The organism is Solimonas variicoloris DSM 15731 (assembly GCF_000382285.1).
Classification (GTDB): Bacteria; Pseudomonadota; Gammaproteobacteria; order Nevskiales; family Nevskiaceae; genus Solimonas; species Solimonas variicoloris.
Map to the genome: position 1 here is coordinate 1 of NZ_KB907935.1, position 57,073 is coordinate 57,073.

Annotated in this window: 50 protein-coding genes (1 of these 50 cut by a window edge); 34 read left to right on the plus strand and 16 right to left on the minus strand. The window is 68.8% G+C overall.

Annotation, left to right across the window (positions count from 1 at the left end; all coding sequences use genetic code 11):
* On the plus strand, window positions 1-253 hold a 253-nt coding region (locus H149_RS0112675; RefSeq protein ID WP_020650134.1), incomplete at its 5' end, for an integrase core domain-containing protein.
* On the opposite strand, the gene H149_RS23250 is transcribed toward H149_RS0112675, so the two are convergent.
* The 3 genes from H149_RS23250 to H149_RS0112690 form a co-directional block, all read right to left on the minus strand.
* Window positions 214-2,289 (minus strand): hypothetical protein, encoded by a 2,076-nt coding sequence (locus H149_RS23250; protein WP_154654792.1) that lies wholly within the window; start codon window positions 2,287-2,289, stop codon window positions 214-216. The genes H149_RS0112675 and H149_RS23250 overlap by 40 nt on opposite strands.
* A 171-nt stretch (window positions 2,290-2,460) precedes the next feature.
* Entirely contained in the window at window positions 2,461-4,179 is a 1,719-nt protein-coding gene (locus tag H149_RS0112685) for a M28 family metallopeptidase (protein WP_020650136.1), read from the minus strand.
* A gap of 56 nt (window positions 4,180-4,235) precedes the next feature.
* On the minus strand, window positions 4,236-6,317 hold the full coding sequence (locus H149_RS0112690) for an alpha/beta hydrolase family protein (RefSeq protein ID WP_039748948.1): 2,082 nt from the start codon (window positions 6,315-6,317) through the stop codon (window positions 4,236-4,238).
* A 188-nt stretch (window positions 6,318-6,505) separates the two neighbouring features.
* Between H149_RS0112690 and H149_RS0112695 the strand changes: the two genes are divergently transcribed.
* Window positions 6,506-8,098 (plus strand): peptide MFS transporter, encoded by a 1,593-nt coding sequence (locus H149_RS0112695; RefSeq protein ID WP_039748969.1) that lies wholly within the window; start codon window positions 6,506-6,508, stop codon window positions 8,096-8,098.
* Window positions 8,099-8,119: 21 nt separating this feature from the next.
* Here H149_RS0112695 and H149_RS0112700 read toward each other — a convergent pair whose 3' ends face one another.
* The gene (locus tag H149_RS0112700; RefSeq protein WP_020650139.1) at window positions 8,120-9,649 is read right to left on the minus strand and encodes a trypsin-like serine peptidase; all 1,530 of its coding nucleotides are present in this window, start codon (window positions 9,647-9,649) and stop codon (window positions 8,120-8,122) included.
* Between the two features lie 143 nt (window positions 9,650-9,792).
* Window positions 9,793-10,710, minus strand: a complete 918-nt coding sequence (gene ygfZ, locus H149_RS20880) for a CAF17-like 4Fe-4S cluster assembly/insertion protein YgfZ (RefSeq protein WP_020650140.1) — start codon at window positions 10,708-10,710, stop codon at window positions 9,793-9,795.
* 111 nt (window positions 10,711-10,821) lie between these two features.
* Between ygfZ and H149_RS0112710 the strand changes: the two genes are divergently transcribed.
* The 7 genes from H149_RS0112710 (at window position 10,822) to H149_RS20885 (ending at window position 15,225) form a co-directional block, all read left to right on the plus strand.
* Window positions 10,822-11,037, plus strand: coding sequence for a DUF1674 domain-containing protein (locus H149_RS0112710; protein WP_211213596.1), 216 nt, complete (start codon window positions 10,822-10,824; stop codon window positions 11,035-11,037).
* Window positions 11,038-11,094: 57 nt separating this feature from the next.
* On the plus strand, window positions 11,095-11,496 hold the full coding sequence (gene sdhC, locus H149_RS0112715) for a succinate dehydrogenase, cytochrome b556 subunit (protein ID WP_026353137.1): 402 nt from the start codon (window positions 11,095-11,097) through the stop codon (window positions 11,494-11,496).
* A gap of 8 nt (window positions 11,497-11,504) precedes the next feature.
* The gene (sdhD, locus tag H149_RS0112720) at window positions 11,505-11,900 is read left to right on the plus strand and encodes a succinate dehydrogenase, hydrophobic membrane anchor protein (RefSeq protein ID WP_020650143.1); all 396 of its coding nucleotides are present in this window, start codon (window positions 11,505-11,507) and stop codon (window positions 11,898-11,900) included.
* Between the two features lie 17 nt (window positions 11,901-11,917).
* Window positions 11,918-13,711, plus strand: a complete 1,794-nt coding sequence (gene sdhA, locus H149_RS0112725) for a succinate dehydrogenase flavoprotein subunit (RefSeq protein ID WP_020650144.1) — start codon at window positions 11,918-11,920, stop codon at window positions 13,709-13,711.
* A 24-nt stretch (window positions 13,712-13,735) separates the two neighbouring features.
* Entirely contained in the window at window positions 13,736-14,521 is a 786-nt protein-coding gene (locus tag H149_RS0112730) for a succinate dehydrogenase iron-sulfur subunit (protein ID WP_020650145.1), read from the plus strand.
* Window positions 14,522-14,582: 61 nt separating this feature from the next.
* Window positions 14,583-14,822: an FAD assembly factor SdhE gene (locus H149_RS0112735; protein WP_020650146.1), complete on the plus strand. Its 240-nt coding sequence runs from the start codon at window positions 14,583-14,585 to the stop codon at window positions 14,820-14,822.
* Complete coding sequence (locus H149_RS20885) at window positions 14,785-15,225, plus strand: protein YgfX (RefSeq protein WP_154654793.1); 441 nt, start codon at window positions 14,785-14,787, stop codon at window positions 15,223-15,225. Before H149_RS0112735 ends, H149_RS20885 begins: the two co-directional genes overlap by 38 nt.
* 4 nt (window positions 15,226-15,229) lie before the next feature.
* Here the strand turns inward: H149_RS20885 and nadB are convergent, their stop codons facing one another.
* Window positions 15,230-16,834 (minus strand): L-aspartate oxidase, encoded by a 1,605-nt coding sequence (gene nadB, locus H149_RS0112745; RefSeq protein WP_020650148.1) that lies wholly within the window; start codon window positions 16,832-16,834, stop codon window positions 15,230-15,232.
* A 168-nt stretch (window positions 16,835-17,002) separates the two neighbouring features.
* Here nadB and rpoE point away from each other — a divergent pair, with 168 nt between their 5' ends.
* The 13 genes from rpoE (at window position 17,003) to acpS (ending at window position 27,975) form a co-directional block, all read left to right on the plus strand.
* The gene (gene rpoE / locus H149_RS0112750) at window positions 17,003-17,575 is read left to right on the plus strand and encodes an RNA polymerase sigma factor RpoE (RefSeq protein ID WP_020650149.1); all 573 of its coding nucleotides are present in this window, start codon (window positions 17,003-17,005) and stop codon (window positions 17,573-17,575) included.
* Window positions 17,576-17,683: 108 nt separating this feature from the next.
* Window positions 17,684-18,277 carry a sigma-E factor negative regulatory protein gene (locus H149_RS22250; protein WP_020650150.1) on the plus strand — a complete coding sequence of 198 codons (594 nt, stop codon included), beginning with the start codon at window positions 17,684-17,686 and terminating at the stop codon, window positions 18,275-18,277.
* Window positions 18,277-19,302, plus strand: coding sequence for a MucB/RseB C-terminal domain-containing protein (locus H149_RS0112760; RefSeq protein WP_020650151.1), 1,026 nt, complete (start codon window positions 18,277-18,279; stop codon window positions 19,300-19,302). The genes H149_RS22250 and H149_RS0112760 overlap by 1 nt, the downstream gene beginning before the upstream one ends.
* 97 nt (window positions 19,303-19,399) lie before the next feature.
* Window positions 19,400-20,875 carry a Do family serine endopeptidase gene (locus H149_RS0112765; RefSeq protein ID WP_020650152.1) on the plus strand — a complete coding sequence of 492 codons (1,476 nt, stop codon included), beginning with the start codon at window positions 19,400-19,402 and terminating at the stop codon, window positions 20,873-20,875.
* A complete protein-coding gene (locus H149_RS20895; RefSeq protein WP_051101862.1) occupies window positions 20,875-21,150 on the plus strand; it encodes a glutaredoxin family protein in 276 nt (91 codons plus the stop codon). Before H149_RS0112765 ends, H149_RS20895 begins: the two co-directional genes overlap by 1 nt.
* Before the next feature lie 111 nt (window positions 21,151-21,261).
* Window positions 21,262-23,064, plus strand: coding sequence for a translation elongation factor 4 (gene lepA, locus H149_RS0112775; RefSeq protein ID WP_020650154.1), 1,803 nt, complete (start codon window positions 21,262-21,264; stop codon window positions 23,062-23,064).
* A gap of 34 nt (window positions 23,065-23,098) precedes the next feature.
* Entirely contained in the window at window positions 23,099-23,893 is a 795-nt protein-coding gene (gene lepB / locus H149_RS0112780; RefSeq protein WP_020650155.1) for a signal peptidase I, read from the plus strand.
* A gap of 29 nt (window positions 23,894-23,922) precedes the next feature.
* Window positions 23,923-24,303, plus strand: a complete 381-nt coding sequence (locus H149_RS0112785) for a DUF4845 domain-containing protein (RefSeq protein ID WP_020650156.1) — start codon at window positions 23,923-23,925, stop codon at window positions 24,301-24,303.
* Window positions 24,300-24,983, plus strand: a complete 684-nt coding sequence (gene rnc, locus H149_RS0112790) for a ribonuclease III (protein ID WP_020650157.1) — start codon at window positions 24,300-24,302, stop codon at window positions 24,981-24,983. Before H149_RS0112785 ends, rnc begins: the two co-directional genes overlap by 4 nt.
* A 53-nt stretch (window positions 24,984-25,036) precedes the next feature.
* Window positions 25,037-25,942: a GTPase Era gene (era, locus tag H149_RS0112795; RefSeq protein ID WP_020650158.1), complete on the plus strand. Its 906-nt coding sequence runs from the start codon at window positions 25,037-25,039 to the stop codon at window positions 25,940-25,942.
* 87 nt (window positions 25,943-26,029) lie between these two features.
* Window positions 26,030-26,764, plus strand: a complete 735-nt coding sequence (recO, locus tag H149_RS20900; protein WP_020650159.1) for a DNA repair protein RecO — start codon at window positions 26,030-26,032, stop codon at window positions 26,762-26,764.
* Window positions 26,765-26,821: 57 nt separating this feature from the next.
* Window positions 26,822-27,571, plus strand: a complete 750-nt coding sequence (gene pdxJ, locus H149_RS0112805; protein ID WP_020650160.1) for a pyridoxine 5'-phosphate synthase — start codon at window positions 26,822-26,824, stop codon at window positions 27,569-27,571.
* The gene (gene acpS, locus H149_RS0112810) at window positions 27,568-27,975 is read left to right on the plus strand and encodes a holo-ACP synthase (protein WP_020650161.1); all 408 of its coding nucleotides are present in this window, start codon (window positions 27,568-27,570) and stop codon (window positions 27,973-27,975) included. The genes pdxJ and acpS overlap by 4 nt, the downstream gene beginning before the upstream one ends.
* Window positions 27,976-28,008: 33 nt before the next feature.
* Here the strand turns inward: acpS and H149_RS0112815 are convergent, their stop codons facing one another.
* On the minus strand, window positions 28,009-30,282 hold the full coding sequence (locus H149_RS0112815; protein WP_020650162.1) for a hybrid sensor histidine kinase/response regulator: 2,274 nt from the start codon (window positions 30,280-30,282) through the stop codon (window positions 28,009-28,011).
* Between the two features lie 40 nt (window positions 30,283-30,322).
* Between H149_RS0112815 and cysM the strand changes: the two genes are divergently transcribed.
* From cysM to H149_RS0112855, 8 genes are all read left to right on the plus strand, one after another.
* Window positions 30,323-31,213 (plus strand): cysteine synthase CysM, encoded by an 891-nt coding sequence (cysM, locus tag H149_RS0112820; RefSeq protein WP_020650163.1) that lies wholly within the window; start codon window positions 30,323-30,325, stop codon window positions 31,211-31,213.
* Window positions 31,210-32,007, plus strand: coding sequence for a 3'-5' exonuclease (locus tag H149_RS0112825; protein WP_020650164.1), 798 nt, complete (start codon window positions 31,210-31,212; stop codon window positions 32,005-32,007). The genes cysM and H149_RS0112825 overlap by 4 nt, the downstream gene beginning before the upstream one ends.
* A gap of 8 nt (window positions 32,008-32,015) precedes the next feature.
* A complete protein-coding gene (rlmD, locus tag H149_RS0112830; protein WP_020650165.1) occupies window positions 32,016-33,350 on the plus strand; it encodes a 23S rRNA (uracil(1939)-C(5))-methyltransferase RlmD in 1,335 nt (444 codons plus the stop codon).
* A gap of 670 nt (window positions 33,351-34,020) precedes the next feature.
* The gene (locus tag H149_RS0112835; protein WP_020650166.1) at window positions 34,021-34,515 is read left to right on the plus strand and encodes a CYTH domain-containing protein; all 495 of its coding nucleotides are present in this window, start codon (window positions 34,021-34,023) and stop codon (window positions 34,513-34,515) included.
* Window positions 34,512-34,988 carry a L,D-transpeptidase family protein gene (locus H149_RS0112840; RefSeq protein ID WP_020650167.1) on the plus strand — a complete coding sequence of 159 codons (477 nt, stop codon included), beginning with the start codon at window positions 34,512-34,514 and terminating at the stop codon, window positions 34,986-34,988. The genes H149_RS0112835 and H149_RS0112840 overlap by 4 nt, the downstream gene beginning before the upstream one ends.
* Entirely contained in the window at window positions 34,972-35,991 is a 1,020-nt protein-coding gene (gene nagZ, locus H149_RS20905) for a beta-N-acetylhexosaminidase (RefSeq protein WP_245540517.1), read from the plus strand. Before H149_RS0112840 ends, nagZ begins: the two co-directional genes overlap by 17 nt.
* The gene (locus H149_RS0112850; RefSeq protein WP_020650169.1) at window positions 35,988-36,545 is read left to right on the plus strand and encodes a hypoxanthine-guanine phosphoribosyltransferase; all 558 of its coding nucleotides are present in this window, start codon (window positions 35,988-35,990) and stop codon (window positions 36,543-36,545) included. Before nagZ ends, H149_RS0112850 begins: the two co-directional genes overlap by 4 nt.
* Window positions 36,546-36,586: 41 nt before the next feature.
* Window positions 36,587-37,333: an S-methyl-5'-thioinosine phosphorylase gene (locus H149_RS0112855; RefSeq protein WP_020650170.1), complete on the plus strand. Its 747-nt coding sequence runs from the start codon at window positions 36,587-36,589 to the stop codon at window positions 37,331-37,333.
* Between the two features lie 31 nt (window positions 37,334-37,364).
* On the opposite strand, the gene H149_RS22255 is transcribed toward H149_RS0112855, so the two are convergent.
* The 4 genes from H149_RS22255 to mfd all read right to left on the minus strand — a co-directional run bounded on the left by H149_RS22255 (window position 37,365) and on the right by mfd (window position 44,017).
* The gene (locus H149_RS22255; RefSeq protein WP_020650171.1) at window positions 37,365-39,248 is read right to left on the minus strand and encodes an Lnb N-terminal periplasmic domain-containing protein; all 1,884 of its coding nucleotides are present in this window, start codon (window positions 39,246-39,248) and stop codon (window positions 37,365-37,367) included.
* Window positions 39,249-39,324: 76 nt separating this feature from the next.
* Entirely contained in the window at window positions 39,325-39,894 is a 570-nt protein-coding gene (locus tag H149_RS23255) for a hypothetical protein (protein ID WP_020650172.1), read from the minus strand.
* 2 nt (window positions 39,895-39,896) lie between these two features.
* Window positions 39,897-40,472 (minus strand): CsiV family protein, encoded by a 576-nt coding sequence (locus tag H149_RS0112870; RefSeq protein ID WP_169518348.1) that lies wholly within the window; start codon window positions 40,470-40,472, stop codon window positions 39,897-39,899.
* Window positions 40,473-40,579: 107 nt separating this feature from the next.
* Window positions 40,580-44,017: a transcription-repair coupling factor gene (gene mfd / locus H149_RS0112875; protein ID WP_083930966.1), complete on the minus strand. Its 3,438-nt coding sequence runs from the start codon at window positions 44,015-44,017 to the stop codon at window positions 40,580-40,582.
* A 146-nt stretch (window positions 44,018-44,163) separates the two neighbouring features.
* Here mfd and H149_RS20915 point away from each other — a divergent pair, with 146 nt between their 5' ends.
* Entirely contained in the window at window positions 44,164-45,546 is a 1,383-nt protein-coding gene (locus tag H149_RS20915) for a M20/M25/M40 family metallo-hydrolase (protein ID WP_020650175.1), read from the plus strand.
* A gap of 226 nt (window positions 45,547-45,772) precedes the next feature.
* Here H149_RS20915 and H149_RS0112885 read toward each other — a convergent pair whose 3' ends face one another.
* From H149_RS0112885 to clpB, 5 genes are all read right to left on the minus strand, one after another.
* Window positions 45,773-45,973 (minus strand): hypothetical protein, encoded by a 201-nt coding sequence (locus tag H149_RS0112885; protein ID WP_020650176.1) that lies wholly within the window; start codon window positions 45,971-45,973, stop codon window positions 45,773-45,775.
* A complete protein-coding gene (gene feoB / locus H149_RS0112890) occupies window positions 45,970-47,805 on the minus strand; it encodes a ferrous iron transport protein B (RefSeq protein ID WP_020650177.1) in 1,836 nt (611 codons plus the stop codon). The genes H149_RS0112885 and feoB overlap by 4 nt, the downstream gene beginning before the upstream one ends.
* 160 nt (window positions 47,806-47,965) lie before the next feature.
* On the minus strand, window positions 47,966-48,208 hold the full coding sequence (locus tag H149_RS0112895) for a FeoA family protein (protein WP_020650178.1): 243 nt from the start codon (window positions 48,206-48,208) through the stop codon (window positions 47,966-47,968).
* An 87-nt stretch (window positions 48,209-48,295) separates the two neighbouring features.
* Window positions 48,296-50,692 (minus strand): TonB-dependent receptor, encoded by a 2,397-nt coding sequence (locus H149_RS0112900; protein ID WP_154654795.1) that lies wholly within the window; start codon window positions 50,690-50,692, stop codon window positions 48,296-48,298.
* A gap of 113 nt (window positions 50,693-50,805) precedes the next feature.
* Window positions 50,806-53,403 (minus strand): ATP-dependent chaperone ClpB, encoded by a 2,598-nt coding sequence (clpB, locus tag H149_RS0112905; protein ID WP_020650180.1) that lies wholly within the window; start codon window positions 53,401-53,403, stop codon window positions 50,806-50,808.
* Between the two features lie 215 nt (window positions 53,404-53,618).
* Here clpB and H149_RS0112910 point away from each other — a divergent pair, with 215 nt between their 5' ends.
* From H149_RS0112910 to H149_RS0112920, 3 genes are all read left to right on the plus strand, one after another.
* On the plus strand, window positions 53,619-54,218 hold the full coding sequence (locus H149_RS0112910) for an HNH endonuclease (RefSeq protein ID WP_245540520.1): 600 nt from the start codon (window positions 53,619-53,621) through the stop codon (window positions 54,216-54,218).
* Between the two features lie 147 nt (window positions 54,219-54,365).
* On the plus strand, window positions 54,366-56,594 hold the full coding sequence (locus tag H149_RS0112915) for a DUF1631 family protein (protein WP_020650182.1): 2,229 nt from the start codon (window positions 54,366-54,368) through the stop codon (window positions 56,592-56,594).
* 43 nt (window positions 56,595-56,637) lie between these two features.
* A protein-coding gene (locus H149_RS0112920; protein ID WP_020650183.1) for an LOG family protein crosses the window boundary here: on the plus strand, window positions 56,638-57,073 show its 5' portion. Its footprint extends 284 nt past the window's final position; only the first 436 of its 720 coding nucleotides appear in the window; its start codon is at window positions 56,638-56,640; its stop codon lies beyond the right edge, outside the window.

The following is a 57,073-nucleotide window of genomic DNA, read 5'->3' on the forward strand; positions in this document are numbered from 1 at the left end:
GGCCGGCATGGCGATCCAGTACATCCAGCCCGGAAAGCCCAACCAGAACGCCTACATCGAACGCTTCAACCGCACGCTGCGCAACGAACTGCTGGACCAGCACCTCTTTTCCAGGCTCGACGACGTCCGCGAAGCGGTCTACTGGTGGATGCTGGAATACAACGAGCAAAGACCCCATGACTCGCTCGGCGATCTCACGCCGATCGAGTACGCTCAAGCCGCCAGAAGCTCTGGGTTTGAACTGTCGCCTTGACGGGGAAGCTTACGCTGAGGCAGGCCGTTGGCGTTGTAGGTCGTCGAATAGACCGTCTGTCCCAGGGTCTGATTGACCTTCTGTTTGACTTGGCCCAGTACCCATTTCGCCTGGTTGTAGGCGTCGTCATTGGCGAGCGTGACCTGCTCCTGGACAGGCGTCTGGCCTGGGATGCTGTTGAAGCGCTTGGTCTGCACGGCGTTGCCGTAGCGGTCGAACGCTAGTGCTTGCCACGTATACGTGTCGCCGTCTTGTTGGACGGTGCGTTGATTCAGCGGTGCGAGCTTGGTGAGCAGATCGGTATTGAGGGTTGTCGTGAACAACGTGCCGATCTGCGCAGGGTAGGGGCCGGCGCTCGGACTGTTGTACAGCTGATTCGCGCTCCGCATCGTCGTTGCGTCAGCGGCCGAGACAGCGGAGCTGAGCAGCTGTCCCTCTGTGATGCCCCAGCGGTTGCTGAAGGTGTAGGTGGTCGAGCTGGAATCGGGTTCGGTGACTTTCGTCCAAATCGCCGTCGGGCACGTTGTTGTCGAGCAATCCACCGCAAAACTCGCGTTGGGCGCGGAGTACTGATAAGTCCAGGTTTGCGCGGGCAACGATGGACCCGCCAGAGAACGCGAAAGCAGTGTCGGTGTTCTGGAAGCGGCAGGAGAGAGTGCCCACTTCCCCCCTGTCGCTGGGATCGCGCTGACGCAATGCAACGGCACGTACGATTTGCCGTGTGTCTGGGATGAAATCTGGAATGTGCCGACGACACCAGATGGATGGGTAATGGTGACGGCACCACCGTTAACGTAGTTGCCCCCTACGTCCTTGCACTCGGGGAAAGGAAGATCGTTGCGATCCTCGGGGTAGGCAGCCGCGACATTTTCAAGATTGAAGATCCATTGGCGTGAGTCCGGCTGAGTCAGTGAGCTTAGCCGCACTGGGGCGGTGCTTTGGGTGGGGTTTTGGTACTGATATGTCCATGCCCGGGGTGCGCCGCTCGAAGGTTGAGCGGTGATCTTGGAGATAAGGTCAGCATCGGAGCGCCATTCGACGCTGAGTGCACGTCCGTCGCTGGAGCTAATCGCCGTTAGTTTGGCCCCGCTATAGGAGTAGGTGACGTAGTTTCCGAAGCGGTCTTCGATGCGGCTCGGAAGCATCGAGGCTTCATACTGCGGAAGGCTCCAGGTATAGCCGGGTCTGGAGGCGGTAGCCGTCATCCGCGCATAGATGATGCTTGGCTTGGCCTTGAACACGAGCCAGTCCATCCAGTATTTCGTCCCGCTGGGATCAACGACCAAGAAGCCCTCGCCCGGCTGCCCGTTGGAAGTTGAAGGCAGGCAAGCGATCATCCAGTGCTGTTTGGTGACGAGCGGAAAGCCGGTCGGAAGACCAGTCCCTAGCCCCGTGGGCGCGAGCGTGTTCGAGGCGGCGCGCTTCAGCAGTTGCTGCGCGCCTTTTCCCGGTACGACGAGGTTATATCCGTTCCACCACCATTCAGTGGAGAACCCTAATGGCCCACCGCCGTACCAATTCTGTATGTATGCCGAGCTGTCCGGCATGGCCATCTGCGAGCATCGAGCGCCAGGGTTCCACGCGGCGCTTCCCATCATGGTTGTGATGCGGGGAAGCTCCAGCACCCAGTCGCCGAATTCGCCGTTGCGCTTACGCCACTGAACATCGTTTTTGTTCACCCACCTCCCCGGCGAGAACGAACGCGTAACAGCGACAGCCGGGCCAACGCCGGGCAATGAAACGTCAGTTTGCTCGAATGTGATTCCGCCCGAATAGAGATCTATCTGCTCGCCGAAGGGAGTGTCGCTCAATGGCTGGAGCGTTCCTCCGGCCTTCATCCTCTGCTCGTAGAGCGACTCCGGACTAACGCCGTCATCGGATGTTGTGGATCCGCCGCCGCTTCCGCCGCCGCCGTCCTCAGGGTCGCAGCTGGGGCAGACGGCCGACACGGAGGGCGCCCACGCGGTAGCTGCCATGAGCAGCAAAAGGGACGTAAGGAGATGGCCCATGGTGCGGGCGGCGAGTGTCTTGAGCATGATTGAACCCCCTGTTCTCGGGGTTGAATCTACGCCACGGAACTTCGCACTGACTGTACAGCTGGCGGTGAGTTTGTGACGCAGTGCTCCTTGGCTTCGCGGGTCATGAAAATAAAGACGCCCCGCGGAACCAGGTTCGCGCGGGGCGTCATCTAGCGCGGCGAGGGTGATCTACGGTGCGGCTTTCAGCTGCGCCTCGCGAATCGCCTTGAATTCCGAGCCGTCCTTCCACGTCGGCCAGGTCGTGCCGTTGGCGACGGCGTAGCCGGTTTCGAACAGCAGCCGTGCATCCTCGGCGCCGCCGGACAAGTCCCAGTCCGGTTTCACTTCGTCGGATGGTTTGTGATAGTCGTTCGCCGTGTACACGGCGCGCCTCGCGGCGCCGTAGCCGTCCGGCTTGCCGATCACCTGTTCGCCCGCCTTCGGATAGAGCGCCGGCACGCCGCGCTTGGCGAACTCGAACTGGTCGGAGCGGTAGTAGAAGCCCTTCGGCGTGTCGGTGTCCGGCACCACGACACGGCCGTGCTTCGCTGCGATCGCCGTGAAGGTGCCCTCGAGCGTGTTCTGGCCGGTGCCGATGATCTGGATGTCCTTCGTCGGGCCGAGTGTGTTGAGCACGTCCATGTTGAAGTCGGCCAGCGTCTGCGTCAGCGGATAGAGCGGATGCGCCGCGTAGTACTGGGCGCCGAGCAAGCCCTGTTCCTCGGCGGTGACGGCGGCGAACAGCACGGAGCGCTTCGGCGCCTGCGGCAGCGCCGTGTAGCCCTTGGCGATCGCCAGCAGGCCGGCGGTGCCGGAGGCGTTGTCGGCGGCGCCGTTGAAGATCGGATCGGGCAGCGAGTCGTCGCGGCCGAGGTGATCCCAGTGTGCGGTGTAGACGATGTATTCGTTCTTCAGCTGCGGATCGCTGCCGGGCAGCACGGCGACGACATTGTGCGACTGCACTTCGCGCACCTTGTTGCGGATCGTGAAGCTGGCCTTGGCCTTCAGCGCGACCGGCTTGAAGTCGCGCGACAGTGCTGCTTTTTTCAGCGCGTCGAAATCGTAGCCGGCGGCGCTGAAGAGCTCATGCGCCTTGTCGAGCGTGATCCACGACTGCACCGGCACGCGGCTCATGTTCTTGTCGGCGGCGGCGAGGCTGAACTGTTCGCCGCCCCAGCTGTGCTCGACCACTTCCCACGGATACGCGGCCGGAATCGTCTCGTGGACGATGATCGCCGCCGCCGCGCCGAGGGTGGAGGCGATCTCGTACTTGTAAGTCCAGCGCCCGTAGTACGTCATCGCCCGGCCCTTGAAGTAGCGGGCATCGAGCTTTGACGGATCGTTCGGGTCCGGCACCGCCGGATCGTTGATCAGCATGACGAGGGTCTTGCCCCGCACGTCGAGCCCCTTGTAGTCGTCCCAGCCGTACTCCGGCGCCTGCACGCCGTAGCCGACGAACACGATATCGGAGTCCTTCACCTTCACTTCCGGGACGAAGCGCTGCGTGGCGGCGACGAAGTCGTGCTTGGGTTCGAGCTTGATCGACTTGCCGCTGACCTTCAGCTGCATCGTCGGCGTGCCGCTGATGCCGACCATCGGCACGTTCTGCACGTAGCGGCCGTCCGGATTGCCCGGCGCGAGGCCCAGCGCCTTGAACTGCGCCGTGAGGTAGGCGACGGTCTTGTCTTCGCCGACGCTGCCCGGCAGGCGGCCTTCGAACGCGTCGGAGGCCAGCACCTTGATGTGGTCGAGGATCAGATCGCCGGTGATTGCCTGGCCGGCCTGTGCGACCGGGTCGATCGGCGCGGGCGCCGGCGCCGCTGCCGGCGCAGGCGCGACCTCGGATGGCGGCGTCGCGCAGGCCGCGAGCGCGGCGGCGCCGACGCCGATCAGCAGCTGCTTCATCATCGCTTTGCTCCGTGGATGCAAGCCGGGAACGTCGAAGTGGGATCGCGCGCGGTGGCTCATTCGCCGCCGCCGATCCAGCGCTTCAGCCAAGCCTGCACGGTGTCGTGCCACTGCACGCTGTTGTGCGGCTTGAGCACCCAGTGATTCTCGTCCGGGAACACCAGCAGTTCGGACGGCACGCCGCGGCGCTGCAGCGCCGTGAACGCGGCGATGCCCTGTTCGACCGGGATGCGGAAGTCCTTCTCGCTGTGGATCACCAGCATCGGCGTCTTCCAGTTCTTCACGTAGTTCGCCGGATTGAAGCGCTCGTAGGCCTGCGGGTCTTCGTACTGCGGCTTGCCGTGCTCCCACTCGTCGAACCACAGCTCCTCGGTGGCGTAGTACATCATGCGCGCGTCGAACACGCCGTCGTGGTTGACGATGGCCTTGAACGCGTCCGGCCAGTTGCCGGCGATCCAGTTCATCATGAAGCCGCCGTAGCTGGCGCCGAGCGCCGCGGCCTTGTCGCCGTCGAGAAAGTCGTAGTGCTTGAGCGCGTGCGCCCAGCCCTTCTGGAGATCTTCGAGCGGCTTGCCGCCCCAGTCCTTCGAGATCGAATCGGTGAAGGCCTGGCCGTAGCCGGTCGAGCCGTGGAAGTCGATGAACACCACCGCGTAGCCCATGCCGGCGTAGACAGCCGGGTTCCAGCGGTAGTGCCAGTCGTTGCCCATGCTGCCCTGCGGGCCGCCGTGGACGATGAAGGTGACCGGGTACTTCTTGCCCTTGACGTAGTTCCACGGCTTCATCACGTAGCCGTAGACGGGTTCGTCGTTCCAGCCGGCGAACTTGAACTGCTCGAAGGCGCCGAAGCGGACGTTCTTCAGACGCTCGGCGTTGACCTGCGTGAGGCGCGTCGCCTGGGCCGGCGCGGCGAGGTCGGCGAGGTAGAAGTCGGCCGGCGCGTTGAGGTTGTCGAGGGCGTAGACCAGCGTGCGCCCGACGAGGTCGAAGCCGCCGACGTGGCCGTCGCCGGTCAGCGCCTGCGCCGCGCCGCTGACGACGTCGATCGCGAAGATGCGGTGCTGGCCGAGATCGTCGGCGTGCGTGTAGATCGTCTTGCCGTCGGCCGAGAAGACGATGCCGCTGGCGGAGCGGTCCCAGCCCGGCGCGACTTCGCGCACCGCGCCGGTCGCCAGATCGCGCAGCATGATGCCGTAGCGGTCGGCCTCGAAGGTCGGGCGCTTCATCGCCAGGTAGGCGAGGCTGCGGCCGTCCGGCGAGAACACCGGCACGGTGTCGGTCGCTTCGTTGGCGGCGGTCAGGTTGCGCGGTTTGGCGGAGCCGTCGGCCGGCACCTGCCACAGATCGAGATTGGTGCTCCAGGCTTCGGTCTTGCCGGCGATGCGCGCGGTGAAGACCACGGTCTTGCCGTCCGGCGAGATCGTGTATTCGGTGTCGTCGCCGAACGGCTTGCTCGGCACGTCGCCGTCGATGTCCTGGCTCAGCAGCACCGGCGCGCCGAGCTTGCCGTCGGCGCCGAGCACGGCGCTGAACAGCTGCGAGCGGCTGCCGTTGGACCAGGTATCCCAGTGCCGGATGAACAGGCGGTCGTAGGTGGTGCCGGTGCTCTTGCGCGCGGCGAGCTCGTCGAACTTCTTCTTGCTGCAGGCGAGGTCACCCTTGCAGTCGGTGAAGACCTCGACCGAGAACACGATGCGCCGGCCGTCCGGCGACAGCACGAAGCTGCCGACGTCGAGCGGCAGCTCGCTGACCGGCAGCGCTTCGCCGCCCGCCATCGGCAGGCGCCAGATCTGCTGGCTGCCGCCGCGCGCCGACAGGAAGTACACCGACTGTCCGTCGGCCGACCAGCGCGCGCTGACGTTGGAGCCCTTGCCCGACGTCAGCGGCCGCGACTGCCGCGTGCCGAGATCCTGCAGCCAGATCTGCGTGACGCCCTTGTTGGCGTCGTAGTCGGTCGTGCGCAGTGCGTAGAGCAGCTGCTTGCCGTCCGGCGACAGGCGCGGATCGGAGACGCGGTCGAGCATGACGAGGTCGCGCGCCGTGATCGGCTGACCCTTGGATTTGTCGGACATGGGGGTGGCGCTGAGGGCGGAAAGCGACATCGTGGCGAGCAGCGCGCCGGCGAGCAATCGGGTCATGAAATCTCCAGGTAGGGCGGCGCCCGCGCAGCCGGCGCCGCCTGAAACAAGCTGCGATGGTAAACGCTCGCGCTGCCGTCGCACTGAGGGAATCACCCCAGCGGCGGGACCGCGATCGCGCCTCGCGCTCGCGCAGCGGTCGGGCCGCTGACTACACTGCGGCGATGGCCGATCCGCACCATGCCGACATGACCCGCAGCGCCCGCTCCGTTGCCGACGGTGATTTCCTCGGCCATCCGAAAGGCCTCTACGTCTGCTTTCTCACCGAGATGTGGGAGCGCTTTTCGTTCTACGGCATGAAGGCGCTGCTGCTGCTGTACTTCATCAAGTACCACCGCTTCAGCGACGATCACGGCTACAACCTGATCGGCGCCTACGGCGGGCTCGTCTACGCGGCGCCGGTCTTCGGCGGCATGGTCGCCGACCGCTGGCTCGGCATGCGCAAGAGCATCCTGCTCGGCGGTGTGCTGCTGTGCCTCGGCCATTTCGCAATGGCAGTCGAAGGCCATCCGGCGCGCGTCGTCGACGGTGCGATCGTGCGCGACGAGGCGGCGCTGCAGGTTTTCTATTTCGCGCTGGCGCTGATCATCGTCGGCGTCGGCTTTCTCAAGGCCAACGTCTCGACGCTGGTCGGCCGTCTCTACGACGAGCAGGACCCGCGCCGCGAAGCGGGCTTCTCGATCTACTACGCCGGCATCAACGTCGGCGGCCTGTTCTCCGGCCTGCTCTGCGGCTGGCTCGCCGATCGCTACGGCTGGGGTTACGGCTTCGGCGCCGCCGGCATCGGCATGCTGTTCGGTCTCGCCAGCTTCACTTTCGGCCAGCGCTATCTGCATGGCCGCGCCGAACCGCCGCAGCCGGCGCGGCTGCGCGAGCGCCTGGCGGCCGGCGTGTCGCGCGAAGGGTGGATCTATCTGGCGACCTTCGCTGGCGTCATCGCCGGCTGGCAGCTGATCCAGCGCCACTCGCTGATGCTCGTCGTGCCCGGACTGCCGGCGATGAGCGCGGTGCTGTGGGGCATGCACGCGATCGCACTCGCGCTGCTGGCCTGGATCGCCTGGTTCCTCGTCGTGCGCTGCAACCGCGTGCAGCGTCAGCAGATGCTCGTGCTGCTGGTGCTGATCGGCTGCTGCCTGGTGTTCTTCACGCTCTACGAGCAGACCTACGGATCCTGGGTGCTGTTCTCGGACCGCGTGATGAACCGTGAGACCGTGCTGCTCGGCTGGCGTCATGAATGGAGCGCCGAGCAGCTGACCTCGCTCGGCTCGCTGTTCATCCTCGCGCTGGCGCCGCTGTTCGCGTGGCTATGGCCCTGGCTCGACCGGCGCGGCCTCAATCCGGGTAAGCCGGCGAAATCGGCGCTGGGCCTGATGCTGGCCGGACTCTCGTTCGTCGTGCTGGTCTGGAGCGCGCGGCATCCGCAGGCCAATGGCCTGACCGCGCTGTGGTGCTTCGTGTTCGCGTACTTCGTGCTGGAGCTCGGCGAGATGCTGCTGTCGCCGATCGGGCTCGCCGCGGTGACGGAGCTGTCGGTCGCCAGCGTGGTCGGCGTGATGATGGGCGCGTGGTGGCTCGGCACCGCCTATTCGGAAGTGCTGGCCGCCGCACTTGGCAAGCTGTCGGCGCTCGAGCTGCCGGAAGACGGCACGCTCGTGGTCGCCGACGCGCTGGCCAAATACGACGCGCTGTTCGTGTGGTCGGCGCAGATCGGTATCTGCGCGGGCCTCGTCGTGCTCGCGCTCGTGCCGCTGCTCAGGCGCGGCATGCACGGCGTGAAGTAAGGTGTGCGCGCGGCGCGTGCGTCAGCGCCGGCGCCGCCACAACGCGGCGAACGCCAGCGGTGCGAGCAGCAGGCCGAGCGCGCCGCCACCGCCCTCGCTGTCGGAGCCCGTGGTGCCGCCGGTCGTGGTGCCACCCGTCGTCGTGCCACCCGTCGTCATGCCGCCGGTCGTGGTACCGCCAGTCGTCGCGCCGTTGCAGTCGATGGCGCTCGCCGCGCCCGGATTCTTGCCGTCGAGGCTCGTGCAGCCGCTGCCGCCAGCGAGCGCGGCCTTGAGCGTGGTGCCGGTGGTGCTGGTCGCGGTCCAGGCCTTGTCGAGGCGGGCGAAGTAATCCGGATCGCCGTTGTTCTGCAGACCCGAGCAGGCGCCGGCGCCGCCGGACAGGGTGCCGACGATGCGCTTGTGCTGGTTCAGCAGACCGGAGCCGGACGAACCGCCCTCGGTCGTGCCGGTCGCCCAGTAGACCTCCCAGCTGTCGACGCGGAAGCCGTCGCTGCAATTGTTGGTGCTGCCGATGCAGATGCCGTTCTGCGCGGTCGCCGCCCGCGTGTAGAGGCTGATCTTCTTGTCGTCGCCGGACGGGTGGTGGATCACCGCGCCGGAAGTCGGGGCCGAGCTGCTGACTTCCCATCCCGCGTAATACGCCCCGTAGTCCGCCGGCGTGCGCAAGGTGGTGTTGAGTTCGAACAGCGAGTAATCGGTAACCGTGCTGCCGCCCGCGTCGGCGAGCAGCGTCTTGCCGTGGATGTTCTGGTTCACCGGGCCGGCGGTCCCCGTTCCACAGCCTGAGCGCTCGACGTTGAAGTAGGCGATCGCCTGCGTGACGTTGGCGGAGGTGATTTCGCAGTGGTGCGCCGTCAGCACCAGCGCGCGATCGTCTTGTGCCGGGTTGTTGACGAGCGATCCAGAGCACAGATAGGTGTCGCCGGCGTTGACGATCGTCAGCAGCACGGTCGAGCGGATCTGGTCCGGATAATTGTCGCCGGTGGAGCAGGCGACGTCCTTCTCGCAGGCTCCCGATGATCCGCTCGTGCTCGAAAAACTCTTGGCGCTGAGTTCGCGATAGGCGTGGAAGGCGCGCGCGACGCGCAGGCCGAATGCCGATTTCTCGCTGCTCGGCATGCGCACTTCGAGCACGGCCTCGTCGCCGCGCGCGATCGGCGTGACCAGGCGGCTGCCGTCGGCGGCGCGATACGGGCCCTGCACGTCGTCGCCGCCGGCGGTGTAGAAGTACAGCGCGGCGTCGGCCGGCAGCCTGAGGTCTTCGAGCTGCAGGCTCAGCGACTTCGCGCCGCTCGAGGCGATGCGCAGGCGCCAGCGCGCGATGCCGGCTTCCGGCTCGTCCCAGGCGCCGGTCGCGGTCGTTGCCGACAGGGCGCTGCCGACCGCGAACTTCAGCGGCTGGCCCTTGGCTTGCGTGACCGCCGCCTTGAGGGTGCTGGCGTCGAGCTGCACGCGCGGCACGGCCGACAGGTCGCCGACGTCCGGCGTGTACGCCCACGCGGCGGCCGGCAGAACCAGCGACAACAGGGCAAGGGCCATCAGGCGCATCGTGCGTCTCCTCGACGATTTGGGAATGGGCGCTACTGTAAGGTGTCGCCGTGGCCGGGATGTTGCGATTTGTGATGTGCGCCACGCGCCAGGCGCGGCACACGCGCGCCGACCGGCGGTTGCGGCGTGCGGCGTCGGCCGGCTTACGCGGCCGGCGCCGCGCTGGTGAGCGTCAGCGAAGCGCCCGTCTCGCCGACGCGCAGCGCTGCCTCGAGCGCGCCGAGCTGCAGCACGAGGCTGGCGACGGCGCCGTCGCCGGCCGGCACCGCGTCGACGATCTCGCCGACGGCCTGCGTCTCACCCGCGGCGTGCACGGCCGTGCCCGGCGCCGGCGCCGGGCCGTCGATCCGCGCCGTGAACAGGCGTCGCTTGAGCTGGCCGAGGTAGTGCAGACGGGCGACGATTTCCTGGCCGGTATAGCAGCCCTTGTCGAAGCTGATGCCGCCGAGCAGGTCGAGATTGGCCATTTGCGCGACGAAGTGATCGCGCGTTTCCGGCAGCACGACGGGGATGCCGCAGTCGATGTCGGCGCGGCGCCAGAGCAGGCCTTCCGGTTCGCGCATCGCTTCCGGGATCTGCGCGCGCAGCGCGGCGATCGCCTCGCGCGGGCCGAGCACCGTAAAGCGCGTCAGCCGGCCGAGGCGGCGCACGACGGTCAGGCCGCGCGCTTCATCGCGCAGGCATTGCAGCGGTGCCGCGGGCACCGGCAGCTTGAAGAACGGCATCATCGCCGGCGCGTCGTCGCCGATCAGCGCCAGCGCGTCGAGATCGTCGGCCGGCGCGATCGCGACCTTGGCGCGCAGCACGAACATCTTCAGGCGCGCCAGCGTCGCGTCGGCGATCGCGCGCGGCAGTTCGATGAGGATGTCGTCGCCGCTGCGCACGAGATGCAGCACCGCCAGCATGCGGCCCTTGGGGCTGTTGTAGCTCGACAACTGGGCCTGTCCGGCGCTCAGCCGGCGCACGTCGTTGCTGAGCTGGCCCTGCAGGAAGGTCTCGGCGTCGGCGCCGGAGACGCGCAGCCAGGCGAGTTCGCGGGTATCGGTGATCAGCAGATTCATCGGTCGGCGGCCGCTTCGTTGCGGGATCGGGCGGAAATTTGTCACACTATTATGGATGCATCGCTCGCATCTTCGGATGCACATAACGCATTTGACCGCCTGATGTCTTCCATGCCCGACGATTCCCAGCCCGTTTCCGCCGCCAGCGCGGAACCGATCGCGCTGGCGGATCTGTTGCGGCAAGCGCCGGCCGAGGCAGCGCCGGACCGGGGGGCAGCAGCGCCGCCGGCTTCGGGCCAGGTCCGCGAGATCGGCGGACGCCGCGACGGGCCCGAACCGACCCGATACGGCGACTGGGAAAAAAACGGGCGCTGCATCGACTTCTGAGCCTCGTCGCATACCGCTGTTGAATCCGTCGCAAATCACGTCCCCATGGGAGCCGGAATGACTACGAAAAAACCCGCGCAAAGTCGCCCCTTGTCGCCGTTCATGCTGGGGCAGTACTACCGCTTCCAGTGGACCTCGCTGCTGAGCTTCGGCCACCGCATCACCGGCGTGGGACTGGCGCTGGGCACGGCGCTCGTCGCGCTGTGGCTGATCGCGCTGGCTGCCGGCCCGGCCACCTACGAGGCCGTCGCTCCGCACATCAAGGCCTGGTACGGCCAGATCCTGCTGTTCGCCTGGACCTGGGCGCTGATGTACCACCTGTGCAACGGCATCCGCCATCTGTTCTGGGACGTCGGCATGGGCTTCGATCTGAAGACCGCCGAGCGCTCCGGCTATGCGGTCGTCGTCGTTTCCATCGTTCTGACAGCGGCCGCCTGGGCGGTTGCGTATCTCGCCTGAGGACTGCCATGGCTAAGACTTCCAAGGATCTGCGCTCTCCGCTTTCGCGCGCCCGCGGCCTCGGCGCGGCGAAGGACGGCGTCCATCATTTCTGGGTCCTACGCGTTTCCGCGCTGGCCCTGATCCCGCTGTCGCTGTGGTTCGTGTTCTCGGTCGCCTGCCTCGCCAGCGGCCCGGCCGATTTCTATGCCGTGCAGCACTGGGTGTCGGCGCCGTCGGTCGCCGTGGCGCTGGTGCTGTTCCTCGCCACTGCGCTGTATCACTCGGTGCTCGGCGTCGAGGAAGTGATCCTCGATTACTCCACCGGCTCGGCGCGTCTGACGCTGCTGCTCGCCTCCAAATTCCTCCACGCGATCGTCGCGGCCGCCGGCATCTTTGCCGTGCTCAAGGTCGCGCTCGGTTAACGCATCGGGATCACGCAATGTCTGCTTACGAAATCGTCCATCACGAATACGACGCGATCGTCGTCGGTGCCGGCGGCGCCGGTCTGCGCGCGACGCTGGGTCTGGCCGAGGCCGGCCTGAAGACGGCCAACATCACCAAGCTGTTCCCGACGCGCTCGCACACCGTCGCCGCGCAGGGCGGTATTTCCGCCGCGCTCGGCAACATGGGCCGCGACGACTGGCGCTGGCACTTCTACGACACCGTCAAGGGCTCCGACTGGCTCGGCGACCAGGACGCCATCCAGTACATGACGCGCGAGGCGATCCCCGCGATCATCGAGCTCGAACACTACGGCGTGCCGTTCTCGCGTACGCCGGAAGGCAAGATCTACCAGCGTCCGTTCGGCGGCATGACCACCGAGTTCGGCAAGGGACCGCCGGCGCAGCGCACCTGCGCCGCCGCCGACCGCACCGGCCATGCCATGCTGCACACGCTTTACCAGCAGTCGCTGAAGTGCAAGGCGCAGTTCTTCATTGAATACTTCGCGCTCGATCTGCTGACCGACGACGACGGTTCGATCAAGGGCGTGCTCGCCTGGGACATGGCGACCGGCCAGCTGCACCGCTTCCGCGCGCACCTCGTCATCCTCGCCACCGGCGGCTATGGCCGCGCCTACTTCTCGGCGACTTCGGCGCACACCTGCACGGGCGACGGCGGCGGCATGGTGCTGCGTGCCGGCCTGCCGCTGCAGGATCTGGAGTTCGTGCAGTTCCACCCGACCGGCATCTACGGCTCGGGCTGCCTGATCACCGAAGGCGCGCGCGGCGAGGGTGGCTACCTCACCAACCAGAGCGGCGAGCGCTTCATGGAACGCTATGCGCCGAGCGTCAAGGATCTCGCGCCGCGTGACATGGTGTCGCGCGCGATGGCGACCGAAATCCGCGAAGGCCGCGGTGTCGGCGAGGAAGCCGACCACATCCATCTGCACCTCGAGCACCTCGGTCCGGAAGTGCTGCACCAGCGCCTGCCGGGCATCTCCGAGTCGGCGAAGATCTTCGCCGGCGTCGACGTCACCAAGGAGCCGATCCCGGTGGTGCCGACCGTGCACTACAACATGGGCGGCATCCCGACGCTGTGGACCGGCGAAGTCGTCACCAAGCGCGACGGCAATCCGGACAGCGTCGTGCCGGGCCTGATGGCGGTCGGCGAAGCGGCCTGCGTGTCGGTGCACGGCGCCAACCGTCTCGGCTCGAACTCGCTGCTCGACCTCGTCGTGTTCGGCCGCGCCGCGGCGATCCGCGCCGCCGAGCTGGTCAAGCCGGATACCCCGCACAAGAAGATCTCGGGCGCCTCGGAAGAGCGCGCGCTCGCGCGTCTCGACGGCTTCCGCAACGCCAAGGGCGGCACGCCGACGGCGAAGATCCGCCTCGACATGCAGAAGACGATGCAGAAGCACTGCGCCGTGTTCCGTGACGGCCCGACGATGCAGGAAGGCATCGTCAAGCTCAAGGAAGTCATCAACAACTACCGTAACGACGTCCGGGTGTCCGACCGCGGCATGGTCTGGAACTCGGACCTGGTCGAAACCCTGGAGCTCGACAACCTGCTCGGCCAGGCGCTGCTGACGATCGTCGGCGCCGAGAACCGCCAGGAATCGCGCGGCGCCCACGCCCGCGACGACATCAAGGATCGCAACGACCAGGAGTGGATGAAGCACACGCTCGCCTGGCGCACCGGCGACACCGAGGTGAACATCGACTTCCGTCCGGTTCACCTGCAACCGCTGGACAACGAGGTGGAACACATTCCGCCCGTTGCCCGCAAGTACTGATCCTTTAGCCAGGAAGAACCAGCCATGGCTCAGTTTTCGCTCCCGCAGAACTCGAAGATCGACAAGTCCGCCGGCAAGACCTTCAAGGCGCCGGCCGGTGCCAAGAAGGTCAAGACCTTCAAGATCTACCGTTACGATCCGGAAACCAACGCGAACCCGCGCGTCGACACCTATGAAGTCGACATGGGCAGCTGCGGTCCGATGGTTCTCGACGCGCTGATCAAGATCAAGAACGAGGTCGACGCGACCCTGACGTTCCGCCGCTCGTGCCGTGAAGGCATCTGCGGTTCGTGCGCGATGAACATCGACGGCACCAACACGCTGGCTTGCATCAAGCCGTGCGAGGACATCAAGGGCGACGCCAAGATCTATCCGCTGCCGCACATGCCGGTGGTCAAGGATCTGGTGCCGGACCTCACGCACTTCTACGCCCAGCTCGCCTCGATCGAGCCGTGGCTGAAGACCGACACGCCGGCGCCGACGCGCGAGCGCCTGCAGTCGGAAGAGGACCGCGCCAAGCTCGACGGCCTATATGAGTGCATCCTGTGCGCCTGCTGCTCGACCTCGTGCCCGAGCTACTGGTGGAACGGCGACCGCTACCTCGGTCCGGCGATCCTGCTGCAGGCCTACCGCTGGCTCGTCGACTCGCGCGACGAGGCGACCGGCGAGCGCCTCGACGCGCTCGAGGATCCGTTCAAGCTCTACCGCTGCCACACGATCATGAACTGCTCGAAGACCTGCCCGAAGGGACTCAACCCCGCGAAGGCGATCGCCGAGACCAAGAAGATGCTCGTGGAGCGCAAGGTTTGATCGCAGTCGGCGTCATGTACAGGGGCGGCTTTGCCGCCCTTGTCGTTTGCGGGGGCGCGGCATGAGCGCGAACGAAGGCCGCCTGCGCTGGCTGCTGCGCCGTGGCATGAAGGAACTCGACGTGCTGATGGAGCGCTATTACGCGCACCGCTGGCCCGAGGCCCCGGCCGACGAGAAGGCCGCTTTCCTGCGCCTGGTCACGCTCGCCGAGGACCCGGATATCTGGGCCTGGGCGATGGGCTACGAAGAGCCGCCGCCCGAATATGTCGGCATCATCGAACAGCTTCGCGTCTACCGTTGACCTGCGCCTGCGCCCCTCGCTCGGGGCGCTGCGCGTGATCTTCGCGGTGCACGTTGCCGCGCTGGGGTTGCTGCCGCTGGCGATGCGGCCAGGCTGGCCGCTGGTGGTGCTGGTCGCCGCCTTCGGCGTCTCCTGGTTCTGGCTGCGCCATCATCCGGCGCTCGGTTTCGGCCCGCGCGCGATCACGCGCCTGGTCTGGCACGCCGACGGCGGTTGGAGCCTGTTCCGCGGCGAGCGCGAGATGCGCGCCGAACTTCAGCCGGACAGCCTCGTGCATCCCTGGCTGATGGTGCTGAACTTCCGCGATCCGCAGGGGCGGCGCTGCGCCCGGGTCATCGCCGGCGGCGAGACCGAGGCCGAGCCGCTGCGCCGCCTTCGCGCGCGGCTGAAGGTCGGCGCCTGAGGCCTCAGGCGCCGGTGCCGCGGCCCGGCAGGATCGTCGGCTTGGCCGCGTCGAGCGTCTGCGGGTAGTCCAGCGTGTAGTGCAGGCCGCGCGACTCCTTGCGCGCGAGCGCCGAGCGCACGATCAGGTCGGCGCAGGTGACCAGGTTGCGCAGCTCGATCAGGTCGGCGCTGACACGGTAGTTGCCGTAATACTCCTGGATCTCTCGCGTCAGCATCTCGACGCGGTGCTGCGCGCGCTGCAGGCGCTTGGTCGTGCGCACGATGCCGACGTAGTCCCACATGAAGGTGCGCAACTCCAGCCAGTTGTGGCTGACGACGACATCCTCGTCGGAGTCGGTGACGCGGCTTTCGTCCCAGGGCCGCAGGTTCTGCGGCATCTCGCGCTGCGGCAGCGTCGCGATCAGGTCGTCGGCGGCCGCCTTGCCGAACACCAGGCATTCGAGCAGCGAGTTCGAGGCCAGACGGTTGGCGCCGTGCAGGCCGGTGCAGGCGACTTCGCCGACCGCGTAGAGACCGTCAATGTCGGTGCGCGCCGCCAGATCGGTCAGCACGCCGCCGCAGGTGAAATGCGCCGACGGCACGACCGGGATCGGCTGCTTGCAGATGTCGATGCCGAGCGACAGGCAATGCGCGTGGATGCTCGGGAAGTGGTGCAGGATGAAGCTCGCCGGCTTGTGCGTGATGTCGAGGAAGACGTGGCGCAGGCCGAGCCGCTTCATCTCGTGGTCGATCGCGCGCGCGACGATGTCGCGCGGCGCCAGTTCGGCGCGCGGATCGAAGCGCGGCATGAAACGCTCGCCGGCCGAGCCGTCCGGGTTGACCAGGCGCAGCACCGCGCCTTCGCCGCGCAGCGCCTCGGAGATCAGGAAGTTGCGCGCGTCGCGATGGAACAGCGTGGTCGGATGGAATTGCATGAATTCCATGTTCGCGATGCGGCAGCCGGCGCGCCACGCCATGGCGATGCCGTCGCCGGACGCGCCGTGCGGATTGCTCGAATAGAGATAGACCTGGTTGGCGCCGCCGGTCGCCAGCACCACGGCCTTGGCGCCGACGGCGATCACGCGGCCGTTGGGGATGTCGTAGAGATAAGCGCCGAGCACGCGCCGCGCGGTCCGGTCGACGATCAGGTCGACCGCGCTGCAGAACTCACGGATGCGGATGTTGGGATGGGCGGCGGCGACGGTGGCCAGCGTGGTCTCGACGGCGCGCCCGGTGGCATCGGCGGCGTGCACGACGCGGCGATGGCTGTGGCCGCCCTCGCGCGTCAGGTGCAGGCGCTTGCCGCGCTCCTCACCGTCTTCCTCGGTGAAGGCGACGCCCTGTTCGAGCAGCCAGGCGATGCCGCCGGGGCCGCCTTCGACCGTGAAGCGCACCGCGTCTTCCTTGCAGAGCCCGGCGCCGGCGACCAGCGTGTCGCGGACATGGTTCTCGGTCGAATCCTCGGCGTCGAGCACCGCCGAGATGCCGCCCTGCGCCCAGAGCGTGCTGCCGGACTGCAGGCTGGTCTTGGAAACGACGACCACGCGGTGGCCGGCCTTGGCGAGGCGCAGGGCACAGCTCAGGCCGGCCGCGCCGCTGCCGATCACCAGGACTTCTGCTTTGTTCATGGACCGTTCGGGGGAGGAGAGGGGTACAATGACGGACTTTTTTGCGCCATCCGGTCCGAAAGCCGGGCGCTGCGGCCGCAAAGGCCGTGCGGCGGCGTGGCTCGAATCGTTATTCTGACGTGACGCGGGAGTGTAGCCGGTTTCGCTGGGTGCGAGACCGCGGAGAGCATGAGCGAGACCAGTACGGACGAACAGCTGGTGGTGCGCGCCCAGGCGGGCGATGCGCGGGCGTTCGAGCTGCTCGTGCGCAAGTACCAGCACAAGATCGTGCAGCTGGTCAGCCGCCTGGTCGGCGAGGCGGACGCGCCGGACGTCGCTCAGGAAACCTTCATCCGCGCCTACCGGGCGCTCAACGGTTTCCGCGGCCAGTCGGCGTTCTACACCTGGCTGTACCGCATCGGCATCAACACGGCGAAGAACTACATCGTCGCGCGCGGCCGCCGGCCGGCCGACCAGGACATCGACATCGCCGACGCGGAACTGTACGGCCATACCGAACATCTAAGCGATGTCGAGACGCCGGAAGCCGCGTTGCTGACCGATGAGATCCGCAACGCGGTGGCGGCGACGATCGCCAAGCTGCCGCCGGACCTGCGCAAGGCGATCACGCTGCGCGAGCTCGAGGGTCTGTCGTACGAGGAGATCGCCGAGATCATGGACTGCCCGATCGGTACCGTGCGTTCGCGGATCTTCCGCGCCCGCGAGGCGATCGACGCGGTGTTAAAGCCTTTGCTCGACTGATTTCGGGAGCCGGACATACCGTCTGTCTTCCGCCGGGGAACTTTCCCGGGAATTTGAGGTTAAGGGTATATTCAGCCCGTCCAGGTCTTCAGGGCCAGGTGCATCGGAATGTCGCAAGAATCGCTGTCCGCGTTGCTCGATGGTGAGTGTTCCGACCAGGAATTGGATGCGCTGCTCGACGCGCTCGACCGCTCGCCCGAGCTGAAGGCGCTGTGGAGCCGGCAGCAGGTCGCGCGTCAGGCGCGCGCCGGCGTGCCGATCCGCCGGGTCGATATCTGCGCCGCCGTCATGGCGCGCCTCGACGAGGCGCCTGACGCCGGGCACGGCAAAGTCGTCGAACTGGCGCGGCGCCGCCCGCGTCTGGCCTGGCGCCCGGCCGCCGGGCTCGCGGCCGCCGCCTCGGTCGCCGCCGTCGCCGTCACCCTGGGCCTCAACTTCGGCGCCGTGCAGACGGCCGGCGCGCCGGCCGCCAACGACATCGCCGCGGCGGTACCGGCTTCCGGACTGCAGCCGGTCGCCTACGGTGCTCCGACCGACAACGCCGTGGTCGACGAGGACCTGCGCAATTACATGATCGAGCACAGCAACACGCTGGCCGACCGTGGTGTGGGCGGCGCCCTTTCCTATGCCCGCTTCGCGGCCCGCGCCGCGGATGATTCCTTCGTGCAGCCGGTGGCGCTGACAGCCGGCGGGACGCCCTGATGCGGTCACTCGCTGTACTGGGGCTCGCCGCCGCCGGCTGGAGCCTCGCCGCCGCCGCGGCCGACCCGTCGGACTGGCTCGCCAAGATGAGCGAAGCCGCGCGCACGGCCAACTACCAGGGCGTGATCGTCTATCAGACGCAGAACCGTCTCGAGACGATGCGCGTGGTGCATCGCTACAAGAACGGCGACGAGGTCGAACGCGTGCAGACGCTGACCGGCGCGCCGCGCGAGATTCTCAAGCAGGGCAAGCAGGTGATCTGCCTGCTGCCGAAGGACCGCAAGGTCACGCTCGAATTGCCGACGCCCAAGGGCCTGTTTCCCGGCCTGACGCCGGAGCGCGTCGCGCAGATCGCTCGCTACTACGAGTTCCAGGATGTCGGCACGGCGCGCATCGCCGGCCGCAACTGCCGCGGCATCACCATCGCGCCGCGCGACCAGTTCCGCTATGGCTACGAGATCTGGGCCGACGCCGGCACCGCGGTGCCGGTCAAGGTCAACCTGATCGGCCGCGACAACCGCGTGATGGAACAGCTGATGTTCACCGAGATCGAGTTCCCGAAGACGATCCCGGACAGCGCGCTGCAGACCGAGCTCGATCCGCAGCAGTTCCAGAAGATCACGCGCGTGGTCGAGGATCCGCGGCCGTTCGATGCCGCCGACAGTACCGCCGACATGCAGTTCGCGAACCTGCCGCCGGGTTATCGCGTGACGATGCGCGACGTGCGGCCGACCGCCGATGGGCAGGGCGTCGTCGAGCACCTGCTGCTGTCCGACGGCCTGTCGGCGATTTCGGTGTTCAGCGCCCGCCGCAAGGTGCCGGCGCAGGCCTTCCAGGGGGCCTCGCAGATCGGCGCCATGCACGCCTACGGCCGCGTCGTCGGCCAGGTGCACATCACCGTGGTCGGCGAAGCGCCGTCGGAAGCCGTGCGCCTGATCGGCGAAAGCGTGCAGCCGGCGCCCTCGGCGCCGGTGCCGGCGCTGGACGGTGCCGTGCCGTCGGCCGCGACGCCGGCGCCGCACTGAGCGCCGCGTCGCCGGCGCGGTTTGAAATTCCGCGCCGAATCCTTTGAAATTCGAGCCTATTGCGTGCGGGACTCCCGCCGTGCGCCGGAGTCCATGCATGAAGCTCGCCGCCGTCCTGCGGCTGTCCCTCGCTCTGGCTGTGATGGCCGTCGCCGCTTGCCAGCGCGACGCCGGGCAGCCACCTGCCGGCGCCTACCCCGATTTCGCCGACCTCGTCGAGCGCGTCTCGCCGTCGGTCGTCAACATCAGCACGGTGCCGGCCGATGTGCCGCAGGAGCAGGCCCGCGCCGATGCCCGCGCCGACAGCGACGCCGATGCGCTGAAGAACGCGCCGGAGTGGTTCAAGCGCTTCCTCGAGGAGCACCCGGAGGAAGCGCCGGCGCCGGACGACAATGCCGATCTGCCGCCGGGTCCGCAGTCGCTGGGCTCCGGGTTCGTGCTGTGGAGTGACGGCTACGTACTGACCAATTTCCATGTCGTGCGCGACGCCAAGGAAGTGATCGTGCGTCTGCTCGACCGCCGACAGTTCACCGCGCAGGTGGTCGGCAGCGACGAGGCGACCGATGTCGCGCTGCTGAAGATTCCCGCCGAGGATCTGCCGGCCGTGAAGATCGGCGATGCCTCCCGGCTGCGTCCCGGGCAGTGGGCGCTGGCGATCGGCTCGCCGTTCGGCTTCGACTATTCGGTCACTGCCGGCATCGTCTCGGCCAAGGGCCGGGCGCTGATCACCGAGCAGTACGTGCCCTTCATCCAGACCGATGTCGCGATCAACCCGGGCAATTCCGGCGGCCCGCTGTTCAACATGGCGGGCGAGGTGATCGGCATGAACTCGCAGATCTACTCGCAGTCCGGCGGCTACCAGGGCCTGTCGTTCTCGATCCCGATCGACGTCGCCGCCAAGGTCGCGCGTCAGCTCAAGGACAGCGGCAAGGTCACGCGTGGCTGGCTCGGCGTCGTGGTCCAGGAGGTCGATCGCGATCTCGCCCAGCAGGCGCGCATGGACAAGCCCGAGGGAGCGCTGGTCGCGCGCGTCATCGCCGAGAGTCCGGCGGCGCGTTCGGGCATCCGCGAGGGCGACATCATCCTCAGCTACAACGGCCAGGAACTGCCCAGTTCGTCGGCGCTGCCGCCGATGGTCGGCATCACCGATCCGGGCACGGTCGCGACCCTGAAGCTGCGCCGCGACGGCAAGACGCTGACCGTGAAGGTCGACGTCGGTACTCTGGGGCCGGACGGCGATCAGCTGGATCTGACCGATGCGCCGGCGCCGGTGCCGGCCGGTCCGCTCGGACTGGTGGTGCGGCCGATGAGTGCCGACGAGCGCAGCAAGGCGCAGGTCGTCAATGGCGGCGTGCTGATCGTCAGCGTCGGCGACGGCCCGGCGGCCCGCGCCGGCATTCGCGCCGGCGACGTGCTGCTGCAGATTTCGGGACAGGAGATCGATACGCCGGACCGCCTTCGCGTCGTCGCCGGTCGCCTGACGCCGGGATCGAGCGTCCAGGCACTCGTGCAGCGCCGCGGCGCGCCGCTGTTCCTGACACTCGACGTGCCGGATACGGCGCCAAGCCCGTGATGCCGGACGCGCGCGCCGGCGCACCGGCGCCGTGGCTGCTGCTGTCGCGGCCCGACTGCCATCTCTGCGAGGCTTTCGAGGAAGCGCTGCAGGCGCATCTGGGGGCGGCACTGCCGCCGCTCGAGCGCGCCTGCGTCGACGCACGCGGCGAGTGGCGGATGCGCTACGGCCAGCGCATTCCGGTGCTGCTCGACGCCGACGGCCGGGTGCTGGCCGAGGGCGTGTTCGAGCCGGCCGACTTCGAGCGGGCGCGGCGCGGCCCCGGCCTCTGCTGAGCGGGCCCCCGCGGCCGGCAAACGCTATACTGCGCGATCTTCCGCTGACCTCCCCGCAACAGCCGCCGCCTTCCTGGCACGGCTTTCAAAGAACACACTTCCGACCTTTCCGTGCGTCAGGATCACATTCGCAACTTCTGCATCATCGCGCACATCGACCACGGCAAGTCGACGCTCGCCGACCGCTTCATCCAGCTGACGGGTGGCCTCGAAGCGCGCGAGATGCAGGCCCAGGTGCTCGACAATAATCCGATCGAGCGCGAGCGCGGCATCACGATCAAGGCGCAGGCGGTGCAGCTGCACTATCGCGCGAAGAACGGCGAGCTCTATCAGTTCAACCTCATCGACACGCCGGGACACGTCGACTTCTCGTACGAGGTCAGCCGCTCGCTGGCCGCCTGCGAAGGCGCGCTGCTGGTCGTCGACGCCTCGCAGGGCGTCGAGGCGCAATCGGTCGCCAACTGCTACACCGCGCTCGAGCAGAACCTCGAGGTGCTGCCGGTGCTCAACAAGATCGACCTGCAGAACGCCGAGCCCGAGCGCGTCTGCGACGAGATCGAACAGGTGATCGGCATTCCGGCGACCGACGCGCTGCGCATTTCGGCCAAGACCGGTCTCGGCGTGCCGGACGTGCTCGAAGCCGTCGTCGAGAAGCTGCCGCCGCCGAACGGCGATCCGGAAGGCAAGCTGCAGGCCTCGATCGTCGACTCGTGGTTCGACAACTATCTGGGCGTCGTCTCGCTGGTGCGCATCTTCAACGGCTCGGTTAAGAAGGGCCAGAAGATCCGCGTGATGTCGACCGGCAAGGACTACGAAATCACGATGATGGGCGTGCACGCGCCCAAGCGCGTGTTCAAGGACCAGCTCGAGTGCGGCGAGGTCGGCTTCATCGTCGCTGGCATCAAGGACATCTTCGGCGCGCCGGTCGGCGACACGCTGACGCTGGCCAGCAACCCCTGCGCCGAGGCGCTGCCCGGCTACCGGCAGGTGCAGCCGCGCGTGTTCGCCGGCATGTTCCCGGTCGACGCCGACGATTTCGAGGACTTCCGCGAATCGCTGCAGAAGCTGCGCCTCAACGATTCGGCGCTGCAGTTCGAGCCGGAGAACTCGACGGCGCTGGGCTTCGGCTTTCGCATCGGCTTCCTCGGCATGCTGCACATGGAAATCGTGCAGGAGCGCCTGGAGCGCGAGTACAACCTCAACCTGATCACGACCGCACCGTCGGTGGTCTACGAGGTCGAGAAGAACGACGGCGAGGTCATCAGGGTCGACAACCCGGCCGAGCTGCCGGAGCCCGGCTTCATCAATGAGCTGCGCGAACCGATCATCAACGCCCGCATCCTGATGCCGCCCGATTACGTCGGCTCGGTCATGCAGCTGTGCATGGAAAAGCGCGGCGTGCAGAAGAACCTGCGCTATCTCGGCAGCCAGGTGCAGATGGAAGTCGAGATGCCGATGGCCGAGGTCGTGCTCGACTTCTTCGACCGCCTGAAGAGCGTGTCGCGCGGCTATGCCTCGTTCGAGTACGAGTTCGTGCGCTTCCAGGCGGCCGATCTGGTCAAGCTCGACGTGCTGGTCAACGGCGACAAGGTCGATGCCCTGGCTTCGATCGTGCATCGCGACAGCGCCTATCCGCGTGGCCGCGATCTGTGCGAGCGCATGCAGGAAGTCATCCACCGCCAGATGTTCGACATCGCCATCCAGGCGGCGATCGGCGCCAAGATCATCGCCCGCTCGACGGTCAAGGCGCTGCGCAAGGACGTCACCGCCAAGTGTTACGGTGGCGACACCTCGCGCAAGAAGAAGCTTCTCGAAAAGCAGAAGGAAGGCAAGAAGCGGATGAAGCAGGTCGGCTCGGTGGAAATTCCGCAGGAAGCCTTCCTTGCGGTGCTGGGCGTCGAAAAGAAAAAGTAGTCACTCACGACAGACACGGACTCGAAGACAGGCCATGCAGGGGATACATTGGGATTTCGCCGTCATCCTGACGGTGCTGACGCTGGTGACCGGCGTCGTCTGGCTGCTCGACAAGCTCTGGCTCGGCCCACGCCGGCGCGCCAAGCTGGCGCTCGACGCGGTCGATCAGCCGAGCAGCTTCGTCGATTTCTGCCGCTCGTTCTTCCCGGTGATCTTCGCCGTGCTGATGCTGCGCTCGTTCGTCGCCGAGCCGTTCCGTATTCCGTCCGGCTCGATGATCCCGACGCTGCTGGTCGGCGACTTCATCCTCGTCAACAAGTTTACTTACGGCCTGCGCGATCCGGTCTTCCACCACAAGTTCGTCGAGCTCGGCGAACCGCAGCGCGGCGACGTCGTCGTGTTCCGCTGGCCGGTCGATCCGACCAAGGATTTCATCAAGCGCATCATCGGCCTGCCGGGCGACCACATCGTCTATCGCAACAAGCAGCTGTTCGTGAACGGCGAGCCGGCGACGCTGGATCCGGACGGCGCCTATACGGCGCCGGGCCTGCCACCGCCGGGCGTCGTCTACCGCATGAAGGAGCACCTGGGCCCGGTCGAGCACGACATTCTCGTCAATCCGGGGCGTCCGGCCGATGACTTCGAGTTCATCGTGCCGCCGGGCGAATACTACGCGATGGGCGACAACCGCGACGGTTCCGACGACAGCCGTCGCTGGGGCACGGTGCCGGAGCGCAATCTGGTCGGCAAGGCCTTCTTCATCTGGATGTCGTGGGACAGCGACCGCACCCGCGTCGACTTCTCGCGCATCGGCGGCAGCGTCCGGTAAGCTTGCGTCGCGCAAACGGGAGGGGTTCTATGCGTTCGCTACACCGTCAACGGGGCCTGGGCTGGTTCGGGCTGCTGTTCGTGCTGGGCATCATCGCTTTCGCGGCGATCGTTGCCGTCAAGACCATGCCGATGTACCTGAATCAGATGAAGGTCACCTCGGCGATCAACAAGATCGCCGCCGATCCGGACAACGCCAACGCCGATCCGACGTCGATCCGCAGCGATCTGCAGAGGTACTGGGATATCGACGACGTGCAGTACCTGGCGGTGTCCGACGTCAAGATCAAGCGCTCCGAGCGCGGCCGCTTCATCAGCTACGACTACGAAGCGCGCGAGCGGCTGTTCTACAACATCTACATCGTCATCCACTTCGCGGCCGACGTGCCGCTGGCGAACGTACAGTCTTGACGAAAGCGGTCCAGAAGCTCGAGCAGCGGCTCGGCTACCACTTCAACGATGCGTCGCTGCTGTCGCAGGCGCTGACGCATCGCAGCGTCGGTCATCTCAACAACGAACGCCTCGAGTTCCTCGGCGACGCGCTGGTGAACTTCGTCGTCGCCGACGTGCTGTTCCGCGCCAAGGCCAAGGCCGAGGAGGGCGCACTGTCGCGTCTGCGCGCCAGCCTCGTGCGCGAGGAAACGCTGGCCCTGCTGGCGCGCGGCCTGGAGCTCAGCGAGGCCTTGACGCTCGGCGAGAGCGAGCTGAAGTCCGGCGGCTTTCGCCGCGACTCCATCCTCGCCGACGCCTTCGAGGCCATGCTCGGCGCCGTCTATCTCGATGGCGGTTTCGCGGCCGCGCGGGACGTCTGCGAGCGGCTGTTCGCGGCGCTGCTCGCGGATCTGCCGGACGCCGACGCGCTCAAGGACGCCAAGACGCAGCTGCAGGAGTGGCTGCAGGCCCGCGGCCGGCCGCTGCCGCGCTATGAGGTGATCGAGGAAAGCGGACCTCCGCATCGCCGCCGCTTTCACGTGCGGGCCAGCCTGTCCGACGCCGAGACCGCCGCCGACGCGCACGGCTCCAGCCGCCGCGCCGCCGAGCAGGACGCCGCGCGCGCGCTGCTGCAGGCCTTACAATCCGCCCATGCGTAGCGCCGCCGCGGGACGGCGCCACGTCCATCGCGCCGGCCTTGCCGGCCGGCGTCATGAATTCAACGGAGCAGGTCTTGCATAGCGGCATCGTGTCCATCGTCGGGCGGCCCAACGTGGGGAAATCCTCCCTGCTCAATGCGCTCGTCGGCCGCAAGGTCAGCATCGTCTCGCACAAGCCGCAGACGACGCGGCATCGCATCCAGGGCGTCGTCAACCGCGATGCCGGGCAGATCGTGTTCGTCGACACGCCGGGCCTGCATCGCCGCGAGACGCGCAAGCTCAATCGCGTGATGAACGAGCAGGCGGCGGCGAGCCTGTACGACGTCGACCTGATCGTGCTGGTCGTCGAGGCCGGGCGCTGGACCGACGAGGACGAGGCGGTGCTCAAGCGCCTCGATGGCGTCGAGGCACCGGTCGGACTGGTCGTCAACAAGGTCGACCGCATCGAGGACAAGGCGGCGCTGCTGCCGGAGCTGCAGAAGCTCTCGGCGCTGCGCGATTTCGCGTTCGTCGTGCCGCTGTCGGCGCTCAAGCGCAACAACGTCGATGCGCTGCTCGGCGAGCTGTTCCAGCGCCTGCCGGACGGTCCGCCGCTGTATCCGGAGGACCAGATCGTCGGCTATGACGACGCCTTTCTGGTGTCCGAGATCGTGCGCGAGAAGCTGACGCGCAATCTGCATCAGGAACTGCCGTACTCGCTGACCGTCGGCGTCGAGCAATACGAGCGCGAAGGCCGCCTCGACCGCATCGAGGCGGTGATCTGGGTCGAGCGCGAAGGCCAGAAGAAGATCGTCATCGGCGAGGACGGCGAGACGCTCAAGCAGGTCGGCACCAGTGCCCGCCGCGAACTGGAGCGTCTGCTCGGGCGCAAGGTTTTCCTCAAGCTCTGGTGCCGCGTGCGCGAGAACTGGAGCGACGATCTGAAGGCGCTCAAGCAGTTCGGTCTGACCGGCGAATAGAGGCGCTCCGGCAATGCGCCGCGCTGCGGTGCCGCATGGCCTGCCGACGCGCCGAACGGGCGCGAATCGACCGACCCTGAGGACCTGATGCGCGCGCGCGCTTCGCTCGAACCGGCCTATCTGCTCAACCGCAGGCCCTATGGCGACAGCAGCCTGCTGCTTGAAGCCTTCACGCGCGAGCACGGCCGCATCGGCCTGATCGCGCGCGGCGCGCGGGGTGCGAAGTCCAAGCTGCGTGGCCTGTTGCAGCCGTTCGAGCCGCTGCTGCTGAGCTGGCATGCCGGTGGCGAGCTGGCCACCCTGAGCGGCGCCGAGAGCGCCGGCCCGCCGCTCGGCGTCGAGGGCGAGCGCGTGTTCTACGGCTGGTATCTCAACGAGCTGCTGCTGCGTCTGCTGCAACGCCAGGATGCTCATCCGCTGCTGTTCGATGCGTATGTGCTGACCGTGCAGCAGCTGCCCGGCGAGGCCGGCCATGCCCAGGACGCGCTGCGTCTGTTCGAGAAGACCCTGCTCGCCGAGATCGGCTACGGCCTGCTGCTGCCCGACGATCTGGACGCCGCCCGCCGCTATCACTACGACCCGGACATGGGGCCGCGGCCGGCGGCCGATACCGACGCCAGCGCTTACGCGGGCGCCAGCCTGATCGCGCTGCGCGATGAGCAGTTCGATACGGCACAGGCGCGCGGCGACGCGCGGCGGCTGCTGCGCACGGCGCTCGCCGTGCATCTCGGCCCGCGGCCCTTGCAGACCGCGCAGCTGCTGCGCGAGATGCGCGGCGTTCGCGAGCCGGGCGGCCCACCGCCGCGATCCCCGGCGGTGTGAACTGGCCCTAGAATGGCCGTCCCGATTTCCGCCTCACGCCTTCGGATCCGACCCGCCATGTCCTCGCGCCGCGCGCCTCCCGCCATCCGCCTCGGCGTCAACGTCGACCACGTCGCCACGATCCGCCAGGCACGCGGCACCGCCTATCCCGATCCGGTCGAGGCGGCCAAGCTCGCGCTCGCCGCCGGTGCGGCCAGCATCACCCTGCACCTGCGTGAGGATCGTCGCCACATCCAGGACCGCGACGTCGCCGCGCTGGTCGCGCACGACGCGCGCATCGTCAATCTGGAAATGGCGGTGACCGAGGACATGCTGCGCCTGGCCTGCCGCTGGAAGCCGGCCTGCGTCTGTCTGGTGCCGGAAAAGCGCGTCGAGCTGACGACCGAAGGCGGCCTCGATGTCGCCGGTCAGCTCGACGCCGTGCGCGACGCCTGTGCGCGGCTGGCGCGCGCCGGCATCCAGGTCGCGCTGTTCATCGATGCCGATCCGCTGCAGCTCAAGGCGGCGCGGCGCAGCGGCGCGCCGCATCTGGAAATCCATACCGGGCGCTACGCCGATACGCGCGGCCGCGCGCAGACGGCCGAGCTGCAGCGCATCGCCACATTCGCGCGCACGGCGCGGCGCGCCGGTTTCGAAGTGCACGCCGGCCACGGCCTGACGGTCGACAACGTCGGCGCGATCGCGCGCATCCCCGACATCGTCGAACTCAACATCGGCCACGCGATCGTCGCGCGCGCGCTGACGCTCGGGCTGCCGGCGGCCGTCGCCGAGATGCGCCGCGCGATGCACGAGGCGCGCGCCGCATGAAGGCGGCGGCGCCGTCGTTCGTGTCCGGGGTGTACGGCATCGGTGTCGACGTGCTGCGCGTCGAGCGCATGCAGAAGTTGCTCGACAAGCACGGCAGCAAGCTGCTGCTGCGCCTGCTGGCGCCGCGCGAGCTGCGCGAGGTGCGCGCGCGCAGCAACCGCGCGCGCGCGCTGGCGATGTGCTGGGCGGCCAAGGAAGCCTTCGTCAAGGCGCTCGGCACCGGCTTCGACGGCATCGGCTGGCGCGAGGTCGGCGTGATCCGCGAGGCGAACGGCCGGCCGGTGCTGATCTACGACCGCAAGATGCGCGCGCGACTCAAGGCGCTCGGCATCGGCGCCGCGCATGTCTCGCTCAGCGACGACGGCGGCCTGGTCTGCGCTTACGTGATCCTCGAACGCGCCTGACGCGCCTGACGCGCCTGACGCGCGCCGCGGCGTTCAGGCCGAGTGGTGCATCGCCGCGAGCGTGTCGTCGACGGCGGCGCGCACGCTGTCCAGTTCGCGTCGCGCGGCCGGCCCTTTCTTCAGCGAGTCGGCGTGGCGCAGCCATTCCTCGACCGCGGCCGTGGTCTGCCGCAGCTGGGCGAGGTGATAGAACGCCGCGGTGCCGCGCAAGGTGTGCGCGGCCTCGCGGGCGCGTTCGAGCTCGCCGGCCGAGAAGGCCTTCTCGAGTTCGGCGAACTGCAGCGGCAGTTCCGCCTTGAGCAGGGCCAGCAATTCCGGATCCCGGGTCAGCTTGGCGGCGGCGTGGCGCGGCCGCTGCGAGTTCGGCGTCAGCGCGGCGAGCAGCTGCGAATCGTCGAACGGCTTGATCAATACCGCGTCGGCGCCGGCATCGAGGAAGGCCTGGCGCTCGTCCGGATCGAGATGGGCGCTGACCGCGAGGATGCGGCAGCGCGTCGCTGCGCCGCCCTCGGCTTCGCGAATCGCGCGTGCAGCGCCGGGACCGTCGAGCTTGGGCATGTGCGCGTCGATCAGCGCGATGTCCGGGCGCTCGTCCTGCCAGCGCTCGAAGGCGTCGCGGCCGTCGACGGCCTCCGAGGTCTTCAGGCCCAGATGCGCGCACAGCGCGGCGAGGTAGCGGCGGTTGGCAGCGTTGTTATCGGCGATCAGCGCATGGCGGCCGGCGAGCGGCAGGGCGCTGCCGTCGTGGTCGCTGAGCAGGCGGGCGATGTCCTCGTAGAGCCGCTTGCGCGTCACCGACTTGGGATGGCACAGCGTTGCGCCGGCCTGGCGGATCTGTTCGAGCACCGGCGGCGACACCGAATTGACGAGCACCACGGTCGAGGTCGTGCCGCGGCTGCGCTGCAGCAGCTCGGCGATCGCCGGCTGTTCGACGTCGCGCGGCATCAGGCCGAGCACGACCAGCGCCGGGCGGCGTTCGACCGCGGTGTTGAACAGCGCCTCGGACAGCGCCTCGGCCGATTCGAAGCCGTCGACCGACAGGCCCCAGAACTCGAACCAGTGCCGCCAGGCCAGGCGCGCCGCGGCGTGCGGCTCGTAGAGCCAGACGCGGTGTTCGCCGAGCGGTTCGTCGTCGTGCGGCGCCGATTCGGCGGCGGCGATCAGCTTGAACGGCAGCAGCACGCTGAAGGTCGAGCCTTTGCCGACCTCGCTGTCGAGGCTGATCTCGCCGCCCATCAGCTCGGCGAGCTTGCGCGAGATCGACAGGCCGAGGCCGCTGCTGCCGACCTGCGTGCCGCCGATCTGGCGGAACGGCTGGAACAGGCGCGCGCGCGCGTCTGGCGCGATGCCGATGCCGGTGTCGGAGACCGCGAAGCGCAGCCAGGTGCGGCCGGTTTCCTCGCGTTCGCCCATCACGCGCAGCACCACGGCGCCGCGCGGCGTGAACTTGATGGCGTTCGACAGCAGGTTGGTGAGGATCTGGCGCAGGCGCTGGCTGTCGCCGCGCAGCTCGCGCGGCACGTCGTGGTAGATGATGCGGACCAGCTCCAGCTCCTTCTCGTAGGCCAGCGGCGCGAGCAGGGCGATGGTGCTCTCGACCACCTCGTAGAGGTCGAAGCGCAGTTCGTCGAGCTTGAGGCGGCCGGCTTCGATGCGGCTCCAGTCGAGCAGGTCGTTGATCATCGACAGCAGCGCGCGCGCCGACTTGTCGAGCGTGTCGAGGTGCTCGCGCTGTTCGTGGTCGAGCGGCGTGCGGCGCAGCAGATCGGCGTAGCCGAGAATGCCGGTCAGCGGCGTGCGCAGCTCGTGCGACATGCTGGCCAGGCGCTCGCTCTGGGCGCGCGCTTCGTCCTGCTCGCGCGCCGCGGCGCCGCGCAGTTTCTGGTTCTGCTCGGCGTACTCGTCGCGCTCGCGCTTGAAGCGCAGCGTCTGTTCGGCGACGCGCGCGTCGAAGCCGGCGCGCAGCTCGGCGTACTGCTGGGCGACGCGGTTGAGGTCGCGGGCCAGATCCTGGGCCAAGCCGGGCAGGTCGTCCGGCGCGCGCACTTCGAGGCGGCCGCTGGCCAGGGCGCGCAGCGTCAGGCCGATCGCGCCGAACGCGCGCCGCGCGGTGCGCACGAAGGCCAGCGCCAGCGCCAGGCCGGCGACGGCGACGCTCAGCGCCAGCATCGTGCGCAGCAGCGGCGGGATCTGCATCGGGCCGCTCCAGGTCGTCAGCGCCACGGTGAAGGCGATGCCGACCAGCGCCAGGAACGCCCAGGCACCCGGCAGCAGACGACGGCTGTAACCACGCTCGGCTTCGCGCAAGCTTTAGGCCCCCTCGTGCAACTCGCGTAAAATTCGGCACATGACCTATGCAACCCTGGCCGATTTTATCGGCAATACGCCGCTTGCCCAGCTCAAGCGCCTGCCCGGCGTCGGCAACAACACCCTGCTCGTCAAGCTGGAGGGCAACAATCCGGCCGGCTCGGTCAAGGACCGGCCCGCCTATTCGATGATCCGGCGCGCCGAGGAGCGCGGCGAGATCCGTCCGGGCGACGTGCTGATCGAGGCGACCAGCGGCAATACCGGCATCGCCCTGGCGATGGCGGCGACCGTCAAGGGCTACAAGATGGTGCTGATCATGCCCGAGCACCTGTCGGTCGAGCGCCGCGCGGTGATGAAGGCGTTCGGCGCCGAGCTGATCCTGGTCAGCAAGGCCGAGGGCATGGAGGGCGCGCGCGACCTCGCGCTGAAGATGCAGGCCGAAGGGCGCGGCAAGGTTCTCGACCAGTTCGCCAATCCGGACAACCCGCGCGCCCACTACGAGGGCACCGCGCCGGAGATCTGGAAGGCGACGCAGGGCCGCATCACCCACTTCGTGTCGAGCATGGGCACGACCGGCACGATCATGGGCTGCTCGCGCTACCTCAAGGAGCAGAACCCCGGCGTGCAGGTGATCGGCGTGCAGCCGGACGGCGAATCGTCGATTCCCGGCATCCGCAAGTGGCCGGAAGCCTATCTGCCGGCGATCTTCGACCGCTCGCGGGTCGATCGCGTCATCGAGGTCTCGGCGCAGGACGCCGAGGACACCATGCGCCTGGCCGGCACCCGCGAGGGCCTGTTCTGCGGGCCGTCGTCCGGCGGCGCGCTGTGGGCGGCGCTGCAGCTGTGCCGCGAAGTCGAGAACGCGACGATCGTCAGCATCGTCTGCGACCGCGGCGACCGCTACATCTCGACCGGCGTCTTCCCGTCGTGAGCGGGCGCCCGCCATTCGCCGAACCGGTACTGGTCTTCGATATCGAGACCATCCCGGATCTCGACGGCGGCCGCCGCATCTTCGGCCTCGACGGCATGGGCGACGCCGAGGTCTGGGCGGCGATGCAGAGCCTGCGCCGCGCCGAGAAGGGCAGCGACTTCATGCCGGGACACCTGCAGCGCGTGGTCGCGATCTCGGTCGCGCTGCGCCATCAGGACGGCTTCAAGTGCTGGTCGATCGGCGACGAGAGTGCCGAGGAGGGCGAGCTGATCCAGCGCTTCTTCGACGGCGTCGAAAAGTACCGGCCGATCCTCGTCTCGTGGAACGGTGGCGGCTTCGATCTGCCGGTGCTGCACTACCGCGCGCTGGTGCACGGCTGCACGGCGCCGCGCTATTGGGACACCGGGCACTTCGACCGCGAGGCGAAGTGGGACAACTACCTCGGCCGCTACCAGTTCCGCCATACCGATCTGATGGACGTGCTGGCGCTCTACACCGGCCGCCAGAACGCGCCGCTCAACGAGATCGCCCTGCTGCTCGGCTTCCCCGGCAAGCTCGGCATGGACGGCTCCAAGGTTTTCGACGCCTACCGCGCCGGCGATCTGGCCGGCATTCGTGCCTACTGCGAGACCGACGTGCTCAATACCTGGCTGGTTTATCTGCGCTTCGAGCTGATGCGCGGGCGCCTGACCCACGAGCAGCACGCGCGCGAGGAAGCGCGCGTGCGCGAGTTCCTCGAGGCCAGCGACGCCGCGCACTGGTCCGAATTCTCCGACGGCTGGCTCGGCGCCTGATCCTTCCCGTGCGCAAGAAGAAACTACCGCCGGCGGGCGAGTTCACCGCCGATATCATCGATTTCGACCACGAAGGCCGCGGCTTCGCGCGCATCGACGGCAAGGCCACCTTCATCGCCGACGCGCTGCCCGGCGAGCGCGTGCGCTTCCGCTATCTGCGCGTCGCCAAGGACATCGCCGAGGGCCAGTGCGTCGCCGTCGAAACGCCGTCGCCGCACCGCGTCGCGCCCGGCTGCGCGCACTTCGGCGTCTGCGGCGGCTGCTCGATGCAGCACCTCGCGCCCGAGCAGCAGATCGCCTTCAAGCAGAAGCAGCTGCTCGACCAGCTGGAGCGCAGCGGCAAGGTCGTGCCGGGCGAAGTCGCGGCACCGATCGTCGGGCCGGTCTGGGGTTACCGCCGCCGCGCGCGGCTCGGCGTCAAGGACGTGCCGAAGAAGGGCGGCGTGCTGGTCGGCTTTCGCGAGCGCGAGTCGAGCTTTCTCGCCGCGCTCGACGCCTGCCAGGTGATCGACCCGCGCGTCGGCCTGAAGCTGCGCGAGCTGGGTGCGCTGATCGGCACGCTGTCGATCCGCCAGCGGGTGCCGCAGATCGAGGTCGCCTGCGCCGCCGACGTGGTCGCGCTGGTGCTGCGCGTGCTGCAGCCGCCGAGCGAGGCGGATCGCGAGCAGCTGCGCGCCTTCGCCGCACGCGAGGGCTTCGACCTCTACCTGCAGAGCGGCGGCCCGGACAGCATCCGGCCGCTCGACGCGGCGCGGACGCTGCAGTATTCGCCGGACGCCTCGGCGCTGTCGCTGCACTTCGAGCCGACCGACTTCATCCAGGTCAACGGCCACATCAGCCAGCAGACCGTCAATCAGGCGCTGGACTGGCTGGAACTGGCGCCGGGCGAGCGCGTGCTCGAACTGTTCTGCGGCCTCGGCAATTTCTCGCTGCCGCTGGCGCGGCGCGGCGCGCAGGTGCTGGCCGTCGAGGGCGAGGCGGGACTGGTGCAGCGCGCCCGCGACAACGCGCAGCGCAACGGCCTCGACATCCGCTTCGAGAAGGCCGATCTGTTCTCGGCGAGCGGCGATGAATCCTGGCTGCAGCCGGCGTTCGACAAAGTGTTGCTCGATCCGCCGCGCGCCGGCGCCAAGGAGATCCTGCCGATCGTCGCGCGCCGTAAGCCGAAGCGCATCGTCTACGTGTCCTGCCATCCGGGCACGCTGGCGCGCGATGCGGGCCTGCTGGTGCATGAGTTCGGCTACCGGCTGCTGCGCGCCGGCGTGATGGACATGTTTCCGCACACGAGCCATGTGGAGAGCATGGCGGTGTTCGAGCTGGCGCCGGCACGCAAGGGCGCTTGATGGCTCGGACCAACGGCCGTGCCGGTTTCCCGACCCGCCAGCTGCGGCGGCACGGGGCGCGGCTGTGGCTCGCGCCTGGCGCCGCAGATGCTCGTTCTTCTGACGCGGTGCCTGATCGGGCTTTTGGTTTCGCGCTGAGGCGCGAGTCACTTCTCTTTGCTTGTGCAAAGAGAAGTAACCAAGAGAAACACACCCCTGGCTTACGCGCCCTCGCTGCGCTCGGGTTCCCTGCGATGCTCGCCGGCCCGGCCGGCGCTGAAACTCGCGGTGCTGCGCACCGCTCAAACAGTCAGCGCCGGACAGCCCCGGGCCGACTGCGCTTCTCGGCGCTACGCAAAGGGGAACCAGAAGAAAACAGCAAAGCCCGCTTGGCGCGAGACTCTGCTGTTGCCTTTGCCGTTCGGGTCCCCTTGGGCCGCACCGAGCAGCGCAGCGCGCGCAGGGAATGGCCGGCCAGGACGGCCGGCCAAGTCGTCGTCGCGGCAGGGATGCCGCGTCGGCGACGGTCCCGAGCACGTGAGCAGCGCAGGGCACTTCGCGCAGCGAAGTGCGGCCCCAGGGGTGTGCTTTCTTTTGCTTACTTTTCTTTGCACAAGCAAAGAAAAGTGAGGCGCGCGATAGCGCGAAACGAAAGTTTTACCGAAGCCATCATGCTCGGAGAACTGGACTGATGCCGCTCGAAATCGAACGTAAATTCCTCGTCGTCGGCGACGCCTGGCGGGCCGCGGTGACGCGCTCGCTGGACATGCGCCAGGGCTATCTGACGCGCGAAGGCCAGGCTTCGGTGCGCGTGCGCCTCGAAGGCGACGACGCCAAGCTCAACATCAAGGCCGCCGTCGTCGGCAGCGCGCGCGCCGAGTACGAATACGACATTCCGCCCGACGAGTGCCGCGAGATCCTCGCCACGCTGTGCGTCGGCCGCGTCGAAAAGACCCGCCATTACCTGCCGGCATCGGGCGCGCCGGCGGGTACGGTATGGGAGATCGACGAGTTCGTCGGCGACAACGCCGGTCTGATTGTCGCCGAGATCGAGCTGCCGTCGGTGGACGCACCGTTCGCGCGTCCCGCCTGGCTCGGCCGCGAGCTGACCGACGATCGCCGCTACTACAACCACTATCTGGCGCTGCATCCGTACGCCAGCTGGCCGGCGGCCGAGCGCGCGTGAGGATCGACGTCGACATCGGCGCGCAGCGTCTGCGTCTCTACGACGGCGCGGCGCTGCTGCGCGAGTATCCGGTTTCGACCGCCGCCAATGGCGCCGGCGAGATCCAGGGCTCCGGCTGCACGCCGCGCGGCCGCCATATCGTGCGCGCCCGGATCGGCGCCGGCCTGCCGAGCGGCGCGGTATTGCGCGCGCGGCGCTGGACGCGGGAAGTCTGGTCGCCGGCGCTGCATGCGCACCATCCCGGCCGCGACTGGATCCTGTCGCGCATCCTCTGGCTGTCCGGCTGCGAGCGCGGCCGCAACCGCCTCGGCTGCGTCGACACCTTCCGCCGCTACATCTATGTGCACGGCACACCGGACGTCGAGCGCCTCGGCCAGCCGGCCTCGCACGGCTGCGTGCGCATGCGCAACGAAGACGTCATCGAATTGTTCGATCTTGTTCCCGCAGGTACCGAAGTTGAGCTCCACGAATAACACTCCCAGCCGCGCCGCGCCGCGGACGCGCAGCCGGCTGCTCGGCCCGCTGATGATCGACGTCGGCGGCCTCGAGCTGACGGCTGAGGATCGCGAGCTGCTCTGCCACCCGCTGGTCGGCGGCGTGATCCTGTTCACCCGCAACTACCGCGATCCGGAGCAGCTGAAGAAGCTGTGCGACGATCTGCTCGCGCTGCCGCGCCAGCGTCTGCTGCTGGCCGTCGACCACGAGGGTGGCCGCGTGCAGCGCTTCCGCGTCGGCTTCACGCGCATCCCGGCGATGCGCACGCTCGGCCAGCTCTACGCCGAGAAGCCGGTGCGGGCGCTGGCCGAGGCGCGCCTGCAGGGCGAGACCATCGGCCGCGAACTGTCCGCCTACGGCATCGACCTGTGCTTCGCGCCGGTGCTCGACATCGACCACGGCCTCAGCCAGATCATCGGCGACCGTGCGTTCGGCGATCGCAGCGAGGTGATCGTCGAGCTGGCGCGTGCGTTCCGCGCCGGCCTCAACGGCCAGGGCCTCGCCGCCACCGGCAAGCATTTTCCGGGGCACGGCGCGGTCACCGCCGACTCGCATCACGAGCTGCCGGTCGACCGCCGCCGCGAGGAGGAGATTCGCGCCACCGAGCTGAAGCCGTTCAAGGCCCTGATCGAGGACGGCATCGAATCGCTGATGATGGCGCACGTGCGCTACACCAGCGTCGATACGCAGCCGGCCTCGCTGTCGAAGCGCTGGGTGCACGACATCTTGCGCCAGGAACTCGGCTTTCGCGGCGCGATCTTCTGCGACGATCTGTCGATGGGCGGCGCCGCCGTCGTCGGCGACATGGAGGCGCGCGCGCACCTGGCGCTCGAGGTCGGCAACGACATGCTGCCGGTCTGCAACGATCGCGCCGCGGCGATCCGGCTGATCGACGCGCTGGCCCGCGATGTGACACCGGACCGCGCCGCGTCGGCGCGACTCAAGAAGCTCTATGGCCGCCACGGCCGGGAAACCCCATGACCGATCTCCATCAGGAAGCACTGACCGTGCTCGACGAGGCCGACGTGCTGCACGACGCCGCCGCCGTCGCGAAGGCCTACGACGAACTCGCCGCGCAGATCACGGCGCGCTACGAGAAACTCAACCCGGTCATCCACTGCGTGATGAACGGCGGCCTGTACGCGATGGCGGAGATCACGCGCCGCCTGAACTTCCCGTTCGAGATGGATTACTTCCATGCCAGCCGCTACCGCGGCGCGACGACCGGCGGCGGCCTGGTCTGGAAAGTGCAGCCCAAGCCCGAGAAGCTCAGCGGCCGTCACGTGCTGGTGATCGACGACATCCTCGACGAAGGCCACACGCTGGCGGCGATCCGCGCTGCGCTGACGCAGTTCGAGCCGGCCTCGCTGGCGATCGCCGTGCTGCTGCGCAAGCGTCACGACCGCTGCGCGCCGGGCGCGCAGGCCGAGTACATCGGTCTCGAAGTCGGCGACCGCTACGTGTTCGGCTGCGGCATGGATTACAAAGAATACTGGCGCCAGCTGCCGGCGATCTACGCCGTCAAGGGCATGTGAGACGCGGCCCGGCCTTGACCCGGCCGGCAGGAATCGGACTGATGAGCACGAACATCGCAGTGATCGGCGGCACCGGCATGAACCAGTGGCCGGGCCTGGACATCGAGCGCCGCCTCGTGGTCGACACGCCGTACGGGCCGGCCAGCGCGCCGCTGCTCGAAGGGCGGATCTACGGCACGCGCGCCATCTTCCTCGCGCGCCACGGCGAGGGCCACAAGATCCCGCCGCACGCGATCAACTACCGCGCCAATCTGTGGGCGCTGCAGCAGGCCGGCGTGCAGTCGGTGATCGCGATCGCCGCGGTCGGCGGCATCGCGCCGTGGTTCAAGCCGGGCGAGATCGCGGTGCCGGCAGATCTCGTCGACTACACCTGGGGCCGCGAGCACAGCTATTCGGACGGCCGTCCGGGGTCGACGCTGCAGCATGCCGAGTTCGCCGAGCCATACGCGCAGGCGCTGCGCCGCGCGCTGATCGAGGCCGCCGCGCGCGCGGCGACGCCGCTCGCCGGCGAAGGCGTGCTGGCCGTGACCCAGGGACCGCGACTCGAAACGGTCGCCGAAATCCGCCGCTGCGCGCGCGACGGCTGCGACATGGTCGGCATGACCGGCATGCCCGAGGCCGCGCTGGCCCGCGAGCTGGGACTCGACTACGCCTGCCTCGCGGTGTCGGTGAACTGGGGCGCCGGCGTGCAGGGTGTCGGCGACATCCACGCCGAGATCGCGCAGTCGATCGAAGCCGGCATGGCCAAGGTGCGCGCCGTGCTCGCTGCGGCGCTGCCGGCGCTGTGAATCCGCTGGCGCGCGGCCAGCCGCGCGTCGCTCACCAGTAGCGCGCCAGCGTCAGGCTGAAGGCGCTGCGCTCGGCGGCGCGCTGCCAGGCGCCGCGCAGTTCGAGCTGGCGGGCCACGCTCAGGCGTAGCTGCGCCTCGACGCGCGAGCGCCAGTCTTCGCGGCGCAGATCGTACTGGCCGGACCACTGCAGATGGACGCGCCAGGCCGCGCCGCCGCCGAGCAGGCCGGCCAGCGCCCCGGCGGCGAGCGGCGTCTCGCCCGGCGTGCTCGTCAGGTCGAGCATCGCGTAGGCCAGACTGCCGGCCGGACCGTGCAGCGCCTGCCCGGCGCCGGCCTCGGCCTGCGCGCGCAGCCTGCCGCGCGCGTCGCCGCCGCGATCCGGGGCGCTGCGCCGCAGGCCGGCCCGCGCCTGCCACGACAGGCGGTTCTCGCCGGCGATGCCGGGCGCGGGTCGCAGGTTGCGCAGGCCGATGAAATCGAGCTGATCGAGCCGCAGCCCCGCGTCGTCGGCGCGGGCGATGGCGTCGAACACGCGCAGCTCATGGCTGTCGTCGATGTGGCGTCCGACCAGATCCTGGAAATAGGGTGCATAGCGCAGTTCGACGCGCGTGCGGTCGCCGTCGTGCTGCGCGCCGAGCGCGCCCAGCATCGGCGCCGTGCCGGCCGTCGGCGGCGGCAGTTCGGCAGCGGCGAATCCGGCGTCGTCGTGTCCAGGCAGCGCGGCGTAGGCGCGGCGCGCGCGCTCGCGGGCGGCGAGCTGCGCCGGATCCGCCGGCGCTGCGTCGTCGTCGAGGCCGTCGAGCCGGTACGCGTAGTAGGCGAGCAGGGTGTCGAGCACGGCGCCGCGATCCGCCTCGGGCAGATCGCGCAGCGCCGGGTCCGGATCTGCCTGCGGCTCGTCGAGCAGGGCATTGACGCGCCGCGCCAGCGACGGCTCCAGGGCGGCGAAGCGCGCGTACAGCAGACGCTGGCTGGACGGCACGAAGCGGATCCGCGCGACCAGCGCATGGCCGTCGTTGCGCGCGCCGGCGAGGCGCTCGAACAGCTCGGCTGGCGAGAACCAGAGCCGCGGTCGCGGAATCAGATCACGCTGCAGTCCGACGTTGATGATCTGGCCGTGGCGGTACGCGCAGTTGTCATCGAAGAAGTGATACGGAAAGCGCGCGCTGCGCAGCTCCCACAGATGATCGGTGATGCGCTGGCGCTGCGCTTCGTCGAGCGCCAGCTCGTACTCCCACAGGTCGCGGAACTCGGTTCGCGCGTAGCGCCGTTCGCGCTGCTCGTGCGGCGCCGCCGAGAAGCGCGCTTCGTAGCCGCCGAACACGCCTTTGAGGACGTAGAGGACGTCCGGCTCGTCGTCCGGGACGTCGGCGCCGAAATTGAGGCTGGGATCGAGCGGCCGCGCGTCCGGGCTGTCGGCGACGCCGCTGATCTTCAGCAGCGTATGCCCGAACGACGAGGCCGGATTGCCGAAATAGCCGCTGATCATGACCATGCTGACCGATTGCGCCTGCGCTTCGCGCTGCCACGCGCGCAGCGCCGGGCAAGCGGGCGCATCGGTCGCGGCCGGCAGTGCCAGCTGTTCCTGCAGCCAGCGCAGACGCGCCGGGAAGCGGCAGCGCGGATCGGCGTCGGCCGGCAGCGCCGCCGGCGCAAACCAGGCCGCCAGGGCGGCATCGAGTTCGGTGCGCGCCGAGGGCGTGTCCGGCGCCGACAGGAAGAAGGCCGGCGCGGCGATCTCGCTGCGCGTCGCGCCCGGCGGAATGTGCAGCAGGCGCCGCCACTGCGGTGCTTCGTCGAGGTGCAGCGCGTGCGCGCGGTCCCGCCAGACTGCCGACGGATCTTCAAGAGATGTTCCGGCGCACGCCGGCCACGCCGGCAGCAGCAGGACGAGCATCAGCAGCGCACGCACGGCAGGCGGTCGGGGTCGGTTGGGTGGCGGCACGCGGACGCCGCGCGGCGGCGGCCGATGCGGACGGCGGTGCGGCTCAGCGATACCCGCCGTAGACGTCGGCGAGCAGGCCGCCAACCTCGGCGCGGCGTGCGGTCGGCGCCCAGACCTCGAGGCGCGCCTGCGAGGCGGCGACCGGTTCCGACCACAGCTCGCCATCCGGCTTCTGCACGTACGGGCCGGCGCGCAGCTTGCCGTCGACCGAGCACAGCCACAGCGCGCCGCCTTTCGGCAGGTGGACGTCGTGCAGGCGTACGGCGAGCGAGCGCGCCCGTTCCGAGCCGAGCTGCAGCGTCAGCACCGACCAGCCGCCGGCGGTTTCGCTCCACACGCCGATGTCCTGCAGCGGGCGGTTGACGGTATGGATCTGAGAAATATCGACCGACGGCGCGTTCTTGTCGCGCGGCACGCGCTTGGGTGCGTCGGTGCGCGGCAGGCGCAGCACCGGTGGCTGCAGCTGCAGCGACACGTCGCAGGCCGGCGCCGGCTCGGGCGGCAGCACCACCTCGGCTTCGGCAGTTTCGCCGCCGTGCCAGGCCTGGCAGCCGGCGAGCAGCAGGGCCGGCAGCAGCGCCGCCAGCGCCGGCAGGGTGCGCGCGCGCGTCATCGTCAGTTGCCCTCGGCCTTGGTCACGCGCGCGAGGATGCCGAGCCGCGCGCTGTCGAGATGGTGCAGCTCGTCGCGGCGCATGCGGCGGCGCGTGTCGAGCGTCCAGCTGCTGCCGCCGCTCGTGTACTGCAGGTCGGCGTCGAGCGTCAGGTAGCGGTTGACGATCAGCAGCATCACGCGGCCGTCGAGCGGCGCGAGATCGCCGCTGCCGGGCTCGCCCCAGCGCACGCGGATCGCCGGGCCGTTGCTTTCCGGTGGGTCCTTCTGCGTCCAGGCCAGCCGCACCAGCGGCTGGAAGCGCTTCGAATTGCGCAGCCGCTGCCACTCGTCCTGCAGCGCGAAGGCGTTGTCCGGCAGCAGCGTGATGCCGGCCGCTTGCAGCGCCGCCGGGTTGTCCGGCAGCGTCGCGACGGCGAGGTTCGGCAGCTGCGGCGGCCGCCCGGCCTCGGTCGGCGCGGAGCGGTCGAGGAAGACGATGAGGTCCATGCGATAGGTCTCGGCATGGACGGGCAGTGCGACCAGCAGTCCGAACAGCAGGGCCGTGAAGGAATGTCGGCGGCGGAACGTGGCAGCCATCGGGTCTTTGTTCAGGTTGGAATAGCGATCCGCGTGCAGCATGGCCGCACGCGGATCGCACGCAGTGTAAGCCATGCCGGCGGCGCTGCGGACGGAAAGCCGCCGCTTCAGCCGCGCAGCGTCGCCAGCAGCTGGCGGGCGGCCGGAATGCGCGTTTTGGCGGTCTCGAAGTTGCCGTAGCAATGCAGGCGCTTCTGGCCTTCGAGCTTGTAGACCTTGGGCTGGGTCTGGATCAGCTTGATCAGGCGGATCGGCTCCAGCTGCGGCTGCGCGCCGAAGTCGAGCGTGATCGAGCGCGCGCCGGCGCGCACGCGGGCGATGCCCAGCGCCTGCGCGGCGATGCGCAGCTCGGCGGCGTCGAACAGGCGCTCGGCCGGCGCCGGCAGCAGGCCGAAGCGGTCGATCATCTCGACCTTCAGCTCGCGCAGCGCCGTGTCGTCGGCGGCTTCGGCGATGCGCTTGTACAGCGTCAGACGCGCGTGCACGTCGGGGATGTAGTCGTCCGGAATCAGGCTGGCGACGCCGAGGTCGATCTCGCAGACGGCGCTGCCGAACGGCGCGTCGTCGAGCTTGCCGGCCTTGATCGCGCGGACCGCGCGTTCGAGCAGCTCGGCGTACATCGTGAAGCCGACTTCCTCGATCTGCCCGGACTGGTCCTCGCCGAGCAGTTCGCCGGCGCCGCGGATCTCGAGATCGTGCGTGGCCAGCGCGAAGCCGGAGCCGAGATCGCCGAGCGTTTCGATCGCCTCCAGGCGCTTCTCGGCGTCCGGATTGAGCGCGCGCCGCGAGGGCACGAGAAAGTAGGCGTAGCCGCGATGATGCGAGCGGCCGACGCGGCCGCGCAGCTGGTGCAGCTGGGCGAGGCCGAGCGCGTCGGCGCGGTCGATCAGAATGGTGTTGGCGCTCGGCACGTCGATGCCGGACTCGATGATCGTCGTGCAGACCAGGATGTTGAAGCGCTGGTGGTAGAAATCGAGCATCACCTGTTCGAGTTCGCGCTCGCGCATCTGGCCGTGCGCGTAGCGCACGCGGCCTTCGGGCACCAGCTCCTGGATCTTGCGCGCGAAGTTCTCGATGTCCTTGACTTCGTTGTGCAGGAAGTAGATCTGGCCGCCGCGCTTGAGCTCGCGCAGGCAGGCTTCGTAGACCAGCGGGTTGCTCCACTCCGAGACGAAGGTCTTGATCGCGACGCGCGACGGCGGCGGCGTGGCGATGATCGACAGATCGCGCAGGCCGGCGAGGCTCATGTTCAGCGTGCGCGGGATCGGCGTCGCGGTGAGCGTCAGCAGGTCCACTTCGGCGCGCAGGTTCTTGAGCTTTTCCTTGTGGCGGACGCCGAAGCGGTGTTCCTCGTCGACGATGACCAGGCCCAGGTCCTTGAAGCGGATGTCGTCCTGCAGCAGGCGATGCGTGCCGATGACGACGTCGAGCTTGCCGTCGGCGAGTTCCTTGAGCGTCTGGTTCTGCTCCTTGGTCGAGCGCAAGCGCGAGAGGCTGGCGACGCGGATCGGGAAGCCGGCGAAGCGGTCGGCGAAGTTCTTGGCGTGCTGTTCGACCAGCAGGGTGGTCGGCGCCAGCATGCAGACCTGGCGACCGCCGCGTGCGGCGACGAAGGCGGCGCGCAGCGCGACTTCGGTCTTGCCGAAGCCGACGTCGCCGCAGACCACGCGGTCCATGGTCTTGGCCGAGCGCATGTCGTCGAGCACGGCGTCGATCGCCTTCTGCTGGTCCGGCGTCGGCGCGAACGGAAAGCCTTCGCAGAAGCGCGCGTAGTCGGCCTCGTCGAATTCGAGCGCGAGGCCGGGCTTGGCGGCGCGGCGCGCCTGGATCTGCAGCAGCTCGGCGGCGACGTCGTGCGCCTTCTCGCGGGCTTTGGCCTGGGCCTTGGCCCAGCGGTCGGAACCGAGCCCGTGCAGCGGCGCATGCTCCGGCTCGGTGCCGGCGTAGCGGTGGATCAGGTTCAGCGAGGTGACCGGCACGTAGAGCTTGTCGCCGCCGGCGTATTCGAGCACCAGGTATTCGGTCTCGATGCCGCCGGCATCGAGCTTCTGCAGGCCGACGTAGCGGCCGACGCCGTGCTGCACGTGCACGACCGGCGAGCCCAGCGACAGCTCGGAGAGGTCGCGCAGCACGGTTTCCGGATCGCGCACGCGGTGCCGGGTGCGGCGCCGCGTCTCGCCGACCGGCGCGTGCAGGCCGAAGATCTGCGCCTCGGAGATCACCGTCAGGCGATCGGCGTCGAGGCGGAAGCCCTCCTGCAGCGGCCCGAGCGTGATGCCGTAGCGCTTGCCGTCGGCGAGGAAATCCTGCCAGTCGCGATGCTCGCGCGGCTGGATGCCGAGCGGCTTGAGAAAGCCGAGCACCGCCTCGCGGCGGCCCGGCGATTCGGCGACGAACAGCACCTTCTCGTCGGCGTCGAGCGCGGCGAGCTGGGCGCGCACCGCCTCGGCGCCGCTGCGCGTCTCGCCGATCGAAAAGCCCAGGCGGGGTTCCAGCGTGCCGCCGACGGTCGCGCGCGGATGGCGGCCGAGCGCCTTCATCACCGTCGCCGGTGCCGCGAACAGATCGTCCGGCTGCATCAGCGGCCGCTCGAGATCGCCGCTGTAGCGCTCGAAGCGTTCGCGGATCTGCTTCCAGTCCTCGTCGAGCGCCGGCTCGATGGCGTCGAGCGCGACGACGATGGCGTCGTCCGGCAGGTAATCGCTCAGCAGTGCCGTGCCGTCGGCGAAGAACAGCGGCTGCCAGGACTCGATGCCGCCCGGCAGCAGGCCCTTGCTGACCTCGGCGTAGATGCGCGAGCGCGAGGGATCGCCGGGGAAATATTCGCGGTAGCGGCGGCGGAAGGTCTCGATACCTTCCTTGTCGGTCGGGAACTCGCGCGCCGGCAGCAGGCGGATCGCGTCGACCTTGTCCTCGCTGCGCTGCGTTTCCGGATCGAAGGTGCGGATCGTTTCAATCTCGTCGTCGAACAGATCGAGGCGATAGGCCTCGGCGGCGCCCATCGGGAACAGGTCGAGCAGCGCGCCGCGCACGGCGAATTCGCCCTGCGCCTGCACCTCCGACACCGACTGGTAGCCGGCGGCGACGAGCTGGGCGCGGAAGGCCTGCGGATCGAGACGGTCGCCGACCTTGATGTCGAACGCGCGTCCGGCCAGCCAGCCGCGCGGTGGCAGCCGGCGCATCAGCTCGTCGGCCGTCGTCAGCAGCACGCCGCGGCGCATCTGCGGCAGGCGGTGCAGGGCGGCGAGGCGTTGCGAGAGGATTTCCTGATGCGGCGAGAACTGTTCGTAGGGCAGCACCTCGCTGTCCGGCAGATGCACCAGCGGCAGGTCGCCGAGGAAGAAGCGCAGTTCGTCCTCGAGGCGATAGGCCTGCTGTTCGCTGGCGGCGAGGGCGACGACGAGGCGCGGCTGCAGGCGTGCCAGCTGGGCCACGGCGAGCGCGCCCACCGGGCCGCGCAGGCCGGTCCACGAAACGGCGCCGCCTTCGGGCGCAGGCGGCCGGAGTGCGGAGAGAGCGAACGCGGGAGAGGTGCCGGAGTTCATCGGATCCATGGGGAAACCACCCGCGACGCTGCGGCAGCGCGGGGATATAGTGACGGACGCCGCGCCTCGCGCGGCGCGTTCATTATCTCACGTGCATCCGCCGGCGCCGGGACTTCGTCCACGGCGCGGTGCAGGAGTTTTCGAGCATGAAGCTGCTACGCGCGCTGGTGCTGCCGGCGCTGTGGGTTCTGCCGCTGCCCTCATTCGCCGCCGACGCGGTCGTGACGCGGCTGCAGGACAAGATCGCGCAGGACCCTTATCCGGAATACCTGGCGAGCACGCTCGTCAACGAAGTCGGGCCGCGCTTCGCCGGCTCGGACGGCTATGAACACGCCGTGGTCTGGGCGCTGCAGAAGCTAGACGCCGCCGGCCTCAAGAACGTGCACGCCGAGCCGGTGATCCTGCCGCGCTGGGTGCGCGGCGCCACCAGCGTCGAGCTGGTGACCTCCGGCGTCGACAGCCTGCCGCTGAACGCGGTCGCGCTCGGCGGCAGCGTCGGCACCGACAACTACGGCATCGAGGCCGACGTCGTGCGCGTCGAGTCGCTCGAACAGCTCCGGCAGCTGACGGTCGCGCAAGTGCGCGGGCGCGTCGTTTTCATCGACTGGCGCATGCCGCGCTCGCGCGATGGCTCCGGCTATGGTCAGGGCTACCCGGTGCGCGCCTTCGGGCCGGCCGAGGCCGGGCGCCGCGGTGCCGCGGCGATCCTGATCCGCTCGCTCAGCACCGCCGGCGACGATGCGCCGCATACCGGCGGCACGCAGTACGGCGATGCGCCGAAGATCCCGGCGCTGGCCCTGTCGCCGCAGGCGGCCGACCGCCTGTCGGCGGTGGTGCGTGCCGGCGGCGCGACCGTGCGCATCAAGCTGTTCACGCGCGAGCTGGGCGCCGTCTACAGCTCGCAGGTCGTCGCCGAGGTGCCGGGCAAGACCGACGAGGTCGTGCTGCTCGGCGCGCATCTCGATTCCTGGGACATCACGCCGGGGGCCGACGACGACGCGGCCGGCGTGGCGATCGTCACCGGCGCGGCGCGGGCGATCATGAAGTACGGCAAGAAGCCGCTGCGCACGATCCGCATCGTGCTGTACGCCAACGAGGAGTTCGGCGTCTCCGGCGGGCGCGCCTATGCCGAGGCGCATGCCGCCGAGCTCGACCGGCACGTCCTGGCGATGGAAGCCGACGTCGGCTCGGCGCCGGTCTGGCGCATCGGCAGCAAGCTGCCGGAGCAGGCCGAGCCCTTGCGCAGCGCGCTGCTCGCCGCGCTCGCGCCGCTCGGCGTCGCGGACGGCCCGCGCGACGATGGCGGCGGTACCGACATCGGGCCGCTGGTGCGCGCCGGCGTGCCGGCGCTGGCGCCGCTGCAGGACACTTCGCGCTACTTCGACGTCCATCACGCGGCGACCGACACGCTCGATCATCTCGATCGCGCCGGCCTGCGCCAGAACGTCGCCGTTTACGCGACGGCGGCGTGGATCGCGGCGAACTGGCCGGGCCCGCTCGGTCGTCTGCCGGCGGGCGAGGCTCACTAGGGAAGGGCTGAACGCCGGCATCGCGAGGCCGCGCAGCGGCGGCGATGCGGAGACGCCATTGTGTCGTGCGCCGCCGGATGGCCAGGATGGCTTCGTCGCCTGCGGCGCCTGGCCATGACGAGGCATGCGCTTTTTCAGAGGTTCCGCACCCGCCGCGACCTGTTTCGCGCGGTGGCGTCGCGCGCCGGAGATTTCGCGCTACCGCGTGGCGCTGCCGGCGGACGCCTCAGCGGCGGAAGCGGATCGGTTGCTCGGCCTTCTTCGGCGTTGAGGCGTCGCAGCAGCTGCCGCCGCTGCAGCCGTCGCAGCCGGCTGACTTGGCGCCGCCGCGGCGCAGCTTCGGCACGAAGCGCGACGCGAAGTTCCAGGCGGCGTAGCCGACGATGCTGCCGACGACCAGGATCTCGAAGACGTGATAGGCGTTCATGACAGGGCACTCGCGATCTGGAACGTGACGAACGAGGCGGCGTACGCGAGCGCGAACAGGTAGCCTGCGGCGATCGCGACCATCTTCCATGAGTTGGTCTCGCGGCGGATCACCGCCAGCGTCGACAGGCACTGCGGCGCGAACACGTACCAGGCCAGCAGCGACAGCGCCGTCGCCAGCGGCCACTGCTGGGCGATCAGCGGGCCGAGCTGGGTGGCGACGGTGTCGTCCGAGCCGGACATCGCGTAGACGGTGCCGAGCGCGGAGACGGCGACTTCGCGCGCCGCCAGACCGGGGATCAGCGCGATGCAGATCTGCCAGTTGAAGCCGATCGGCGCGAACAGCGGCTGCATGAAATGGCCGATCTTGCCGGCCAGGCTGTAGTCGATCGCCGGCAGCGTCGCGTCCGGCGGCGGCGCCGGGAAGCTGGCCAGTACCCACAGCAGCACGACCAGCGTCAGGATGATGCCGCCGACGCGCTTCAGGAAGATCACCGCGCGTTCCTTGAGGCCGATCGCGATGTCGCGCACGTGCGGCAGGCGGTACGAGGGCAGCTCCATCAGCAGCGCGTGCTCGCTCTTGTCGCCGCGGAAGCGCTTGATGACCGTCGCCACGATCAGCGCCGAGGCGACGCCGGCGAAGTACAGCGTGAACAGCACGATGCCCTGCAGGTTGAACACGCCGGCGACGCTGCGTTCGGGAATGAACGCGGCGATCAGCAGCGTGTAGACCGGCAGGCGCGCCGAGCAGGTCATCAGCGGCGCGACGAGGATGGTGGTCAGGCGGTCGCGAGGGTCCTGGATGCTGCGCGTCGCCATGATGCCGGGAATCGCGCAGGCGAAGCTCGACAGCAGCGGAATGAACGCGCGGCCGGTAAGGCCGGCCTTGAACATCATGCGGTCGAGCAGGAAGGCGGCGCGCGGCAGATAGCCGGACTCCTCGAGGATGAGGATGAACAGGAACAGGAACAGGATCTGCGGCAGGAACACCAGGACGCTGCCGGCGCCGGCGAACACGCCGTCGATCAGCAGGCTCTTGAGCACGCCGTCGGGCAGTTGCGCGGTGCTCCACTCGCCGAGCGTGGCGACGCCAAGCTCGATGCCGTCCTGCAGCGGCGCCGCCCAGGAGAACACCGCCTGGAAGATCATGAACATCATCACCGCCAGGATCGTCAGACCCCAGACCGGGTGCAGGGCGACGCGGTCGAGCGCATCGTCGATGCGGCCGGTGCGGGTCGGCATCGTCACCGTCGCGGCGAGCAGCGTGCGCACCGCAGCGTGCAGATCGGTGCCTTCCGGCAGCGCCGCCGGCGGCGCCGGCAGGGCCTGGCGGTCGAGCGCCTCGACCAGCCGGGAGGTGCCGCCGCGCTGCACGGCGACGGTCTCGATCACCGGAATGCCGAGGCGCCGTTCGAGCTCGCCGATATCGATGTGGATGCCGCGGCGGGCGGCGGCGTCCATCATGTTCAGCGCCAGCACCATCGGTCGGCCGAGACGCTGCACCTCGAGCACGAAGCGCAGATGCAGGCGCAGGTTGGTGGCGTCGGCGACGCAGACGATCAGGTCCGGCGCCGCTTCGCCCGGATAGCGGCCGTGGCAGACGTCACGCGTGATCGCCTCGTCGGGGCTGGTCGCATCGAAGCTGTAGGCGCCCGGCAGGTCGAGCAATTGCAGGACGCGGCCGGACGGCGCCAGCACGCGGCCTTCCTTGCGCTCGACGGTGGCGCCGGCGTAGTTGGCGACCTTCTGGCGGCTGCCGGTCAGCTGATTGAACAGCGCCGTCTTGCCGCAGTTCGGATTGCCGACCAGGGCGACGCGGAGCGTGGCGTTCATGCCGCCTCCTGCACGACGCGGCTGCGCGCCGCTTCGGCGCGGCGCAGCGCGAAGCGACCGGTATGTATGGCGGCTGATCGGGGGTTCCGAAGGCACGGGCCCCGGTCCGGACTGCGGGCTTTGCCCCAGATGCGCAGCGCGCGCGGAGAGCTTGGCTGGTTCATGCCGCCTCCTGCACGACGCGGATGCGCGCGGCTTCGGCGCGGCGCAGCGCGAAGCGCGTATAGCCGATCTGCACCAGCAGCGGATCGCCTTGCACCGGGCCGTGCGCGACGATGCGCACCGGCTCGCCGCCGACGAAACCGAGGTCGCGCAGGCGGCGCGCGATGGGATCGGCGGGGCCGGCGTCTTCGACCGCGGCGACCGTGGCGGCAACGTTCTGCGGAAGCTCGGAAAGGCGCATCGCGACGAAACCCGGAATCAGGCGTAGATAAGAATCGTTATCATATCACGCCGGCATGGATCCAGCGTGGCGTGCAGGACGGTCCGCTCACAGGTCGACGATCAGATTGGCCGACAGCACGCGACCGCGGTCGGCGCGCGCCGCCGCGTAGTTGCCGGGGGCCAGGGGCTCGTCCAGGACCTGATCGACCCACCTCTCCTGCGTGAGATTGCGGGCCGCGAGACTCAGGGTCCAGGCGCCATCCTGCGTGCCGAACACGACGCGCGCATTGATCTCGGTCGTGGCGGCTTGCCGCTTGGCCGGAGCGAGATCGACGTCGACGTAGCGCTGGCCGCGGTACAGCACGTCGAGGGCGACCGTCATCAGCGTGCCGCCCGGGCCCAGCGTGCTGAACGAGGGGATCGCCGCCGCCGTCCACTTCGGCGCGTTCGACAGCGTCCTGCCGCTCAGATCCTGGGTCGCCTGACTCGACGTTGCCGGCGCCGGCGCGTCCGGGTAGTGCGTATAGAGGGCGTCGGCATAGCCGGCCGAACCGTAGAAGGCGACGCCCGGCAGCGGCGTCAGCCAGTGCAGCTCGATCTCGCCGCCGCGCGAGCGGGCGCTGGCCGCATTGAGGAACACCGGCGCGGCGCCGCCGCTGCCGCTGCCGCTGCTGAAGGTCGAGACCTGCAGATTGTCGAAGTCGGTATTGAACAGGGCGGCGCTGATGCGCATCGAACCCTGCAGCAGCCGCGCCTTGGTGCCGAGTTCGAGGCTGGTCGCGCGTTCCGGTTCGAATTCGAGATTCCTGTCGTTGAGCGGCAGGGCGTTGAAGCCGCCGCTCTTGTAGCCGCGCGTCCAGCTCAGATAGACGTTGGTGTCGGGCTGCGGCTGCCACTTGAGGCCGGCCTTGGGCGAAAACTCGTTCTCGCTGCGATTGCGGCGGCTGTCGTGATCCTGCTGGTCGGCGACCAGCGGAATCAGCGCGCCTTCGGCGGTGCTCGTGAAGTGCCCCTCCTTGTGCTCGCGGCCGATGCGGCCGCCGAGGATCAGCGCCCAGTGGTCGATGACGAAATACTCCATCTGCCCGAACAGCGCCGCGGTGCTGGTGCGCTGGTCCAGCGTCACGGTCGCCGCCTGACGCGCGCCGATCACCGGCCGCAGGGCCGGTTCGAGCAGGTCGGCGAGGTGTCCGACCGGAATCGCCAGCTGCGTCAGCGGCACGCCGGCGAGCCGCAGCAGCGCGTTGCCGTTCGGATTGCCGGCCTGCGCCGCGGTCAGGTAGGCGAGGGCGGCGCCGAGGTCTTCGAGCTGGAACAGGTCGTTGGCGTCGAAGGTGGCCTCGTAGTAGTGGGCGCCGAGCACGAAGTCGATGCCGTTGCCGAAGCCGGCGATGCTGTGGTCGTGGCCGGCGAGGCGGATTTCCTGGCTGTACTGGTTGAACGGCGCCGGCGCGCTGAGCGTGTCGCGGATCACCGGCACCGGTGAGAAATCGCCGTCGATGTCGCGCGCTTGCAAGACCTCGCGACCCCAGGCGCTGACCGAACTCAGCGTCAGGCTGCTGATGTCCCAGAGTCCGTCGAGCCGGTAGTCGACGCTCAGGTTGGCGCCGGCGAACTCGGTGTCGCCGCGCGAGGGCACGTTCGCCGAATTGCGGAAGTCGAGCCGGTCTTCGAAGTCGGGGTCGTAATGCTGCATCAGCACGCGCATCGGTGCGGAGGCGTGCGTCAGCTGGAAGTTGTTGGCGTTGAGGCTCTGCTCGGAATAGAAGCCGCCGGCGTCGATGCGCAGCGGACCGCCGTCGTAACGCAGGCGCAGGCGCAGGGTGTCCTGGTCGACGTTGACCTCGGGGCGGTCGAGGTCGGTGTTCGTCAGCGTGCCGTCGTCGTGCTGGAAGTTGCCGACCAGACGCGCCGACCAGGCGTCGCCGAGCGCGACATTGAGCATCGGCCGCACGGCGTGGCTGCCGCCGTCGTCGGCGAACAGCTCGCCGCCGATGCCGAAACGCTCGGCCGGCGCGCGCGTGACGAGATTGAAGACGCCGGCCGTGCTGTTCTTGCCGAACAGCGTGCCCTGCGGGCCGCGCAGCACTTCCATGCGCTGCACGTCGCTGAAGAACACCGACAGGAAGTTCGAGCGGCCGTAGAACACGCCATCGACCACGGTGCCGACCGAAGGCTCGAAGCCGGCGTTGGTCGACAGCGTGCCGAAGCCGCGGATGAAGAAATCGCCGCCGGTCGGCGAGATCGACAGGGTGACGTTACCGACGTAGCTCTGCAGATCCTGGAAGCCGGTCGCGCCGCTTTGCTGGATCAGCTCGCCGTCGATCGTGCCGACCGAGGCGGGCACCTGCTCGACCGACTGCGCGAACTTCTGCGCGGTGACGATGATTTCCGGCAGCGTATCCGGCCGTGCGCCGTCAGCGGCGCGCGCGGCGCTGGCGCCGCCGGCAAGCAGCAGACCCAGGCCCACGACGTGCCGGGTCCGGCGATGCAAACCGGCCATGGATTTCCCCTTCTTCGTTGTTCTTGTCGGCCGACTTTACCGCTCGGCGGCGCACCGTTCCGGGACGGCGATGCCGCAGCGGGCCGGCCACGAGGGCCAGCCCGCTGTCGCGCTCAGCGCTTGTCGAACTGCAGCTGGCCGTCGCGCACGTCGACACGCACGGTGTCGCCGCTGGCGAAATGGCCGTCGAGGATCAGGCGCGCCAGCGGGTTCTCGACCAGGCTCTGGATCGCGCGCTTCAGCGGCCGCGCGCCGTAGATCGGATCGAAACCGGCCTCGGCCAGCTTGTCGAGCGCCGCGTCGCTGACGTCCAGCGCAATGCCGCGTTCGGTCAGGCGCCGCACGACGCTCTGCATCTGGATGCGCGCGATCGAGCGGATCTGCGCCGAGCCGAGCGGGTGGAACACCACGGCCTCGTCGATGCGGTTGATGAACTCCGGACGGAAGTGCTGGCCGACCACGCCCATCACCGCTTCCTTGATCGCGGCGTAATCCGACGGCGTTCCCGCGTCCTTGCTCATCATCTCCTGGATCAGCGCGCTGCCGAGGTTCGAGGTCATGACGATGACGGTGTTGCGGAAGTCGACCGTGCGGCCCTGGCCGTCGGTCAGGCGGCCGTCGTCGAGCACCTGCAGCAGGATGTTGAACACCTCCGGATGCGCTTTCTCGACCTCGTCCATCAGCACCACGGAGTACGGCCGACGGCGCACGGCTTCGGTCAGATAGCCGCCCTCGTCGTAGCCGACGTAGCCCGGCGGCGCGCCGATCAGGCGGCTCACGGAGTGGCGCTCCATGAACTCGCTCATGTCGATGCGCACCATCGCTTCCTCGGTGTCGAACAGGAACGAGGCCAGTGCCTTGCACAGCTCGGTCTTGCCGACGCCGGTCGGGCCGAGGAACAGGAACGAGCCGATCGGCCGGTTCGGATCCGACAGGCCGGCGCGCGAGCGGCGGATGGCGTTGGACACGGCGGAGATCGCCTCGTCCTGCGAGATCACGCGCTGGTGCAGCGCCTCTTCCATGCGCAGCAGCTTCTCGCGCTCGCCTTCGAGCAGCTTCGAGACCGGGATGCCGGTCCAGCGCGCGACCACTTCGGCGATCTCGTCCTCGCCGACGCTGGTGCGCAGCAGTTCGAACTTCTGCGGCGCGGCGCTGCTGGTCGGATTCTGCGCGAGCTTCTTCTCCAGTTCGGGGATCTTGCCGTACTGCAGCTCGGCCATGCGCGCGAGGTCGCCGGCGCGGCGCGCGGCGTCGAGCTCGACGCGCACGCGGTCGAGCTCTTCCTTGAGGCCGGCGCTGCCGGTCACCGACGCCTTCTCGGCCTTCCACTTCTCCTCGAGATCGGCGTATTCCTTCTCGAGCTTGGCGATTTCGTCCTCGAGCGCGGCGAGCGACTTTCTGGCGCCCTCGTCCTCTTCCTTCTTCAGCGCTTCGCGCTCGATCTTGAGCTGGATCAGGCGGCGGTGCAGGCGGTCGAGCGCCTCCGGTTTGGAGTCGATCTCGATCGAGATGCGCGACGCGGCCTCGTCGACGAGGTCGATGGCCTTGTCGGGCAGGTTGCGATCGGTGATGTAGCGGTGGCTCAGCTTGGCCGCCGCGATCAGCGCGCCGTCGGTGATGTCAACGCCGTGGTGGACTTCGTAGCGCTCCTTCAGGCCGCGCAGGATGGCGATCGTGTCCTCGACGCTCGGTTCGCCGACCAGCACCTTCTGGAAGCGGCGCTCCAGCGCCGCGTCCTTCTCGATGTACTTGCGGTACTCGTCGAGCGTGGTCGCGCCGACGCAATGCAGCTCGCCGCGCGCCAGCGCCGGCTTGAGCATGTTGCCGGCGTCCATCGCGCCTTCGGCCTTGCCGGCGCCGACCAAGGTGTGGATCTCGTCGATGAACAGGATCACCTTGCCTTCCTGCTTGGCGAGATCGGTCAGTACCGATTTCAGGCGCTCCTCGAATTCGCCGCGGAACTTGGCGCCGGCGATCAGCGAGCCGAGGTCCAGCGACAGCACGCGCTTGCCCTTCAGCGACTCGGGCACTTCACCGTCGACGATGCGCTGGGCCAGGCCCTCGACGATCGCGGTCTTGCCGACGCCCGGCTCGCCGATCAGCGCCGGGTTGTTCTTGGTGCGACGGCTCAGCACCTGGATCACGCGGCGGATTTCCTCGTCGCGGCCGATCACCGGATCGAGCTTGCCGCTCTGCGCGCGGGCGGTGAGGTCGATCGTGTACTTCTCCAGCGCCTGGCGGTTGTCCTCGGCGCCGGCGGAGTCGACCTTGGCGCCGCCGCGCACGGCTTCGATCGCCTTGTCGAGCAGTTCCTTGCGCGCGCCGGCCGCGCGCAGCGCTTCGCCGACCGCGCCCTTGTCCTCGCTCGCGGCGAGCACGAACAGCTCGGTCGAAATGAACTGGTCCTTGCGTTGCTGGGCGAGCTTGTCGGTGAGGTTCAGCAGCTTGGCGAGATCGGGCGAGACATTGACCTCGCCGGTGGCTTCGCCGAGGCGCGGCAGGCGGTCGATTGCCTGGGCCAGCTTGCTGCGCAGCAGGTCGACGTTGACGCCGGCGTTCTGCAGCAGCGGCAGCGTCGAGCCGCCGTCCTGATCGAGCAGCGCGCTCAGCAGGTGCGGTGGCTCGATCGCCGGGTTGTCGCGGCCGACGGCGAGCGACTGGGCATCGGCCAGCGCCTGCTGGAAGCGGCTCGTCAGTTTTTCCATGCGCATCGGTGGGTGTCCTTGGGCCAATGGGGTAGGGGTTGCGATGCTTCCCAAGTGCGGTCGGCGTCCCCCGTTTCAAGCGCGCCGGCAACGGCCGCGGCCGAGGTGCCGCCGTCTGCAAGGCTAGCTCAGGAATCCAGGCTAAGTCCCTGACCAAAAAGGCTTGCGCGAAGCCGCTTCGGCGATATATGGTCCCGATGTTGTCATCTTCCCGCGGTTCAATGGCGTCGATGCGCCAAGACTCGCATACGGACCCGATGGAAAACATTCCGGCCATCCTCAAGGTGGATTCCGGTGGCCAACCGGTTTCCTGGATACATTGGCATACGGCCGTGACGCTCTATGCCCGCGACCGCGTGCGCTGGGAGGCGGGGGCCGAGCGCTTCCTGATCCGGGGCGGGGTCAGCGCGCTGACCGGCCTGCGCTCGCAGGTCGAGATCGGCTCGATCATCGCCGTCGCCGACCGTTCCAAGTGCCACGCGCGCGGCGTGCCGCTGCTGACCAACCGCACGCTGTTCCAGCGCGACCACAATCTCTGTCTGTATTGCGGCCGGCAGTTTCCGGCGCACCTGCTGACGCGCGACCACGTGGTGCCGGCCTCGCGCGGCGGCGCTTCGGCCTGGGAAAACTGCGTGACGGCCTGCCGGCAGTGCAACCAGCACAAGGACGACCGCACGCCCGAGGAGGCCAGCATGCGCCTGCTCGCGGTGCCGTACACGCCGAACCTCGCCGAGTACCTGATCCTGTCGAACCGGCGAATCCTGGCCGACCAGATGGAGTTCCTGCTGGCCCATGCCGGCAGGCGGCGTGAACGGCATTAGCCGGCCGATGCGCGGCGGGCCTGGCGTCAAAAAACAGACGCTGGAACCCTGCGCGCCAGGATGCCCCACGCTACACTGTGACGCAGTTCGCAGCGCGGCCATTCTGCCGGCGCTGCCCGAGCCGACCCTCGTATCCGATCCAGCCTGATGAGCGCCACGAGTTTCGCCAATGCGCGTTCGCCGGACGCGGCCGCTGCCGCCACACCCGGCAACCCGATCGTTTCGGCCCTGCACGACATGGCCGTCTCGGTGCTTGGCGAGCAGCTGCAGACGATGTTCGAGAAGGCCGACGACATCCTCTTCGACTCGGCCGAGAAGGCGCGTTCCAGCGACGAGCAGCGCCTGTACCTGGACACCATGCGCATCGTGCGCGTGCAGCGCGCGCAGATCATCAAGGCGTTCCGGCAGTCGCTGCAGGATGCGCTGTCGCGCATCGGCGTCGAAGCCGAAGACCTGAACGCCGGCGCCGATCTCGAAGACATGTCGCAGTGGTCGCTGCAGGACGGCGACCAGCTCGAGGAGCGCATCGCCGTCTCCAACATGGAGAGCAAGGCCACCTCGCTGCATGCGCACGAGCTGGTCGAGCTGCAGCGGCGCATGGCGCGGCTCGCCGACATGACCGGCGGCGCGCTCGCCTCCGATGCGATGTCGCCGGCCCGGATCATCCGCGCCTTCCAGAGCTCGGTGCAGAACCTGCAGGTCGATTTCCCGATCAAGCTGGTCATCTACAAGCTGTTCGACCGCGTCGTCGTCGGCCGCCTGTCCGAAGTGTTCATGCACGCCAATCAGTTGCTGGCGGGGCACGGGGTCGAACCCAAGGAAGGCGCGCCGGCCGATCCGCGCCGCGCGCGTCCGGGGGCGCCGCCGCTCGGCCCGGCCGCCGCCGCGTTTGGCGCGGGCATGGCCGAAGCCGGCGCCGCGCCGCCGAGCTGGGCCTCGGGCGTCGACGCCCAGCGCTTCTCGCAGTTCATGGGCGTGTCCGCGCCCGGCATGCCGGCCTATGGCAGCGGTGCTTTCGGTGCGCCGGCCGCCGGCGCCATGCCGCCGGCCCTGCCGGGCGCGATGGCAGCCGGCTATCCGGCGAGCTGGCCGGCCTATGGTCCGGCCGCCTACGCCGCTGCCGGCGGCGCCGCGCAAAGCTACAGCGACGCCTGGCTGGCGCATGACATCAGCCATATCCTGCAGAGCTACGCGAGCGGCCAGCAGCCGCAGACGCCGGCCTGGCTGCCGCCGCAGAACATCGGTCTGGTGGCGCGCATGTTCGACGGCTACTACAACGATCCGCGCCTGCCGGAGGCGATGAAGCCGCTGCTCGCGCGGCTGCAGCTGCCGGTGATGAAGGCGGCGCTCGCCGATCCGCAGTTCTTTTCCAGCCCGACGCACCCGGCGCGGCGCGCCACCAACGATCTCTACGAGCTGGCGCTGCAGGTCGGCGCCGGCGGCGCCGCGGTGCCCGAGCAGATCGTCGGCGAGCTGCAGGGCCTGGTCGACGAGATCGCGCGCAGCTTCCAGCTCGATCCGGCGCGGCTGCGCAGCCAGCCGTCGCGCGCCGTCGACGAGCCGACCGCGGACCGCTTCCTGCGCCAGCAGGACGAGACCCAGCAGAGCCGCAACCGCCAGCAGATCGAGCGCGTGCGCCGCATCGTCGCGCACGAGCTGAAGATGCGCGTCGGCGAACGCGTGCTGCCGACCGGGGCGATGCGTCTGATGCTGTCCGGCTTCGCGCCGCGTCTGTGCGTCGACTACATCCGCGACGGCATCGAAGGCGCCGCCTGGGTGACGACGATCGATCTCGTCGATCGCGTGCTGCACAGCCTGCGGCCGGATGCCCGGCCGCCGGAAGCGCGCGTCGAGGAAGAAGCCGAGCTGGTCGCGGCGGTGACCCATCGCCTCGCCGACGTCGGCTTCGCCAAGGAAAAGCTCGAAGAACTGATCGCCGGCCTGATGCAGGCCTACCTCGATCGCAATGTGGAAGGCGCCCTGGCCGAGCTCGAAGCCGGCAGCGCCGAGTTCGCGGTCGAGGAGGAGGGCGCGGGCCTGACGCCGGAGCAGGAGCTGCAGGGCCTGCTGTCGATCGTGCTGGTGCCGGGCGGCTGGTTCACGCTGCTGGACGCGGCCGCGCAGACCAAGCACTGGGTGCGCGTGCGCGCGTACTACCCGACGCAGCAGAGCGTGCTGCTCGGCCACTACATGGAAGAGCGCTTCCTGAACCTGCGCAGCGGCGTGTTCGCCTCGGAGCTGGCCGCGGGACGCATCGCCGCCATCGATCCGGCGCCGGAGCTGCAGGCCGCGATCGCCCGCATTGCGGTGCTGCCGTTCGAGCGCGAGCCGCTGCAGGTGCTGAGCTGGGTCCAGTCGACGACCTCCGTCGTCTGAGCGAATCCTCCGCGTCCCCGCCGTCCTGCGCCGAGGAGAGCCCGTGCGCCCGCTGAAAGCCTACAAGAACAACGAATTCCTGATGAGCGAGGAAGCGCGCGGCGTGCGCATCCTCTGCGAGTACCTCGAGCCGGACCTGCGCTTTCGCAAGACCGGCGTGCGCAACACGGTCGCCTTCTTCGGCTCGGCGCGCCTGAAGCCCGGCGTCGGTCCCGATGGACGCGACTGGTACATGGAAGCGGCCCGCCTGGCCGAGCGCCTCGCCGCTTGGACGATGGCCCAGCACACGCTGCAGGAGCGCTTCTACATCTGCACCGGCGGCGGCCCCGGCGTCATGGAGGCCGCGCACACCGGCGGCGCCCGCGTCGACGCGCACCTCAACGTCGGCCTCAACATCTCGCTGCCGTTCGAGCAGCATCTGAATCCGTACGTGGACGTGGAGCGCGCGTTCCAGTTCCACTACTTCTTCATGCGCAAGT

Excerpts from the sequence above, each read along its gene's own strand:
- H149_RS0112730 (WP_020650145.1), top strand. The coding sequence starts at position 13,736 with ATGGCTCAGTTTTCGCTCCCGCAGAACTCGAAGATCGACAAGTCCGCC.
- H149_RS0112885 (WP_020650176.1), bottom strand. The coding sequence starts at position 45,973 with ATGAACGCCTATCACGTCTTCGAGATCCTGGTCGTCGGCAGCATCGTC.
- cysM (WP_020650163.1), top strand. The coding sequence starts at position 30,323 with ATGACCTATGCAACCCTGGCCGATTTTATCGGCAATACGCCGCTTGCC.
- H149_RS23250 (WP_154654792.1), bottom strand. The coding sequence starts at position 2,289 with ATGCTCAAGACACTCGCCGCCCGCACCATGGGCCATCTCCTTACGTCC.
- H149_RS0112870 (WP_169518348.1), bottom strand. The coding sequence starts at position 40,472 with ATGGCTGCCACGTTCCGCCGCCGACATTCCTTCACGGCCCTGCTGTTC.
- lepB (WP_020650155.1), top strand. The coding sequence starts at position 23,099 with ATGCAGGGGATACATTGGGATTTCGCCGTCATCCTGACGGTGCTGACG.
- nadB (WP_020650148.1), bottom strand. The coding sequence starts at position 16,834 with ATGAACAAAGCAGAAGTCCTGGTGATCGGCAGCGGCGCGGCCGGCCTG.
- H149_RS20885 (WP_154654793.1), top strand. The coding sequence starts at position 14,785 with ATGTCGGCATCATCGAACAGCTTCGCGTCTACCGTTGACCTGCGCCTG.
- H149_RS0112695 (WP_039748969.1), top strand. The coding sequence starts at position 6,506 with ATGACCCGCAGCGCCCGCTCCGTTGCCGACGGTGATTTCCTCGGCCAT.
- era (WP_020650158.1), top strand. The coding sequence starts at position 25,037 with ATGAATTCAACGGAGCAGGTCTTGCATAGCGGCATCGTGTCCATCGTC.
- ygfZ (WP_020650140.1), bottom strand. The coding sequence starts at position 10,710 with ATGAATCTGCTGATCACCGATACCCGCGAACTCGCCTGGCTGCGCGTC.
- H149_RS23255 (WP_020650172.1), bottom strand. The coding sequence starts at position 39,894 with ATGACGCGCGCGCGCACCCTGCCGGCGCTGGCGGCGCTGCTGCCGGCC.
- recO (WP_020650159.1), top strand. The coding sequence starts at position 26,030 with ATGCGCGCGCGCGCTTCGCTCGAACCGGCCTATCTGCTCAACCGCAGG.
- feoB (WP_020650177.1), bottom strand. The coding sequence starts at position 47,805 with ATGAACGCCACGCTCCGCGTCGCCCTGGTCGGCAATCCGAACTGCGGC.
- H149_RS0112735 (WP_020650146.1), top strand. The coding sequence starts at position 14,583 with ATGAGCGCGAACGAAGGCCGCCTGCGCTGGCTGCTGCGCCGTGGCATG.
- H149_RS0112760 (WP_020650151.1), top strand. The coding sequence starts at position 18,277 with ATGCGGTCACTCGCTGTACTGGGGCTCGCCGCCGCCGGCTGGAGCCTC.
- H149_RS0112700 (WP_020650139.1), bottom strand. The coding sequence starts at position 9,649 with ATGCGCCTGATGGCCCTTGCCCTGTTGTCGCTGGTTCTGCCGGCCGCC.
- H149_RS0112855 (WP_020650170.1), top strand. The coding sequence starts at position 36,587 with ATGAGCACGAACATCGCAGTGATCGGCGGCACCGGCATGAACCAGTGG.
- H149_RS0112900 (WP_154654795.1), bottom strand. The coding sequence starts at position 50,692 with ATGGCCGGTTTGCATCGCCGGACCCGGCACGTCGTGGGCCTGGGTCTG.
- sdhD (WP_020650143.1), top strand. The coding sequence starts at position 11,505 with ATGGCTAAGACTTCCAAGGATCTGCGCTCTCCGCTTTCGCGCGCCCGC.
- H149_RS0112690 (WP_039748948.1), bottom strand. The coding sequence starts at position 6,317 with ATGACCCGATTGCTCGCCGGCGCGCTGCTCGCCACGATGTCGCTTTCC.
- H149_RS20915 (WP_020650175.1), top strand. The coding sequence starts at position 44,164 with ATGAAGCTGCTACGCGCGCTGGTGCTGCCGGCGCTGTGGGTTCTGCCG.
- H149_RS0112785 (WP_020650156.1), top strand. The coding sequence starts at position 23,923 with ATGCGTTCGCTACACCGTCAACGGGGCCTGGGCTGGTTCGGGCTGCTG.
- H149_RS0112915 (WP_020650182.1), top strand. The coding sequence starts at position 54,366 with ATGAGCGCCACGAGTTTCGCCAATGCGCGTTCGCCGGACGCGGCCGCT.
- H149_RS0112685 (WP_020650136.1), bottom strand. The coding sequence starts at position 4,179 with ATGATGAAGCAGCTGCTGATCGGCGTCGGCGCCGCCGCGCTCGCGGCC.
- acpS (WP_020650161.1), top strand. The coding sequence starts at position 27,568 with ATGAAGGCGGCGGCGCCGTCGTTCGTGTCCGGGGTGTACGGCATCGGT.
- pdxJ (WP_020650160.1), top strand. The coding sequence starts at position 26,822 with ATGTCCTCGCGCCGCGCGCCTCCCGCCATCCGCCTCGGCGTCAACGTC.
- clpB (WP_020650180.1), bottom strand. The coding sequence starts at position 53,403 with ATGCGCATGGAAAAACTGACGAGCCGCTTCCAGCAGGCGCTGGCCGAT.
- H149_RS22250 (WP_020650150.1), top strand. The coding sequence starts at position 17,684 with ATGTCGCAAGAATCGCTGTCCGCGTTGCTCGATGGTGAGTGTTCCGAC.
- sdhC (WP_026353137.1), top strand. The coding sequence starts at position 11,095 with ATGACTACGAAAAAACCCGCGCAAAGTCGCCCCTTGTCGCCGTTCATG.
- H149_RS0112850 (WP_020650169.1), top strand. The coding sequence starts at position 35,988 with ATGACCGATCTCCATCAGGAAGCACTGACCGTGCTCGACGAGGCCGAC.
- rpoE (WP_020650149.1), top strand. The coding sequence starts at position 17,003 with ATGAGCGAGACCAGTACGGACGAACAGCTGGTGGTGCGCGCCCAGGCG.
- sdhA (WP_020650144.1), top strand. The coding sequence starts at position 11,918 with ATGTCTGCTTACGAAATCGTCCATCACGAATACGACGCGATCGTCGTC.
- H149_RS0112895 (WP_020650178.1), bottom strand. The coding sequence starts at position 48,208 with ATGCGCCTTTCCGAGCTTCCGCAGAACGTTGCCGCCACGGTCGCCGCG.
- H149_RS0112710 (WP_211213596.1), top strand. The coding sequence starts at position 10,822 with ATGCCCGACGATTCCCAGCCCGTTTCCGCCGCCAGCGCGGAACCGATC.
- H149_RS0112765 (WP_020650152.1), top strand. The coding sequence starts at position 19,400 with ATGAAGCTCGCCGCCGTCCTGCGGCTGTCCCTCGCTCTGGCTGTGATG.
- H149_RS0112910 (WP_245540520.1), top strand. The coding sequence starts at position 53,619 with ATGGCGTCGATGCGCCAAGACTCGCATACGGACCCGATGGAAAACATT.
- H149_RS20895 (WP_051101862.1), top strand. The coding sequence starts at position 20,875 with ATGCCGGACGCGCGCGCCGGCGCACCGGCGCCGTGGCTGCTGCTGTCG.
- H149_RS0112835 (WP_020650166.1), top strand. The coding sequence starts at position 34,021 with ATGCCGCTCGAAATCGAACGTAAATTCCTCGTCGTCGGCGACGCCTGG.
- mfd (WP_083930966.1), bottom strand. The coding sequence starts at position 44,017 with ATGAACTCCGGCACCTCTCCCGCGTTCGCTCTCTCCGCACTCCGGCCG.